General features: G+C 72.2%; 51 protein-coding genes (2 of these 51 running past the window's edge). 40 read left to right on the top strand and 11 right to left on the bottom strand.

All coding sequences use genetic code 11. The features are described 5' to 3' along the window. A protein-coding gene (gene miaB / locus SKED_RS11370) for a tRNA (N6-isopentenyl adenosine(37)-C2)-methylthiotransferase MiaB (RefSeq protein WP_012867301.1) crosses the window boundary here: on the top strand, window positions 1–1,274 show its 3' portion. The gene continues 400 nt to the left of window position 1, outside the view; 1,274 of the gene's 1,674 nt are visible here — the last part of the coding sequence; the start codon falls outside the window, past its left edge; its stop codon occupies window positions 1,272–1,274. Window positions 1,275–1,323: 49 nt separating this feature from the next. Here the strand turns inward: miaB and SKED_RS11365 are convergent, their stop codons facing one another. Together SKED_RS11365 and SKED_RS11360 are read right to left on the bottom strand one after the other, a co-directional pair. After that, complete coding sequence (locus SKED_RS11365) at window positions 1,324–1,908, bottom strand: type III secretion system chaperone family protein (protein WP_012867300.1); 585 nt, start codon at window positions 1,906–1,908, stop codon at window positions 1,324–1,326. Then, entirely contained in the window at window positions 1,905–2,546 is a 642-nt protein-coding gene (locus tag SKED_RS11360) for a type III secretion system chaperone family protein (protein ID WP_012867299.1), read from the bottom strand. Before SKED_RS11360 ends, SKED_RS11365 begins: the two co-directional genes overlap by 4 nt. Before the next feature lie 130 nt (window positions 2,547–2,676). On the opposite strand from SKED_RS11360, the gene SKED_RS11355 reads away from it, so the two are divergent. Next, entirely contained in the window at window positions 2,677–3,252 is a 576-nt protein-coding gene (locus SKED_RS11355; protein ID WP_012867298.1) for a hypothetical protein, read from the top strand. Between the two features lies 1 nt (window position 3,253). Here the strand turns inward: SKED_RS11355 and SKED_RS11350 are convergent, their stop codons facing one another. The 3 genes from SKED_RS11350 to SKED_RS11340 are packed head-to-tail and all read right to left on the bottom strand — an operon-like array spanning window position 3,254 to window position 7,654. Next, on the bottom strand, window positions 3,254–5,248 hold the full coding sequence (locus SKED_RS11350) for a hypothetical protein (protein WP_012867297.1): 1,995 nt from the start codon (window positions 5,246–5,248) through the stop codon (window positions 3,254–3,256). After that, the gene (locus SKED_RS11345; protein ID WP_012867296.1) at window positions 5,248–7,173 is read right to left on the bottom strand and encodes an HSP90 family protein; all 1,926 of its coding nucleotides are present in this window, start codon (window positions 7,171–7,173) and stop codon (window positions 5,248–5,250) included. The genes SKED_RS11350 and SKED_RS11345 overlap by 1 nt, the downstream gene beginning before the upstream one ends. Before the next feature lie 10 nt (window positions 7,174–7,183). Then, complete coding sequence (locus tag SKED_RS11340; RefSeq protein WP_012867295.1) at window positions 7,184–7,654, bottom strand: type III secretion system chaperone family protein; 471 nt, start codon at window positions 7,652–7,654, stop codon at window positions 7,184–7,186. Between the two features lie 234 nt (window positions 7,655–7,888). Between SKED_RS11340 and miaA the strand changes: the two genes are divergently transcribed. After that, entirely contained in the window at window positions 7,889–8,863 is a 975-nt protein-coding gene (gene miaA / locus SKED_RS11335; protein WP_012867294.1) for a tRNA (adenosine(37)-N6)-dimethylallyltransferase MiaA, read from the top strand. Further along, on the top strand, window positions 8,860–9,801 hold the full coding sequence (gene dapF / locus SKED_RS11330) for a diaminopimelate epimerase (protein ID WP_012867293.1): 942 nt from the start codon (window positions 8,860–8,862) through the stop codon (window positions 9,799–9,801). Before miaA ends, dapF begins: the two co-directional genes overlap by 4 nt. A gap of 22 nt (window positions 9,802–9,823) precedes the next feature. On the opposite strand, the gene SKED_RS11325 is transcribed toward dapF, so the two are convergent. Further along, window positions 9,824–10,477: a class I SAM-dependent methyltransferase gene (locus tag SKED_RS11325; RefSeq protein ID WP_012867292.1), complete on the bottom strand. Its 654-nt coding sequence runs from the start codon at window positions 10,475–10,477 to the stop codon at window positions 9,824–9,826. A 167-nt stretch (window positions 10,478–10,644) separates the two neighbouring features. Here SKED_RS11325 and hflX point away from each other — a divergent pair, with 167 nt between their 5' ends. The 3 genes from hflX (at window position 10,645) to SKED_RS11310 (ending at window position 15,391) form a co-directional block, all read left to right on the top strand. Continuing rightward, window positions 10,645–12,192: a GTPase HflX gene (gene hflX / locus SKED_RS11320; protein WP_012867291.1), complete on the top strand. Its 1,548-nt coding sequence runs from the start codon at window positions 10,645–10,647 to the stop codon at window positions 12,190–12,192. A gap of 60 nt (window positions 12,193–12,252) precedes the next feature. Further along, window positions 12,253–14,331, top strand: a complete 2,079-nt coding sequence (locus tag SKED_RS11315; protein WP_012867290.1) for an ATP-dependent DNA helicase — start codon at window positions 12,253–12,255, stop codon at window positions 14,329–14,331. A 64-nt stretch (window positions 14,332–14,395) separates the two neighbouring features. Next, a complete protein-coding gene (locus tag SKED_RS11310) occupies window positions 14,396–15,391 on the top strand; it encodes an L-lactate dehydrogenase (RefSeq protein ID WP_012867289.1) in 996 nt (331 codons plus the stop codon). A gap of 104 nt (window positions 15,392–15,495) precedes the next feature. Here the strand turns inward: SKED_RS11310 and lexA are convergent, their stop codons facing one another. After that, the gene (gene lexA / locus SKED_RS11305; protein ID WP_217168041.1) at window positions 15,496–16,206 is read right to left on the bottom strand and encodes a transcriptional repressor LexA; all 711 of its coding nucleotides are present in this window, start codon (window positions 16,204–16,206) and stop codon (window positions 15,496–15,498) included. A gap of 417 nt (window positions 16,207–16,623) precedes the next feature. On the opposite strand from lexA, the gene SKED_RS19035 reads away from it, so the two are divergent. Together SKED_RS19035 and nrdR are read left to right on the top strand one after the other, a co-directional pair. Further along, a complete protein-coding gene (locus SKED_RS19035; RefSeq protein WP_012867287.1) occupies window positions 16,624–17,067 on the top strand; it encodes a LysM peptidoglycan-binding domain-containing protein in 444 nt (147 codons plus the stop codon). Between the two features lie 523 nt (window positions 17,068–17,590). Continuing rightward, on the top strand, window positions 17,591–18,082 hold the full coding sequence (gene nrdR / locus SKED_RS11295; protein ID WP_012867286.1) for a transcriptional regulator NrdR: 492 nt from the start codon (window positions 17,591–17,593) through the stop codon (window positions 18,080–18,082). Window positions 18,083–18,160: 78 nt separating this feature from the next. On the opposite strand, the gene SKED_RS11290 is transcribed toward nrdR, so the two are convergent. Further along, a complete protein-coding gene (locus tag SKED_RS11290; protein ID WP_012867285.1) occupies window positions 18,161–19,204 on the bottom strand; it encodes an aldo/keto reductase in 1,044 nt (347 codons plus the stop codon). 150 nt (window positions 19,205–19,354) lie between these two features. On the opposite strand from SKED_RS11290, the gene SKED_RS11285 reads away from it, so the two are divergent. Next, a complete protein-coding gene (locus SKED_RS11285) occupies window positions 19,355–19,543 on the top strand; it encodes a DUF5302 domain-containing protein (RefSeq protein ID WP_012867284.1) in 189 nt (62 codons plus the stop codon). A gap of 120 nt (window positions 19,544–19,663) precedes the next feature. On the opposite strand, the gene serA is transcribed toward SKED_RS11285, so the two are convergent. Together serA and SKED_RS11275 are read right to left on the bottom strand one after the other, a co-directional pair. After that, window positions 19,664–20,875 carry a phosphoglycerate dehydrogenase gene (gene serA, locus SKED_RS11280; RefSeq protein WP_012867283.1) on the bottom strand — a complete coding sequence of 404 codons (1,212 nt, stop codon included), beginning with the start codon at window positions 20,873–20,875 and terminating at the stop codon, window positions 19,664–19,666. Window positions 20,876–20,956: 81 nt separating this feature from the next. Further along, window positions 20,957–23,182, bottom strand: a complete 2,226-nt coding sequence (locus SKED_RS11275; protein WP_012867282.1) for a HelD family protein — start codon at window positions 23,180–23,182, stop codon at window positions 20,957–20,959. A gap of 213 nt (window positions 23,183–23,395) precedes the next feature. Here SKED_RS11275 and SKED_RS11270 point away from each other — a divergent pair, with 213 nt between their 5' ends. From SKED_RS11270 to SKED_RS11255, 4 genes are all read left to right on the top strand, one after another. Further along, window positions 23,396–24,667 carry a PP2C family protein-serine/threonine phosphatase gene (locus SKED_RS11270; RefSeq protein WP_012867281.1) on the top strand — a complete coding sequence of 424 codons (1,272 nt, stop codon included), beginning with the start codon at window positions 23,396–23,398 and terminating at the stop codon, window positions 24,665–24,667. Then, entirely contained in the window at window positions 24,667–26,325 is a 1,659-nt protein-coding gene (locus tag SKED_RS11265; RefSeq protein ID WP_012867280.1) for a sensor histidine kinase, read from the top strand. Before SKED_RS11270 ends, SKED_RS11265 begins: the two co-directional genes overlap by 1 nt. After that, window positions 26,322–26,762: a response regulator gene (locus SKED_RS11260; protein ID WP_012867279.1), complete on the top strand. Its 441-nt coding sequence runs from the start codon at window positions 26,322–26,324 to the stop codon at window positions 26,760–26,762. The genes SKED_RS11265 and SKED_RS11260 overlap by 4 nt, the downstream gene beginning before the upstream one ends. Before the next feature lie 105 nt (window positions 26,763–26,867). After that, complete coding sequence (locus SKED_RS11255; RefSeq protein ID WP_012867278.1) at window positions 26,868–27,806, top strand: PAC2 family protein; 939 nt, start codon at window positions 26,868–26,870, stop codon at window positions 27,804–27,806. Here the strand turns inward: SKED_RS11255 and SKED_RS11250 are convergent. After that, window positions 27,803–28,717 carry a spermidine synthase gene (locus SKED_RS11250; RefSeq protein WP_012867277.1) on the bottom strand — a complete coding sequence of 305 codons (915 nt, stop codon included), beginning with the start codon at window positions 28,715–28,717 and terminating at the stop codon, window positions 27,803–27,805. The two genes, SKED_RS11255 and SKED_RS11250, sit on opposite strands and share 4 nt — an antisense overlap. 322 nt (window positions 28,718–29,039) lie before the next feature. On the opposite strand from SKED_RS11250, the gene SKED_RS11245 reads away from it, so the two are divergent. The 26 genes from SKED_RS11245 to SKED_RS11120 all read left to right on the top strand — a co-directional run. Next, entirely contained in the window at window positions 29,040–29,516 is a 477-nt protein-coding gene (locus SKED_RS11245; protein ID WP_245534555.1) for an SAV_6107 family HEPN domain-containing protein, read from the top strand. Then, window positions 29,513–30,784, top strand: a complete 1,272-nt coding sequence (dinB, locus tag SKED_RS11240) for a DNA polymerase IV (protein WP_042437998.1) — start codon at window positions 29,513–29,515, stop codon at window positions 30,782–30,784. The genes SKED_RS11245 and dinB overlap by 4 nt, the downstream gene beginning before the upstream one ends. 40 nt (window positions 30,785–30,824) lie before the next feature. Then, window positions 30,825–31,232, top strand: a complete 408-nt coding sequence (locus tag SKED_RS11235) for a DUF3040 domain-containing protein (RefSeq protein WP_012867274.1) — start codon at window positions 30,825–30,827, stop codon at window positions 31,230–31,232. 557 nt (window positions 31,233–31,789) lie between these two features. Next, window positions 31,790–32,224, top strand: coding sequence for a division/cell wall cluster transcriptional repressor MraZ (mraZ, locus tag SKED_RS11230; protein WP_042439108.1), 435 nt, complete (start codon window positions 31,790–31,792; stop codon window positions 32,222–32,224). A gap of 188 nt (window positions 32,225–32,412) precedes the next feature. Further along, window positions 32,413–33,453 carry a 16S rRNA (cytosine(1402)-N(4))-methyltransferase RsmH gene (gene rsmH, locus SKED_RS11225; RefSeq protein ID WP_012867272.1) on the top strand — a complete coding sequence of 347 codons (1,041 nt, stop codon included), beginning with the start codon at window positions 32,413–32,415 and terminating at the stop codon, window positions 33,451–33,453. 2 nt (window positions 33,454–33,455) lie between these two features. Further along, entirely contained in the window at window positions 33,456–33,869 is a 414-nt protein-coding gene (gene ftsL, locus SKED_RS11220; RefSeq protein ID WP_012867271.1) for a cell division protein FtsL, read from the top strand. A 410-nt stretch (window positions 33,870–34,279) separates the two neighbouring features. Further along, a complete protein-coding gene (locus SKED_RS11215) occupies window positions 34,280–36,130 on the top strand; it encodes a peptidoglycan D,D-transpeptidase FtsI family protein (RefSeq protein ID WP_245534554.1) in 1,851 nt (616 codons plus the stop codon). 63 nt (window positions 36,131–36,193) lie between these two features. Further along, window positions 36,194–37,801, top strand: coding sequence for a UDP-N-acetylmuramoyl-L-alanyl-D-glutamate--2,6-diaminopimelate ligase (locus tag SKED_RS11210; protein ID WP_012867269.1), 1,608 nt, complete (start codon window positions 36,194–36,196; stop codon window positions 37,799–37,801). Beyond that, window positions 37,798–39,192: a UDP-N-acetylmuramoyl-tripeptide--D-alanyl-D-alanine ligase gene (locus tag SKED_RS11205; protein WP_012867268.1), complete on the top strand. Its 1,395-nt coding sequence runs from the start codon at window positions 37,798–37,800 to the stop codon at window positions 39,190–39,192. Before SKED_RS11210 ends, SKED_RS11205 begins: the two co-directional genes overlap by 4 nt. Continuing rightward, window positions 39,189–40,280: a phospho-N-acetylmuramoyl-pentapeptide-transferase gene (mraY, locus tag SKED_RS11200; RefSeq protein WP_042439106.1), complete on the top strand. Its 1,092-nt coding sequence runs from the start codon at window positions 39,189–39,191 to the stop codon at window positions 40,278–40,280. Before SKED_RS11205 ends, mraY begins: the two co-directional genes overlap by 4 nt. Further along, complete coding sequence (gene murD / locus SKED_RS11195; protein ID WP_012867266.1) at window positions 40,268–41,731, top strand: UDP-N-acetylmuramoyl-L-alanine--D-glutamate ligase; 1,464 nt, start codon at window positions 40,268–40,270, stop codon at window positions 41,729–41,731. Before mraY ends, murD begins: the two co-directional genes overlap by 13 nt. Continuing rightward, entirely contained in the window at window positions 41,718–43,022 is a 1,305-nt protein-coding gene (gene ftsW, locus SKED_RS11190) for a putative lipid II flippase FtsW (protein WP_012867265.1), read from the top strand. Before murD ends, ftsW begins: the two co-directional genes overlap by 14 nt. Continuing rightward, a complete protein-coding gene (gene murG / locus SKED_RS11185) occupies window positions 43,015–44,160 on the top strand; it encodes an undecaprenyldiphospho-muramoylpentapeptide beta-N-acetylglucosaminyltransferase (RefSeq protein ID WP_012867264.1) in 1,146 nt (381 codons plus the stop codon). Before ftsW ends, murG begins: the two co-directional genes overlap by 8 nt. Next, the gene (gene murC, locus SKED_RS11180; RefSeq protein WP_012867263.1) at window positions 44,157–45,656 is read left to right on the top strand and encodes a UDP-N-acetylmuramate--L-alanine ligase; all 1,500 of its coding nucleotides are present in this window, start codon (window positions 44,157–44,159) and stop codon (window positions 45,654–45,656) included. The genes murG and murC overlap by 4 nt, the downstream gene beginning before the upstream one ends. Continuing rightward, the gene (locus SKED_RS19760; RefSeq protein WP_012867262.1) at window positions 45,653–46,879 is read left to right on the top strand and encodes a cell division protein FtsQ/DivIB; all 1,227 of its coding nucleotides are present in this window, start codon (window positions 45,653–45,655) and stop codon (window positions 46,877–46,879) included. Before murC ends, SKED_RS19760 begins: the two co-directional genes overlap by 4 nt. Before the next feature lie 189 nt (window positions 46,880–47,068). Then, on the top strand, window positions 47,069–48,394 hold the full coding sequence (gene ftsZ / locus SKED_RS11170) for a cell division protein FtsZ (protein ID WP_042437997.1): 1,326 nt from the start codon (window positions 47,069–47,071) through the stop codon (window positions 48,392–48,394). 13 nt (window positions 48,395–48,407) lie between these two features. Continuing rightward, window positions 48,408–49,175, top strand: a complete 768-nt coding sequence (locus SKED_RS11165) for a purine nucleoside phosphorylase YfiH/LACC1 family protein (protein ID WP_012867260.1) — start codon at window positions 48,408–48,410, stop codon at window positions 49,173–49,175. A gap of 151 nt (window positions 49,176–49,326) precedes the next feature. After that, the gene (locus SKED_RS11160) at window positions 49,327–49,818 is read left to right on the top strand and encodes a cell division protein SepF (RefSeq protein ID WP_042439101.1); all 492 of its coding nucleotides are present in this window, start codon (window positions 49,327–49,329) and stop codon (window positions 49,816–49,818) included. Between the two features lie 3 nt (window positions 49,819–49,821). Then, window positions 49,822–50,109 (top strand): YggT family protein, encoded by a 288-nt coding sequence (locus SKED_RS11155; protein ID WP_012867258.1) that lies wholly within the window; start codon window positions 49,822–49,824, stop codon window positions 50,107–50,109. A gap of 158 nt (window positions 50,110–50,267) precedes the next feature. Continuing rightward, the gene (locus tag SKED_RS11150; RefSeq protein WP_174269744.1) at window positions 50,268–50,927 is read left to right on the top strand and encodes a DivIVA domain-containing protein; all 660 of its coding nucleotides are present in this window, start codon (window positions 50,268–50,270) and stop codon (window positions 50,925–50,927) included. A gap of 143 nt (window positions 50,928–51,070) precedes the next feature. Continuing rightward, window positions 51,071–51,532 (top strand): TraR/DksA family transcriptional regulator, encoded by a 462-nt coding sequence (locus SKED_RS11145; RefSeq protein WP_012867256.1) that lies wholly within the window; start codon window positions 51,071–51,073, stop codon window positions 51,530–51,532. A 46-nt stretch (window positions 51,533–51,578) separates the two neighbouring features. Next, window positions 51,579–52,262, top strand: coding sequence for a signal peptidase II (locus tag SKED_RS11140; RefSeq protein WP_012867255.1), 684 nt, complete (start codon window positions 51,579–51,581; stop codon window positions 52,260–52,262). Next, complete coding sequence (locus SKED_RS11135; protein ID WP_012867254.1) at window positions 52,259–53,194, top strand: RluA family pseudouridine synthase; 936 nt, start codon at window positions 52,259–52,261, stop codon at window positions 53,192–53,194. Before SKED_RS11140 ends, SKED_RS11135 begins: the two co-directional genes overlap by 4 nt. Next, a complete protein-coding gene (locus tag SKED_RS11130) occupies window positions 53,191–53,691 on the top strand; it encodes a GNAT family N-acetyltransferase (RefSeq protein WP_012867253.1) in 501 nt (166 codons plus the stop codon). Before SKED_RS11135 ends, SKED_RS11130 begins: the two co-directional genes overlap by 4 nt. Window positions 53,692–53,762: 71 nt before the next feature. Further along, window positions 53,763–57,308: a DNA polymerase III subunit alpha gene (gene dnaE / locus SKED_RS11125; protein ID WP_012867252.1), complete on the top strand. Its 3,546-nt coding sequence runs from the start codon at window positions 53,763–53,765 to the stop codon at window positions 57,306–57,308. A gap of 107 nt (window positions 57,309–57,415) precedes the next feature. Continuing rightward, on the top strand, window positions 57,416–57,671 hold the 5' portion of the coding sequence (locus tag SKED_RS11120) for a PPOX class F420-dependent oxidoreductase (protein ID WP_012867251.1). The gene runs 152 nt beyond the window's last position; the window shows 256 of its 408 coding nt (coding positions 1–256); it begins with the start codon at window positions 57,416–57,418; its stop codon lies beyond the right edge, outside the window.

Raw genomic sequence — 57,671 nt, 5'->3', positions numbered from 1 at the left:
ACAACCTCGACGCGCTCCCCGTGCTCCTCGAGCGGGCCCGCCACAACGAGGCCGCCCAGGTCGAGATCGCCGAGTCGCTCCAGGTGTTCCCCTCGACCCTGCCCACCCGCCGCGAGTCGATCTACGCCGGCTGGGTTTCGATCTCCGTCGGGTGCAACAACACGTGCACCTTCTGCATCGTGCCGCACCTGCGCGGCAAGGAGCGCGACCGCCGTCCGGGCCAGGTGCTCGCCGAGGTCGAGGCTCTCGTCGCGCAGGGCGCGGTCGAGGTCACGCTCCTCGGGCAGAACGTCAACAGCTACGGCGTGGAGTTCGGGGACCGCGGGGCCTTCGCGCACCTCCTGCGTGCCTGCGGCCGGATCGACGGTCTCGAGCGGGTGCGCTTCACCTCCCCGCACCCGGCGGCCTTCACCGACGACGTCATCGACGCGATGGCCGAGACGCACAACGTCATGCCGCAGCTGCACATGCCGCTGCAGTCCGGCTCGGACCGGGTCCTGCGCGCCATGCGGCGCTCCTACCGCTCGGACCGGTTCCTCGGCATCCTCGACCGGGTCCGTGCGGCGATCCCGGAGGCGGCCATCACCACCGACCTCATCGTCGGGTTCCCCGGCGAGACGGAGGACGACTTCGCGGAGACGCTCCGGGTGGTCGAGGCCAGCCGCTTCGCCTCGGCCTTCACGTTCCAGTACTCACCACGCCCCGGCACTCCCGCGGCGACCCTCGAGGACCAGCTGCCGAAGGAGGTCGTGCAGGAGCGCTACGAGCGACTCATGGCCCTGCAGGACGCCGTGTCGGCGCGAGAGAGCGCCCGGCAGGTCGGGCGGACCGTCGAGGTCCTCGTCACCGAGGGGGCCGGACGCAAGGACGGCGCCACCCACCGTCTCACCGGTCGCGCCGAGGACAACCGGCTGGTGCACCTCGCGGTCCCGGCGCACCTCTCCGAGCACCTCGCGGGCGGGAGCCCTGTCGAGACCGGGGCTCTCGACCCGCGCCTCGCCGAGACGCTCGACCCCGACGTGCCTCGCCCGGGCGACATGGTGACCGTCCAGGTCACGGGCTCGGCGCCGTACCACCTCGTCGCGGACTCGGCCCTCGCGACCTCCGCGAGCACACCGGTCTACGCCGTGCGACGGACCCGGTCCGGCGACGCCTGGGTGCAGCGCGAGCGCGCCCGTGCAGGGCTCGGGGGAGACAGCCACGACCACGGGAGCGCACCGGCGCAGCCCGGAGCACCCGTGGTGCTCGGGATGCCCGCGCTCCGACGCGGCTGACAGGCCCGACGAGCCCGAGAAGGCCGACGAGGCCGGCAGGACCAGCGGGTCAGTCGTCGTCCGGGCCGTCGTTGTCGTCGAGGTCGTCCATGTCCTCTTGGGACTGCGGCCGCAGCGACGCTGCGACGGAGGAGAACAGCTGCAGCGAGGTGCTCAGGCCGCCGGCGAGGGTCTGGTCGACCTGGTCCTGGGTGGCGCCCAGGCCGAAGTCGACCGAGTGCTCCGTGTACAGCGACAGCGCGCCGTTCTCCCGGCGCACGTAGGCCTTCGGCCAGATGCGGTCCCGGTTCCAGTCGTTGACGATCTGCAGCGTCGCGACACGGTGCGACTCGGCGAGCGGTCGGTGCCAGCGCCCGCGGATCTGGATGATGTCCTTCTCTGCCCCGAGCAGCATGAACCAGAAGCGGTTCCCGTCCCAGGTGCCGGTGATGTCGCCGTCCTCGTCGAGCCTGGACGTGTAGCCGCGCGAGCCGAGGTACGAGGCGATGCGGTCACGGGTGACCGGTGTCGGCACGTCGAGCACGGACGGCCGGCGGGGTGCGGGCGCGTCCGACCTGGCGTCGGGGCGTGCGGTGGTCTCGGGGAGCGCCGAGAGCAGGCGGTCGAGCCACTCGCGGCGCGGTCGGGGCGTCACGGGGCCACCGCCGCGGGGTCGGGGTAGAGACCGTCGAGGGTGTCGAACAGCATCGCGGACGTGCTCAGCCCGCAGGCGAGCAGCCGGTCGAGCTGCTCGTCGGTCGCACCGTGCTCGAGGTCGACGGAGACCTCGGCGTACACCTGGATCATGCCGTTGTCACGCACCCTGAAGTAGGCCTTCGGCCAGATCCGGTCGGTGTTCCAGTCGTTGCAGAAGTCGAGGACCTCCTCGATCCGCTCGATCGTGATCTCCCGGTTCCACTGACCGCGCACCTGGAGGATCTCGGTCTGGGCACCGAAGAGGAGGAAGTAGAACAGCCGCGAGTGCCACAGCCCACCGACGTCACCGTCGGAGTCGACGAAGTAGGAGTAGCCGTAGTCGGTGATCCACTCGATCACCCGTGCTCGCGTCACCGGCGTCACACCCGGCTCGGGGGCGCTGTCCACCAGGGCGCCCAGCTCACGGGCCAGCACCTGCTCGACGTCGATCCTCAGCTGCTCGTCGGAGACCTGTCCCGCGCTGCCGTCGGCTGCACGACCCCCTGCGTCGTCACCACCTGCGGTACCACGGCGGGAGGCGCGGACGCCGGAGTGGTCGTCGGTCCTGCGGTGGCGGCGGTCCTTGAAGAGCCCCATCTGGCAAGCCTACAGGCGGTCGGAGCCCGGGCCACCGCGCCGACGGGACGACAGGGCGCACCTGGTGGTGCTCGCTGCGGTCGAGGGGTGCGGGACGGCAGCGGGGGACCGCCGGAGTACCGTGGAGCCCATGCCTGCGACCGTCGTCCGCCACGTCATGGAGCCCGCCCTGCTCCCGGGAGCGACCGGACGGGCGGACCTGCGGTCGGCAGAGCGCGCCGCGCTCGTCGGCTCCCTCTCCGAGGCGCTCGCCCGCAGCGGTGCGACCGGCTCGAGCCCGGAGGACGGCGGCACCGCTGTGCTCCCTGTGCCCTCTGTCCTGGTCGTGGCCCCGGCCCGTCGGTCGCTCCGGACGACGGACGGGAGGGCCGACCTCGGTGCTCTCGGCCTCGACCGAGCAGCGTTGCCGAGCGGCCTCGACGCCCGGGCCCTCGGGACCGGGTCTCCCGAGACACCGTCCCTCGACGTCGTGGCGGGCGTCGCTGTCACGCTGCTCGCGCTCGCCGGGTGGCACGGACCGGTCGAGACGGTCGAGCGTGGCGGACCGGAGGCGGAGACCGTCGTGCTCGACGACGTGCTGGCGGGCAGGCGACTGGTGCTGGTGGCGCTCGCAGCGCACGACGCGGTGCTGCCAGCGGGCGCCCACCCGGGCCTGGCCGCCGGACAGCAGCAGGTGTGGGCACTGGCCGAGCGCTGGCTCGGCTGAGTCAGCCCGCGAGGCGCCGCACGAGCTCCTGAGCCTCGTCGAGGCGGCCGAGCGCGGTGAGCACCTCGACGAGCTCGCCGACGGTCTCGGCACGGGGTGCCTGGGCCCGTGCGATCGCGAAGCCCTCGGTCGCAGACTCGAGCAGCCAGACAGCCTCCTCGAGCTGCCCGTCCGCGCGGCGGAGCCTCCCGGCGAGCCAGAAGGAGTGCGCCGCGTCCTGCACCATGGACAGGCCCGCGAAGGCCTCGGCGGCCTGCGTGGCCTCGGTGACCGCCTCGTCGGACAGGCCGGCGGCGGCGTGAGCGCGTGCGAGGGTGTCGAGCAGCTGGGCGTGCTCCGCCGCCAGGACTTGCGCCCGGTGCTGGCGAGCGGCGAGCTCCTCCGCCATCGCGCCCTCCGCGCCAGGGTCGACGGCCGCGACGGAACCGCGCGCCGCGTCCGTCTCGCGTCGTGCGGCGCGGACGGCGTCACCGAGCCGCGACCACGAGCCCTCGACCTCGCCGGCCTCGGCGCACGCCCGTGCGTAGGCGCGCACCACGGGTCCGGTGTACTCGACGCCGGTCCCGGCCGCCTCGAGCTGGTCGAGGGCGGACCGGAACGTCCGCACCGCGCCCTCGACGTCACCGAGGGCGCTGCTGAGCGCCGCGGCCTCCGCCAGGGCGAAGCCGGCGGCCTCGGCCTCGCCCGAGGCGACGAACAGGTCCGCCGCCTGGGCGTACAGCCGTGCTGACTCGAGCGGCTCGTCCCGTGCGGCTGCCGACTCGGCGGCCGACACCAGGGCGTCCGGGCCGACGCCGGCACCGGAGGCAGGTGTCGCGGTCTCGCCCGTGCCTCCCGGCAGCGACGTGTCTGCCTGGCCGTGGTCGCCCAGAGCAGGCTGGCTGCCCCCGCCGAGGCCGGGGAGCACGCTGAGGTCGACGTCGAGCTCGCTGTGGTCGCCGGACCAGGCGCGCAGGACCCGGTCCACCGACGCCGTGGTCCCGCCCCGGGCGTCGAAGGCGGTGGCGAGAGCCAGCGCCTCGGCGTGCATCCAGTCGTCGAGGTCGGCGACCGTCGTCGCAGGCACCCCCTCGAAGGACACGCTGCGCCCCGGCTCGCGGCGGCGCAGCACGCTCACACCGGTGCCGGCAGCGCAGAGGTACGCGAGGCGGTCTGCGGGGGTCTCGGCCCGGGTCAGCAGCGTGGACGACGCCGAGAGGAACCTGTGCGCGGCCTCCGTGTTGCCGCTGCGCGCGAGCAGCTGCACGTGGCGGCCGTGGGCGCCGGCCATCTCCCCGCTCGAGGCGAGGGTCTGCAGGCCTCTGCGGTGCGCACGGGCCGCTCCGGCCGCGTCGCCGACCTCGAGGTAGGCGAGCTGCAGCTGGGAGAGCCGGTCGGCCGGCTCGGAGCGGCACGAGGCCTTGGCCTCCTCGGCGGACTCGAGCAGCCGGATGCCCTCCTCGTACCGGCCCTCCTCGAAGAGGTACGCCGTGCGGTCGCCGGGCTCGCACGCCGGGCACTGGGAGAAGTCGTCGCGCTCGGTCGTGACCCACCGGTCGTAGGCGGCGGGGAGCTCGGCGTCGCCGAGCATGTGGTGCCACTGGAACGCGAGGTGGTTGACGGCGCTCAGACCGTTCCCGGCCAGCCGGTACCGGCGTCGCATGTCGTCGAGGGTCGAGGTGATCTGGGTGGCGGAGATGGTCGGGAAGCTCATGAGGTTCCCGACCATCCACTTGAACGACCAGAACAAGGAGTGGACGTCGTGCTCGTCGAAGAGCTCGGGGCGGGCGTCCCACAGCCGCACGGACTGCGTGAACGGCAGGTACGCCTTCTCGACCTCGTCGGAGAACGCGTACGACTCGGTGAGCGCGAACAGCGCGAAGGCGTGGGCCTCCTGGGGCCCCTCGGCGGCGACCTCGCGCACCAGCGACGCCGCCACCTCGTTGCGGGCAGAGCCGAACGGCAGGTCGCGGACGCGCATGATCGCGCCGTTGACGTCGTCGATCGAGCGTGGCATCAGGTGGTCTCGCCTTCGCGGTCGTCGGCGGCCCCGCGGGCCGCGGTCGCGCTGCGCAGGAGCGTCGACAGCGCGTCGTTCATGAGGTCGGTCTCGTGGAGGGGGAGCGGACGTCCCGACTGCAGCAGCGCCGTCACGTAGAGCGCACGCGCACCGGCCTCCCGGACCGCACGGTCCGAGACCCCGAGGACGTCCCGGACCGCGGGGTTCGCGTCGTTGAGGATCAGCCGGCGGCGGTGCGACGGCTGGGAGAACTCGCCGAGGACCCCGCCCCACAGGTCGTCGGCCTCGGAGACCGCGGCCGACACCTCCTGCTCGTGGTCCGCGTCGCGGTCGTCGAGCAGCATGGAGGGGATCTGCGACGGCTCGAAGGTCCGCAGGTCGACGTCGCACCCACCGGCGGCGAGCGAGCCGCGGATGCTCACGAGAGCGTCCGTGGTCTCCAGCGCACGCAGCGGCTCGAGCGGGAGCAGGACCTGCGAGACGTCCGAGGCCGAGACCGGCGTCACCGACCACGACGGACGACGCACCCGGACCCGCTCGAGCAGGTCCGCGTCGTAGACGTACCCGGCGTTCACCACCGGCAGGTCCTGGGCGTGCGCGACGGGCGCGATCCGCCGGTAGCCCTCCACCGTCGGGGTGAAGTGGATCTGACCGTGCCGCTCGTGGATCTCGGCGAGGGTCGCCTGCCCGGTGGTGCACTCGAAGGGCAGCACCTCCACGGCCAGGTCGAGCATGTCGTCGTCGACGAGGGCGAGCGCACGCACCGCGAGGTGGTGCACGGCGAGCAGCCGGGCGGAGCCGGCGTCGCGCATCGCGAGGGTGTCGAGCGTCCACCGTCGGATCGTGGAGCCCAGGGCGTCCCGGGTCGCCAGGAGGATGTCGTCCTCGTAGAGGCCCTCGCGCGACGCCGTGGGGCGTACCGCGGTGGTGTTGACCACGCACCGCACGAAGAACGCCCACGGCGGCAGGAGCTCGTCGACCGAGGTGCCCAGCAGCATGCGCTTGAGGTACACCCGGTGGGCGCTGCTCGTGGTGGGGGAGACGGCGCTCGGCAGGACGTACGCGACGCCGCTGAGACCGGCGACGGGCAGGTCGAGGGGGATGCACGCCAGCGGCGCGAACCCGAGGGCCGACTCGCAGTACTCCCGCAGCGCGAGCTCGCGGGCACGGTCCGTCTCGTACCGGCGCTCCCAGGGGAGATCGGTCTCGCTGAGCGACCTGGTCACGACCGACCCGTCGGGCTGCTCGACCTCCAGGCGCAGGTCCACGGGGAGCAGCGACCCGTAGTCGACCGCGAGGGCCTCGACGGTCGCGGGCTCGAGCCAGTGCTCGAGGTCTCGGCGCGGCGCCAGGCGCACCGTGCTGCCCGCCCGGGCCGGAGCGCGCGGGTCGTCGTCGGCCAGCTCGACGAGCGAGTACCGTCCGTCGGCATACCCCGTCCACCGGATCGCGCGGGCGTCCGGGGTGCGCGACGAGCGGGACACCAGCTCGATCTCGTCGGTCACCATGAAGGCCGAGAGCAGCCCGATGCCGAACTGCCCGAGGAACTGCTCACGGCCGGTGCCGAGCTCGAGGTCTCGCTTCGAGCTGCGTCCGATCGTCGCGAGGAGCTCGGTCGCCTCGGCGAGCGTGAGCCCCACGCCGGAGTCCGAGACCTCCAGGGTCCCTCCGGCGCCGCAGCGCAGCGTCACCGACCCTCGAACCACCTCGGTGTCAGCGACACCGGCGCCACCAGCGGCCTCGTCGACCCGGCGGGCCGGGTCCGACGGGCCCTCCGAGGTCGCAGAGGTCTCGTCGAGCGCGGTGATCGCGTCGGTGGCGTTCTGGAGCAGCTCGCGGAGGTAGACGCGCGGGCTGCTGTAGAGGTGACGGGCGAGGAGGTCGACGATCCCGCCGAGGTCGACCTGGAACGTCTCGCTCATGCGCCCTCTCTCACTCCTCGGGGATGCCGAGGCGCTCGGCCAGGCGCTCGAAGGAGCGCAGACCGGTGAACAGGCCGCAGGAGATGAGCTGGCCCAGCTGGGCGTCGCTCACGCCGTGCTCGAGGTCCGTCGAGACCTCCGCGTAGACGCCGATCTCCTCGTCCTCGGCCCGAACGTAGAGCTTGGGCCAGATGAGGTCACGGTTGTACTCGTTGAGCAGCACCGCGAACTCCGCCTCGCGGGACGCGGGGAAGGAGTGCTTCCAGCGCCCGCGGACCTGCAGGACCTCGTGGGACTCGCCCATGAGGAAGAAGTAGAAGACGTTGTCGTCCCACTGGCCGCCGACGTCGCCGTCAGGGTCGACCCCGTAGTTCCAGCCCTGGTCGGCGAGGAAGGACTCGATGCGCGCGCGGGTGAGCGGTGCGGTGTCGCCCGAGCCGGTGAGAGCCGGAGCGGTCTCCGGCTTGTTGAAGAAACCCATCGTGTCGTGCTCCTGCCAGTGGTGTCGGTCTGTCGTCCTCGCCGCGTCCGTCCGGCAGCAGCGCGCCGGACGGGACCTCGGCGGTCGTGGTCGTAGGCGGCTGCGCGCGCAGACGGGCAACGGCCCCGGTGATCCTGGTTCACCCTAGGTCCAAGCAGCGGCAAGCACCAAGGCACGGCAGCGACAGGCGCCGGGGCGTGACCGACGCCGCCGTCGAGCCTGTACCGTCGCGGTGTGCTGATCGTTGCAGTGGTGGGCCCCACGGCCACCGGGAAGTCCGACCTCGCGCTCGACCTGGCCGAGGCCCTCGCCGCCTCCGGTGGGGAGGTCTCCCCACCGGAGATCGTCAACGCCGACGCGTACCAGCTCTACCGCGGCATGGACATCGGCACCGCTAAGGTGCCGGTCGCAGACCGTCGCGGTGTGGTGCACCACCAGCTCGACGTCCTCGACGTCCAGGACGACGCCTCGGTCGCCGCCTACCAGGCGCAGGCCCGCGCAGACCTCGCCGCGATCACCGGCCGCGGCGCGCGGCCCCTCGTGGTCGGCGGCTCGGGGCTGTACCTCCGTGCGCTCCTCGACGACATGACGTTCCCCGGGACCGACCCGCAGGTCCGCGCCGCCCTCGAGGCGCGCGCCGAGGCCGAGGGGACCCGACGCCTCTACGAGGAGCTCGCCGCCCGGGACCCGGCTGCCGCCGCGGCCGTCGAGCCGCGGAACACCCGACGCATCGTCCGGGCGCTCGAGGTCATCGAGCTGACCGGTGCGCCCTTCTCGGCGAACCTGCCACGCCAGGAGTACGTGCGACCGGCCGTCCAGATCGGCCTCGACGTCGACCGGGCCCTGCTCGACGAGCGCGCGCAGGCCCGCGTCGACGCCATGTGGGAGCGAGGGCTCGTCGACGAGGTCGTCGCGCTCGCGGAGCGCGGCCTGGGGACGACCGCGTCCCGCGCCGTCGGGTACGCCGAGGTCCTCCGGCACCTCGCGGGCGAGACCACGCTCGAGCAGGCACGCACCGACATCGTCGCGAACACCCGGCGCCTCGCGCGCAAGCAGATGGGATGGTTCGGGCGCGACCCCCGGGTGCACTGGCTGCGGACCGAGTCGCCCACCCTCCTCGCCGACGCCCTGGCGATCGTCGAGGCGGCCGACCGCGGTACGCCACCGCCGTCTGCCGACGGACCCGTGAGCCGTAGTCTGGGGTCATGACCTCAGGAACCGTCCCCACGACACCGCTGCCCTTCGCCAAGGGGCACGGCACCGAGAACGACTTCGTGCTCCTCGACGACCGTGAGGCACGGCTCGACCTCACCCCCGAGCTCGTCCGGGCGCTCGCGGACCGTCGCGCCGGCGTCGGCGGCGACGGCGTGATCCGCGTGGTCCCGTCGTCCGCCCTCGCCGAGGGGCGCGCCGTGCTCGCGCACGAGCCCGCGGCGCACTGGTTCATGGACTACCGCAACGCCGACGGCTCCGTCGCCCAGATGTGCGGCAACGGTGTCCGCGTCTTCGCCGCCTACCTCGAAGAGCTCGGGCTCGCGACCTTCGCCGACGGCCGCGAGCTCGTGCTAGGCACCCGCGCCGGAGCGCGGCGCGTCCGCAAGGAGGACAGCGGCTGGTACGCGGTCGACATGGGGGTCTGGTCCTTCCCCGGAGGTGACGCGGCTGTCCGCGACGGCTTCGACGCCGAGGTGACCGTGAGCGGGCTCGAGCCGGCCGGCACGCAGGTCCCACGCCCCGCGCTCAGCGTCGACCTCGGCAACCCGCACACCGTCGTGGCCCTCGCGAGCCTCGACGACCTCGACCGCGCCGACCTCCACACCGCTCCCGACGTGCTCCCGCTGCCCGCCGAGGGCACCAACGTCGAGCTCGTGGTGCCGCTCGGCGAGGAGACCAGCGTCGACGGCACGGTCGTGGGTCGTGTCCGCATGCGCGTCCACGAGCGGGGGGTGGGGGAGACCCGCTCCTGCGGCACCGGCGCGTGCGCGGCAGCGCTCGCGGTCCGTGCCTGGGCCGGGGCCGGCGCACCGGACGTGTGGCTCGTCGACGTGCCCGGCGGCACCGTCCGGGTCACGCTGCTCGAGGACGGCCACGTCGAGCTCGCCGGTCCCGCCGTCCTCGTCGCGGACGGAGCCGTCCGCCGGGACTGAGCGGCCGACCAGGAGCGACGGGTCAGCCGGCGACGACCTCGAGCACGCGGAAGCCCTTGGCCGACGCCATCTTGGTCGTGACGGCCTCGAAGGGCGTGCCCTCGGGGGTCCGGACCTCGGCCGTCGTGCCGTCGTAGCGGTCGTTCATCCAACCCGTGAGGGAGTCCGCGCCGAGGTTGCGCTGCACCACGAGGTACGCGCTCGCGCCCGGCTCCAGGCGCGGCAGCCACCGGTCGAGCATCGAGTGCAGCACGTCCTTGCCGACGCGGATGGGCGGGTTCGACCACAGCTGGGCGAACCGCACGTCGGCGGGGACGTCGTCCGGGGTGCACGCGGTGACGTTCTCGAGCCCGAGACGAGCGGCGTTGCGCCGGACGAGGTCGAGGGCACGCTCGTTGACGTCCACGGCCCACACCCGCGCCTGCGGGTTCTGCATCGCCATCGTCAGGGATACGGGACCCCACCCCGCGCCGAGGTCCAGCACGTCGCCGCTCGGCGGGTCCTGCACGGTGCGCAGCAGCACCTGGGTCCCGAGGTCGACCCGTCCGGGGGAGAAGATGCCGCCTGCGGTCTCGACCTCGACCTCGCGGCCGTCGAGCACGACGGTGAGCGGGCGCCGCTCGGCGGACGAGGCGGGCTCGGCGGTGAAGTAGTGGTCTGGGGTCTCGTCGCTCACAACGCGCCATCGTAGGCCAGTGCCGGCTGGCGCGTGAGCCGGTCGGCCGTGCGCGACGTCGCCCCGTCTTCGGCTGTGCGCAAAAAACCTTCGGCGCGGCGGTCCCCCGTGGGAAACTAGGGGGAGCTGGTCACCACCAGCGACACCACCATCCCTGAAGGACGTGCATGACGAACAGCCACGAACCGCGACCCGAACCTGCACAGGGCCCGTCGCCGACGACGGTCCAGCGAGCGAGTGACGCGGCACCGTCGGCACGAGACATCGCAGGCGACGTCGTCGCCCGCGTCCTCGCCCGCGCCGGGACGGCACGTGCGGAGGGCAGCACCCAGCACTCCAGCCACGACGGCGACCAGCTCGACCTCGCGGAGCGCTCGGCGCTGCGCCGCGTCGCGAACCTCTCGACCGAGCTCGAGGACGTCACCGAGGTCGAGTACCGCCAGCTGCGCCTCGAGAGGGTCGTGCTCGTCGGCCTCTGGGCCCGCGACGCGACCGACGCGGAGGTCTCGCTCCGCGAGCTGGCCGCGCTCGCCGAGACCGCCGGGTCGCAGGTCCTCGACGGCCTGCTCCAGCGCCGCCAGACCCCCGACCCCGGTACCTACCTCGGGTCGGGCAAGGCCGCCGAGCTCGCCGCGGTCGTCGCCTCGACCGGGGCCGACACGGTCATCGTCGACGGCGACCTCGCGCCGTCCCAGCGCCGTGCGCTCGAGGACATCATCAAGGTGAAGGTCGTCGACCGCACCGCGCTGATCCTCGACATCTTCGCCCAGCACGCCAAGTCCCGTGAGGGCAAGGCGCAGGTCGAGCTCGCCCAGCTCGAGTACCTGCTCCCGCGCCTGCGAGGCTGGGGCGAGTCGATGTCCCGCCAGGCCGGTGGTCAGGTCGGTGGCGCCGGCGCGGGCATGGGGTCGCGCGGACCCGGTGAGACCAAGATCGAGCTCGACCGTCGACGCATCCGCAACCGGATGGCCAAGCTCCGCCGGGAGATCGCGGCCATGGCCCCGTCTCGTGAGACCAAGCGGTCCTCCCGCAAGCGCAACGCGATCCCGTCGGTCGCGATCGCCGGGTACACCAACGCCGGCAAGTCGAGCCTGCTCAACGCGCTCACCGGCGCGGGCGTGCTGGTCGAGAACGCGCTCTTCGCGACCCTCGACCCGACGGTCCGCCGGACCAAGACCCCGGACGGACGTGTCTACACGCTCGCCGACACCGTCGGGTTCGTCCGGTCGCTGCCGCACCAGCTGGTCGAGGCCTTCCGGTCGACCCTCGAGGAGGTCGCCGACTCCGACCTCCTGCTGCACGTCGTCGACGCGTCGCACCCCGACCCCGAGGGGCAGATCGCAGCGGTGCGCCACGTCCTCGAGGGCATCCCCGGGGCGCTCGACGTCCCCGAGGTGATCGTGCTCAACAAGGCCGACCTGGCCGACCCGGACACGATCGCGCGGCTGCGCAGCCGTGAGCGCACGACCCTCGTGGTCTCCGCGCACACCGGCGAGGGGATCACCGAGCTGCTCGACCTCATCTCGGGCGCGCTCCCGCACCCGGGCGTCACGGTCGACCTCATCGTCCCGTACAGCAGGGGAGACCTCGTCAACCGGGTGCACCTCGAGGGTGAGATCGACCACCTCGAGCACGTGGGCGAGGGCACCCTGCTCCGCGGTCGCGTGGACGACGAGCTCGCTGCCGAGCTCGCGGCCGTCGCCGTCCGCGGCTGACGCACCCGACGGTCCGGCACCGGTCTCTCCGAGGCCGGTGCCGGACCGTAGACTCCTCGGGTGAAGGACACCTCGAGCGCCGTGACCGCAGGATCCGTCGACGAGGTGCACACGCTGCTGGACCTCGCGGTCGGTGCGCTCGGCGGAGGACGCCGAGACGGGCAGCACGACATGGCCGAGGCCGTGTCGACCGCCATGACCTCCGGGGAGCACCTCCTCGTGCAGGCCGGGACGGGCACGGGGAAGTCCCTCGGCTACCTCGTGCCGGCCGTCCACCACGCCGTCAACGCGGGGGAGCGCGTGATCGTCTCGACCGCGACCCTCGCCCTGCAGCGTCAGATCATGTCGCGTGACCTACCGCTGGTCGCCGCGGCGCTCGCGGACCGCCTGCCGCGCCGGCCGACGCTCGCGCTCCTCAAGGGCTGGCACAACTACGCCTGCCTGCACAAGATCGACGGGGGCTACCCGGCCGACGACGCCGGGACGCTCTTCGACATGCCCCGCTCCGAGGGGCCGACCGAGCCGCTGACCGGCGGTGACGACGTCCCGGCAGCCGAGGCGGCGAGCCTCGGGCAGCAGGTCGTGCGGCTGCGCGAGTGGGCCAGGGCGACCGACACGGGCGACCGTGACGACCTCGTCCCCGGTGTCCCGGACCGCGCCTGGCGGCAGGTCTCGGTGACGTCCCTCGAGTGCCTCGGCCAGCGCTGCCCCCTCATCGAGGAGTGCTTCCCCGAGCGTGCGCGCGCCCTCGCGCGGGAGGCCGACGTCGTGGTGACCAACCACGCGATGCTGGGCATCGCGGCGACGGGGTCCCCCAACGTGCTCCCCGAGCACTCCGTCGTGGTCGCCGACGAGGCCCACGAGCTGGCCGACCGCGTCACGGCAGCGGCGACGGTCGAGCTCTCGGTCGCGTCGATCGAGCACGCGGCGCGCCAGGCCCGACGCCACGGTGGCGTGCTGACCACCGACCTCGACGCCGCGACCGCCGACTTCGGCTCCCTGGTCGCCGGTCTGCCCGCGGAGCGCTTCCCCGAGGGGCTGCCGGAGGGCGCCCGCCTCGCGGTCGCGGGGGTCCGTGACGCGGCCCGCGGCGTCCTCAGCGAGCTCAAGCCCGAGCCGAAGGCCGGCGGGGGCGAGGGAGGCGCGGACTCCGGCCTGAAGATGGCGCAGTCGAGCATGCTGCAGATCTTCGAGATCGCCGAGCGCATGACGGGCGAGGCGACAGGGTTCGACGTCCTCTGGTGCTCGCGAGGCGCGGAAGGAGGGTTCGGCGCCGGCATGTCCAAGCTCCACGCCGCGCCCCTCGGCGTCTCCGGTCTGCTGCGGACCAACCTGTGGAGCGAGAAGGTCGGCGTCCTCACCTCCGCGACGCTCGCGCTCGGGGACTCCTTCGACCCGGTCGCGCGCTCCGTGGGGCTCGAGCGGGCGGCGACGGAGGCCGACGGCACCGAGGCGGCAGGACCGGCGCCGCGGTGGCGCGGGCTCGACGTCGGCAGCCCCTTCGACTACCCGCGCCAGGGCATCCTCTACGTGGCCAAGAACCTCCCGACACCGGGGCAGCAGTCCACGACCGACGACCAGGTCGACGAGATGGCGGCGCTCATCACGGCGGCGGGCGGGCGCACGCTCGGGCTCTTCTCGTCCCGCCGCGCGGCCGAGCGCGCCGCAGAGCTGCTGCGCGAGCGGCTCGACGTGCCGATCCTGTGCCAGGGGGACGACCAGCTGCCGACGCTCGTCAAGCAGTTCGCCGCCGACGAGGCCACCTGCCTGTTCGGGACGCTCTCCCTCTGGCAGGGCGTGGACGTCCCCGGGCCGGCGTGCCGCCTGGTGATGATCGACCGGATCCCCTTCCCCCGACCCGACGACCCGGTCAAGGCGGCGCGTGCCCGCTACGTGGAGAGCCACGGCGGGAACGGCTTCATGCAGGTCGCCGCGACGCACGCGGCCCTCCTGCTCGCGCAGGGGGCTGGCCGCCTGGTCCGCACCGTCGAGGACAAGGGCGTCGTCGCGATCCTCGACCCGCGTCTGGTCACCGCCCGGTACGGGTCGTTCCTGGTCAGGTCGCTGCCGGACTTCTGGCGCACCACAGACCGCCAGGTCGCCACTTCTGCGCTAGAGCGCCTCTCGGCCCTAGGCTGAGGCCAGCGCAGCACCGGAACCAGCGCGCACGACCGAGACCAGCGCCCGACTCCATGGAGGACCGATGAGCCAGCCCGAGACCACGCGAGCACCCGACGAGACGCCACGGGCCCGCAAGACCACGAAGGTCGCCGTCGTCGGTGCCGGGGCGGTCGGCTCGACCATGGCCTACGCCGCGCTGATGCGCGGCTCGGCGCGTCACGTCGCGCTCTACGACATCAACCGGGCGAAGGTCGAGGCCGAGGCGCTCGACCTCTCGCACGGGATCCAGTTCATGCCGATGGCCGAGGTCGTCGGGTCGGACGACGTGGCGGTCTGCGCCGACGCCGACATCATCATGGTCACCGCCGGTGCCAAGCAGAAGCCTGGGCAGACCCGCCTGGACCTCGCCGAGGCGACCATCAGCCTCGTCTCGAAGATCCTCCCGGAGCTCCTCGCGGTCGCACCCGACGCGACCTACGTCATGGTGACCAACCCCGTCGACATCGTCACCTACGCGGCGCTGAAGATCTCCGGCCTCCCGCCCACGCAGCTGTTCGGCTCGGGGACGGTCCTCGACTCCTCCCGCCTGCGGTTCCTCATCGCCCAGCACTGCGGCGTCGCCGTCCAGAACGTGCACGCCTACATGGCGGGCGAGCACGGCGACAGCGAGATCCCGCTCTGGAGCTCGGCGACGATCGGTGGCGTCCCGCTCCTCGAGTGGGACGCGATCGAGGGCCGCGCCCCGCTGACCGCCGAGGTCCGTGACCAGATCGCCCACGAGGTCATCAACTCGGCCTACCGCATCATCGAGGGCAAGGGCGCGACCAACTACGCGGTCGCTCTCGCAGGATCGCGGATCATCGAGGCGGTCCTCAACGACGAGCACCGCGTCCTGCCCGTCTCGACCCTCCTCGACGACTACTACGGCATCAGCGACATCTGCCTCTCCGTCCCGTCGATCGTCGGTCGTCACGGCGTCACCGACCGGCTGCAGGTCCCGCTCTCCCCGGTCGAGATCCGCGGCCTGCAGCACTCGGCGGCGTCCCTCAAGGAGGTCGCACGACGCTTCGGCGTGTGACGACGCAGCAGTCCCAGGACGAGCAGAGAGCGCCGCACCCCTCGTGGGGTGCGGCGCTCTTCCTGTGCCGGGCTGCGTCGCCGGGCTGCGTGCGAGGACCGGGGTCAGAGGCTGCGGAGCACAGTGACGATCCGGCCGAGGATGGTCGCCTCGTCACCGAGGATGGGCGAGAACGCGTCGTTGTGGGGCATGAGCCAGACGTGCCCGTCGACGCGCTTGAAGGTCTTCACGGTCGCCTCGCCGTCGATCATCGCTGCGACGATCTCACCGTTCTCGGCCACGGGCTGACGGCGCACGACCACCCAGTCGCCGTCGCAGATCGCCGCGTCGACCATCGACTCACCGGTCACCCGGAGGAGGAACAGCTCGCCGTCGCCGACGAGCTGGCGGGGCAGCGGGAACACGTCCTCGACGACCTGCTCCGCGAGGATCGGTCCACCGGCGGCGATGCGGCCCACGACGGGGACGAACGACGGGGTCGGGTGGCTGTCCAGGTCGACGTCCGCCGTCTGCTGGGTGGAGACCGAGCGCAGGGCGCGGCCGGCGGGACGTGACGTCAGCTCGCCGGTCGGCGCTCCCTGCGCCGGGCCCGGCACGACGAGCTCCATGGCTCGCGGTCGGTTGGGGTCGCGGCGGAGGTAGCCCTTGCGCTCGAGGGTCGTCAGCTGGTGCTTGACGCTCGACGGGCTCGTGAGGCCGACAGCCTCGCCGATCTCCCGCATGCTCGGCGCGTAGCCGCGGGTGTCGACGGACTCCCGGATGGTCTCCAGCACCCCGCGCTGACGCGGGGTCAGGCCGTCGGCCGCGCCGATCACGGTGACGGCCTCGGCCGCGGGCGCGCCCCCGGCAGCTCCTGACGGTGTGCTGTCCTGCGTCTTCACGGCTGGCCTCCGGTGCGTGGTCGTGCGGCGTCGTACGTGGTCCGGCGCGTGCACCCGAGCTGCTGACGAGTCGTCCCGGTGCTGACCGGCAGCCGGTCGGCAGCTGTCGGGCGGCTGCCGGTGCTTTCCGGTGCTTGTCGGTGCGTGTCGGTGGCTCGTGGTCGGGTGTCCTTGCTGGTGCTCCCACAGTAGGGGGCCCGGCGTGCGACTTCAAACACCTGTTCGAGCGTGTTGCGCAGATCTCTTGTCATCCGCAGCCGATGTTCGTACAGTTGTACGACGTACACATGTTCGAACGACCGACACGACCGGCGGCTCCTGGCCCGGTCGGCGGTCAGGAGAGGGGTAGACATGGCTGATTCCGCACTGGTGCTGACACCCGGGCGCGAGCTCCGCCTCGTCCGCGACGGAGAGGTCCCTGCGTCCGGGCGCGCCTCGTCCGTGAGTGCCTCGGCGGCGGCCGGTCTGCCGCGCGGCGCCTCGGCTCCTGCCGGCGGCTCCCTGCGCGACCTGCGTCTGACGCGCCGCGGCTGGTGGGTGCTCTCCCTCGTCGCGGTCCTGCTGGTGGTGGCGGGCATGGTCGTCGGTGACCGTGCGTTCGCCAGCGCTCCGGCGGAGGCGGTCAGCGTGACCGAGCACTACGTGGCGCAGGGCGAGACGCTCTGGAAGATCGCCCGCACCGTCGCGCTCCCTGGCGAGGACACCCGGGACGTGGTGGAGATGCTGGTCGAGCTCAACGGCCGGTCGAGCGCCTCGCTGCAGGTCGGCGAGCAGCTGTTGCTCCCGGTGCGATGAGTGCAGGCGCCTCGGCGCGCTGACGCCACGACGGGCAGGTGGCATCGAGTGCCGAGCGGGGCAAGGACGCCCTGCGTCTCACGATCTGGGATTCTCGCCGCACACGGTTGCCGTGACGATTAGGTGTACCTAAGTTAGGACTACCTCATCAACCGGCTGGGGGCCGGGTTGAGAGGCGGAGTCATCGGGTGGTCATCGCCCGGTCCTCCGACAGCACGTCTGCGACGAGGTGAGGCGAGTCATCTCGGCGTTGTGGGGACGGGGGCGTCCCGGACGGAGGCGGTCGACAACGACCGCCTCCGTCTCTGTCTGCCTGAAGCGTCTGTCAGCCCAGAGCGTCTGCCTGCCCAGAGTCTCGAGGGGCGAGCCGGTCCCGGCTGCGGGTCGGCCGCCTGGCGCACGTCACCGTGCGCGGAGACCTCTCCTCGGAGAGCGTGCCGCGCGTGTGCGCAGGTCATGACGAGCCGCGTACCCTTGCGGGAGCTGCGAGAGCAGACTAGACCACGTCTTGATGGAGGCACCTGTGCACTGCCCGTTCTGCCGCCACGCCGACTCGCGCGTGGTCGACTCGCGCACCTCGGACGACGGCGCGTCGATCCGACGGCGTCGGCAGTGCCCCGCCTGCACCCGTCGGTTCACCACCCTCGAGACCGCGAGCCTCTCGGTCGTCAAGCGCTCGGGCGTCACCGAGCCCTTCAGCCGCGAGAAGGTCGTCAACGGGGTGCGCAAGGCCTGCCAGGGTCGACCCGTCACCGAGGACGACCTCGCCCTCCTGGCCCAGCGCGTCGAGGAGAGCGTGCGGGCGACCGGCATCGCCGAGCTCGACGCCTACGAGATCGGCCTGACGATCCTCGGCCCGCTCCGCGAGCTCGACGAGGTCGCGTACCTGCGGTTCGCCTCGGTCTACCAGGCCTTCGACTCTCTCGAGGACTTCGAGGCAGCCATCAACCTGCTGCGCGCCGAGCACGAGCAGGCAGCCGCCGACGAGAGCTCAGTCGACCGGTCGACCGACTGATCCGCCCTCCGGGTCGACGGCGACCGGACGACGACCGTTCGCAGGCCCGTGCGCCGTGTCCTCGCCCGAGCCGCAGGGTCAGAGCGCGCTCGACCGTGATGCCCAGAGGTTGAGGTCGCCGTCGACCGCAGCCTCGTCGATCGAGGCGAGCTCGTCGGCGGTGAAGCCGGGGGCGTCCAGTGCCGCGAGGTTCTCGTCGAGCTGCTGTGTCGTCCGTGCCCCGACGAGGACTGCGCTGACGCGGTCGTCGCGCAGGCACCAGGCGAGAGCCATCTGGGCGAGCGTCTGTCCCCGCTGCTGCGCCACCGTCCGGAGGCGGTCGACCGAAGCGAGGTTCGCCTCCGACAGGTACTCCCGCTGGAAGGACGTCCCACGGGCTGCGCGGGAGCTCTCCGGCACCCCGTCGCGGTACCGGTCGGTGAGCAGGCCCTGCGCGAGCGGCGAGAAGGTCACGAGCCCGGTGCCGGACTCGCCGGCGACGTCCAGCAACGAGCGCCCCGAGGCGTCGGGCTCCTCGATCCACCGGTTGAGGAGGGAGTACGACGGCTGGTGGACCGTGAGGGGCAGGCCCATCGACGCCGCGACCGTCAGCGCCTCCTGCGTCCGGGTCGCGGAGTACGAGGAGATCCCGGCGTAGAGCGCCCGCCCCGAGGACACCGCGGTGGCGAGCGCTCCGATCGTCTCCTCGAGCGGGGTCGTCGGGTCGAAGCGGTGGCTGTAGAAGATGTCGACCTCGTCGACGCCGAGCCGACGCAACGACTGGTCGAGCGACGCCAGGAGGTAGCCGCGCGACCCGCCCTCACCGCGCGGTCCGGGCCACTGCCGGTACCCCGCCTTCGTCGAGATGCTCAGCTCGTGGCGGTGCCGGGCGAGGTCGGTCCGGAGGATCCGGCCGAAGCCCGTCTCAGCGGACCCGGGCGGAGGCCCGTAGTTGTTCGCGAGGTCGAAGTGCACCACCCCGGCGTCCAGGGCGTGCAGCACCAGACCCCGCTGGTCTGCGGCAGGGGTGCCGTCCCCGAAGTTCTGCCACAGGCCGAGGCTGAGGGCGGAGACGCTCAGACCAGAGCGTCCGACGCGTCGGCAGGGGAGAGGAGCGTGACGGTCGTCGGCGGGGGAGCGCATGCCCCCACGGTACCGCTGCGATACTGGGTCCTCCCCCCTGGTCCACCGGGCGCCCGTGAGGGCACGGTGGGAAATAGCCTGGCCTCCTGCGCCGGGCTGCGGGAGGGTAGGTCTGCACCGGCAGACATCGAGACGAGGAGGTCGGAGCACATGACCCAGGACCGAGAAGTGCCTGAGACCGCGGTGAGCGCGGACACCAAGGCCAAGTTCAAGGAAGCGCTCGACCGGAAGAACGCCGCACGGCACCTGACCGCCGAGGGCGACACCAACACCGGGAGCGTCCACGGCTCTGAGCCGATCGGCAAGACGCAGCGGACCTTCCGCCGCAAGTCCGGCTAGGTCGCACCGACCGGCGCGTGTCCACGCCCCGGACGACGTACGACGAGAGGGGCGGTACGCAGGTCGCGTACCGCCCCTCTCGTCGTGCCAGGTGCCGGGCCGGCGTGGCCGGCCCTGCGGTCAGGACCTCGTGTCGGTGAGCACGCGGAGCTTGATGGTCTGGCCCATGGCCTGCAGGGCCTCGACGACGGCCGCCTCGACGGTCGAGCCGGCGTCGGTGACCACGTAGCCGACCTCGCCGCGGGTGGCGAGGAGCTGGCCCTCGATGTTGGTGCCGTGCTCCGCGAGCGTCCGGTTGACCTCGGCGAGGACGCCGGGGGTGTTGCGGTGCAGGTGAGCGACGCGCGCGACGCCCGTCGAGCTCTCGAGGGCGAGGTTCGGCAGGTTCACGCTCAGCGTCGTCGACCCCGAGCGCACGTAGTCGCGGATCTTGTTCGCGACGAACACGCCGATGGCCTCCTGGGCCTCGAGGGTCGAGCCGCCGATGTGCGGGGTGAGGATGACGTTGGGCAGGCCGCGGAGCTCCGACTCGAAGGCGTCCCCGCGCTTCTTGGGCTCCTCGGGGAACACGTCGATCGCCGCACCGGCGAGGTGGTGCGACAGGATGGAGTCGCGGAGCGCGCCGGTGTCGACGACGAAGCCGCGCGAGAGGTTGAGGAAGATCGCCCCCGGCTTCATCTGCGAGAGCTGCTTCGCGCCGAACAGGCCGGCGTTGCCGCTGCGGCCGTCCACGTGGAGCGTGACGATGTCCGCGACCGCGAGCAGCTCGTCGAGCGAGCCGAGCCGCCGCGCGTTGCCCAGCGCCAGCTTCTCGGCGGTGTCGTAGAACACGACCGACATGCCGAGGTTCTCCGCGAGGACCGAGAGCTGGGTGCCGATGTTGCCGTAGCCGACGATGCCCAGGGTGCGGCCGCGGACCTCGTGCGACCCCTCGGCGGACTTGTCCCACACGCCGGCGTGGAGCGCCTTGTCGCGCTCGGTCAGGCGGCGCGTCAGCGAGATGATCTCGGCGAGCGCGATCTCGACCACCGAGCGGGTGTTCGAGAACGGCGCGTTGAACACGGCCACGCCGTGGTTCGCCGCCGACCTGAGGTCGACCTGGTTGGTGCCGATGCAGAAGGCACCGATGGTGAGGAGCTCGGGGCTCGCGGCGATCACCGCGTCGGTCACCTGGGTCTTGGACCGGATCCCGAGGATGTGGACGCCGTCGAGGGCGTCGATGAGCTCGCTCTCGTCCAGCGCGCCGGACCGGGTCTCGACCTCGACGCCGTGGGCGGCGAGGATCTCGACGGTGAGCGGGTGGACGTTTTCGAGGAGGAGGGCCTTCAGCACGGAGCCATCGTCCTCCCACGGGCCCGTGCGACCAAAACGGTCTTGGCACGTGGACGGTGCCGTGCCGACGGCCAGACCGTCTCAGCGGGCGTCGCGGTCGCCGTCCAGCACGCCTGCGGGCAGGTCTCGGGAGTGCGTCACGTGGAGGTAGCGCGTCGGGCGCGTCATCGCGACGTACAGGTCGGAGGCGCCACCGGGCCCCTCGAGGACGGCAGCCGGCTCCTCGAGCACCACGGCGTCGAACTCGAGGCCCTTGACCTGGGAGGGCGAGGCCACGAGCACGGCGTCGGGGGAGTCCGTCGCGCCACGTTCGGCCTGCACGCGCGCGGCGACGTCGGCGACGTCCTCGGCGCGCACCACCACGGCGACCTGGCCGGCCCCGTCGGACCGGACCTCGCGCAGCAGCTCGAGCGCGAGCCCCACCGTGCGGTCGCGGAGGTCTTCGGGGCTCACGGCGTGGACCGTCAGGGCCGCAGGGACCTCGCGTGCGGACGTGAGGGTCGAGACCGGCAGGCCCGCCGCGACCGCCATGCGCTGGGCGGCCGACGCGATCGCCTCGGGGGTCCGGTAGTTGACCGTGAGCTCGGAGAGCCGCCAGGAGTCGCGCAGCAGCGGGGTGAGCATCGCCCCCCAGGACCGTGCACCGGCCGCGGAGGAGGTCTGCGCCACGTCGCCGACGATGGTCATGGAGCGGGTCGGGCAGCGTCGCACCAGCATCCGCCACGCCATCGCCGAGAGCTCCTGCGCCTCGTCGACCACGAGGTGCGCGAAAGTCCAGCTGCGGTCCTTCTCGGCGCGCTCGGCCGTCGTGAGATAGGGGCCGGAGGTCGCGAAGCGGTCTGCGAGGGCCTCGGCGCTCACCATCCCGCCACCGGCTCCCTCGAGGACCTGGCGCGCGTACTCGAGCCGCTCCTCCCGCTGCTCGGCGTCCTGTCGTGCCTGGGCGCGGGCGACCTGGTCGTCCTCTCCCAGGAGCTCGGCGGCCTCGTCGAGCAGCGGGACGTCGGCCTCGGTCCACGGGGCGCCAGGCGCCCGGAGGAGCGCGGCACGCTCCGCCTCGGAGAGCTCCGGGGCGGCCTCGGCGAGCCGGTGCGGCTTGGCCAGCAGGTCCTCGACGAGCTTCTGGGGCGAGAGCGGCATCCAGGCGAGGTTGAGCGCGATGCGGATCTCGCGGGTGCTGCGCAGCTCCTCGAGGATCTCGGCGCGGTCCTCGGACTCGACCGAGTAGCTCAGGTGCTCCACGTACTGCGCCGCGAGCCGGTTGAGCATCTCGCGGACGAAGGTCACCCGAGCGAGGTTGTGGGGCTTGTGCCCGCGGCGAGCCTTGGCGATCGCGTCACGGACGTCGCGCCGTCGCACCACCAGGTCGTTGCCGTCCACGCGCACCCGGACGTCCTGCGCGGGGACCCGCTGCCGCGCGGAGACCGCTCGTCGGACGATCGCGCCGAACACCGAGCGTCCCTTGATCTCCGCCACACGCGGCGACTCGGTCCCGCGGGCCTCGATCCCCGGCAGGATGTCCGCGATCGTCGTGCTGACGACCCCGGTCTCCCCGAGCGAGGGCAGCACCTGGTCGATGTACCGCAGGAACGACTGGCTCGGCCCGACGAGCAGCACGCCGGAGCGCTCGAGGAGCCGGCGGTGGGCGTAGAGGAGGTAGGCGGCACGGTGCAGTGCGACCGCCGTCTTGCCCGTGCCCGGCCCGCCCTGGACCACGAGGGCGCCCTGGAGCTCGGAGCGGATGATCGTGTCCTGCTCGGCCTGGATCGTGGCGACGATGTCCCCCATGCGACCGGTACGGCCGGCGGACAGGGCCGCGAGGAGCGCGCCCTCGCCGGAGAGCGCCAGGCCGGACGTGTTCTCGCCCGACAGGTCGAGGATCTCGTCCTCCATGCCCGTCACCCTGCGGCCGGTCGTCACGAGGTGGCGTCGGCGCAGGACACCGTCCCGCTGCGCGGCGGTCGCCCGGTAGAAGGCCTGCGCCGCAGGCGCACGCCAGTCGGTGAGGATCGAGGAGTGCTGCTCGTCGGTGAGGCCGATGCGACCGATGTAGCGGGTCGTCTCGTCGTCGAAGTCGAGGCGACCGAAGCACAGACGGTCCTCGACGGCGTCCAGCAGCGCGGCACGGTCCTCGTACAGGGTCGCGAACGCGTCGCGCTCGCTCCGGTTCTGCGGCGATCCGGAGGGCCCCGAGCGGCGGACCTCTGCGAGACGGGCGCGCGTGACGCGGCGCAGCTCGTCGAGCCGCGCGTAGAGGACGTCGAGGGTGTCCTGCTCGACCCTGGTCTCTGTGGGCTGCTCGGTCACGCGGGTCCTTCCCGTCGGGTGGTGCTGGGTGCGGCAGGTCGAGTCGTGCGCGTGCGCGCTCGCGGTGAGCAGGGCGACCGACGCGACCGTCCATTATGGCTGATGGAACGGCGGCCCCGCGCCTAGGCGCACCGCCACGCCGCACCACCGGCGGCTCGGCCCCGACCGCGGCCTGCGACTACCATCGGGTGAGATGTCAGGGGGAGGAGAGCCGTGAGCGCGAACGACGAGACGACCGGAGAGGTGCGCCCCGTCCGGGTCCTCATCGTCGACGACGACGACGGCGACGCCCTCCTCGTCGAGGAGCTGTTCGCCGACAGCGCGCTCGACGTCACCCTCGACCGTGCCCGCTCGATCGACGAGGCGCTCGGCAGGCTCGACGTCGACTGCATCCTCCTCGACCTGGGGCTCCCGGACTCCTCCGGCCTCGCCGGCGTCGAGCGCATCCACGCCACCGGGACCGGCGCAGCACTGGTGGTGCTCACCGGGATGACGAGCACCGACCTCGGTGTGGAGGCTGTCGCGGCCGGGGCTCAGGACTACCTCGTCAAGCACGAGGTCGACGCCGACCTGCTCGCCCGCTCGGTGCGCTACGCCGTCCAGCGCCGGCTCTCCGACGAGCAGGCGCGCACCATCTACAAGAGCTCGGTCCGCGCGCAGGAGACCGCACGGCTCGAGCGCGCCCTCCTGCCCACGCCGTCGATCGTCGACCAGCGGCTCTCCGTCCTCGTGGGGTACCTCCCCGGAGGCGACGGCCTCCTCGGTGGGGACTTCTACGACGTCGTCGAGCGCGAGGACGGGTCGCTCGCCTGCGTCATCGGCGACGTCGCGGGGCACGGGCCGGACGAGGCGGCCCTCGGGGCGACGCTCCGCACCGCCTGGCGGACCCTCGTGCTCGCCGACGTCGAGCCCGAGCGCATCCTGCCCCTCCTCGAGAAGGTCATGCTCAACGAGCGCTCCCGCCCGGAGACCTTCACCACGCTCTGCCAGCTGGTCATCTCGGCGGACCGCACCTCGGCCGACCTCTTCCTCGCCGGGCACCACGCGCCGATCCTGGTCTCCGACCAGTCTCGCGCGATCGACCCGACCCACCGTGGCCGGGCGCTCGGCATCCCCGTCGACAGCCCCTGGTCGGCGCAGCGCCTCGAGCTCGACGGCAGCTGGTGGCTCATGCTCTACACCGACGGTCTCCTCGAGGCCACGGTCCGGGAGCCCGTCGAGGACAGCCCGCGGGTCGAGGACGACCCGCGGCGCGACCGTGGCGGGCGCTCGCGGATCGGCATCGACGGACTGCTCGCCGCGGTGAGCGCGGAGTTCCGCGACGGCACCGACGAGCTCGTCGAGCGGATCCTGCGGACGGTGCACGCCGTGCACGGCGGGCGTCTCGTCGACGACGCCGCGGTGCTGATCCTCGGCTGGCCCGGGTGCGACGCCGGCGTGGGGCAGCGGTCTGCGACGCTCGCGGACTCGGAGGACTGGGGCTGATGGCGCGAGGCACCTCTCCCGCAGGGGCGACCCTGCGGCGCCAGCTCGGGCTCACCGTCGTGGGAGCCGGGACCGTGCTGCTGCTCATCGTGGTGTACGCGGTGTACGCACTGCTCCAGGTGGTGCACTACCAGAATCGCGTGACCGACATCTACGTCACCGCCGTCTCGTACTCGGACGGCCTGTCCACGCGGATCGTGGACATCGGCTCGGCGGTGGACGCGTACCTCGACTCGGGTGTCGAGTCCGCGCTCGGGTCGTACCGCGACCCGGACACCACGGCCGCGCGGCAGATCCGTTCTGAGTTCCTCGAGGACTACGGCCCGGGCTCCGAGGTCGTCGCCGCCCTCGACCGGACCCTCGGCCTCGTCTCGACCTGGCGGACGCAGTTCGCGACCCCGGCGGTCGCGCAGGTGTCCGTGGAGGGCCCCGGCACGGTGAGCGAGGCGACGGTGGAGCGCGGCGAGGCCATGCTCCTCGACGCCCGCGACGCGGCGCTCGAGCTCGGCACGGTCATCGAGACCGGCCGCGAGGACGCGTCCGACCGGCTCGCCTCGTGGACACGCAACCTGTTCCTCGCCGTCGTCGTGCTCACCGTCGCAGCCGTCGTGGTCGGGTTCGGCACCTGGCGCACCCTGCGCCGCAGCGTGCTCGAGCCGCTCGCCGACCTCGCGGCCAAGGCGGAGTCGGTGAGCGCGGGCGAGCTCGACCTGCCCGTGCGCACCGACGGCCCGGGGGAGATCGCCTCGCTCGCGCACGCGGTCGACGCGATGCGTGTCGAGCTCGTGGCCCGCATGGCCTCGGAGACACGCTCGCGCGCGGAGATCGCGGAGGCGCACGAGCAGGTCGTCGAGCAGGCCGAAGAGCTGCGCCGGTCCAACCGCGACCTCGAGCAGTTCGCCTACGTCGCCTCGCACGACCTGCAGGAGCCGCTGCGCAAGGTCGCGAGCTTCACGCAGCTCCTGCAGAAGCGCTACGGCGGCGAGCTCGACGAGCGTGCCGACCAGTACATCGAGTTCGCCGTCGACGGCGCCAAGCGGATGCAGCGTCTCATCCAGGACCTGCTGGGCTTCTCGCGGGTCGGCCGGTCGACCGGCGACGACGTCGAGGTCGACCTCGCGGAGGCGTGCGCGACGGCTGTCGCGACCCTCGACGCGGCGGTCGAGGAGTCGGGTGCGACCGTCGAGGTCGGCGAGCTCCCGGTGGTCCTGGGACAGCAGACGCTCCTGGTCCAGCTGTTCCAGAACCTCGTGGGCAACGCGGTCAAGTTCCGGCACCCCGACAGGGCGCCGCACGTGTCCGTCGGCGCCGTTCGCCGCGACCAGGGCTGGGAGCTGTGGTGCTCGGACAACGGGATCGGGATCGACCAGCAGTACGCCGACCGGGTCTTCGTCATCTTCCAGCGCCTGCACGCCAAGGACGCCTACGAGGGCACGGGCATCGGCCTGGCGCTGTGCAAGAAGATCGTCGAGTTCCACGGCGGCGAGATCTGGCTCGACACCGAGGTCGCCGAGGGCACGACGGTCCGCTGGACCCTGCCGGACCCCCGCGAGGTAGGCTCTGCGGGGCCCGAGGCTGACGCCGAGGGAGAGCACGAGGACGCGGGGGCGGTCAGGACCGCGCCCGCCCCACGACAGCACGACGAGGAGAACGCATGACCGTGGCACCCGGTGTGATCGAGGTCCTGCTGGTGGAGGACGACCCGGGCGACGTGCTCATGACGCGCGAGGCCTTCGAGCACAACAAGGTCGCGAACCGCCTGTCGGTCGTCAACGACGGCGTGACGGCGATGGACTTCCTGCGCAAGCGGGGCGAGTACGCGGACGCCGTGACCCCCGACCTCATCCTGCTCGACCTCAACCTCCCGCGGATGGACGGGCGCGAGGTGCTCGCCGAGCTCAAGGAGGACCCGGAGCTCCGGCGCATCCCCGTCGTGGTGCTCACCACCTCCGAGGCGGAGGAGGACGTCGCCCGCAGCTACTCCCTCTACGCCAACGCCTTCGTGACCAAGCCGGTGGACTTCGAGCGGTTCATCGAGGTCGTGCGCCAGATCGACGACTTCTTCGTCACGGTCGTCCGGCTGCCCTCGCGCTGACGGGAAGAAACTCCCGGCCGCGGGTGTTCTGGTCCTCAGACGACGTTCACGACGTCATCGGCGGGGACCCTCCCGCCGGTGCGTCGAGGTGACAGGAGGCCTTCCATGCTCGATCCCCAGGAGCTCTACACGATCGACGACGCCGTCGAGTCCGCCCTCCGGCTCTCGCCGGACGAGGCGGGGACCGGACCGGTCCTGGTCAACGCCCTGCGCGGGTTCGTCGACGCGGGCCACGTCGGGCAGGTCGCCCTCGAGCACATCCTCGACCTCGGCGAGACCACCCGCCTGGTGACCTTCGACGCCGACCAGCTGGTCGACTACCGATCGAAGCGGCCGACGATCGTCTTCGACACCCAGCGCTGGACGGAGTACTCCGGGCCGAGCATCGCGATCGACGTGGCACGAGACCGCGAGGGCACCACCTTCCTCGTGCTCCACGGCAACGAGCCGGACGTCCAGTGGGAGCGGTTCGTCGAGGCGGTCCTCTCCCTCGTCGACAGGTTCCGCGTCTCGCTGACGGTGGGCACCTACGGCATCCCGATGGGCATCCCGCACACCCGGCTGCTCTCGGCCACCCCGCACGCGTCGCGCGACGAGCTGATCCCCGACGCCAGCCCCTGGTTCGGCCGCGTCACGGTCCCGGCGACCGCGGCGAACCTGCTCGAGCTCCGCCTCTCGGAGCGCGGGCACGACACCGTGGGCTACGCCGTGCACGTCCCGCACTACCTCGCGCAGTCCACGTACCCGCCCGCCGCCCTCGTGGCGCTCGACAAGCTCGAGTCCGCGACCGGGCTCGACCTCGACCTCGAAGGACTCGAGGAGTCGGCGACCGAGGCCCGCGCTGAGGTGGTCCGTCAGGTCGCAGAGTCGCCCGAGATCGCCGAGGTGGTCCGTGGGCTCGAGGAGCAGTACGACGCCTTCACGCTCTCGGCCGAGCGCCAGAGCCTGCTCGCCGACACCGCGGAGATCCCCACGGCAGACGAGATCGGCGAGGAGCTCGAGCGCTTCCTGGCGCAGCAGGGCCCGGACGGCCAGTCCTCCTAGGGCTGGGCCGACGCCGGGTCGTGCAGGGGCGCAGCAGTCCCCACGAAGCCGGCGACCTCGGTCGGTCCCGTGATGATGTGCGACGGCACGGCGAGGCTGCGCAGCGCGCGGGCGAGGCTCGCGGTGCCCAGCCCGTCCTGGTCCGGCGGGCCGCCCGGGGCTGATGCCACGAGCACCACGTTGCCGTAGCGGCGAGCCTTGAGCACCGCCGGCTCGGTGACCACCGCGAGGTCGTCGTCGCCGCGCGCGGCCTCGGCGCTCGCCACCAGGTCCAGGGCGGCGCGGATCGTCGCGACCTCCGAGCGCGCGGTCGCCAGCGGCGGACGGTCGGCGCAGTTGACCAGGTAGAGGCCTCCCGGCCGCAGGACGCGCAGCACCTCGAGGACGAACTCCACGGTCAGCAGGTGCCCCGGTGTGGTGTCCCTGGCGAACACGTCCCGGATCACCACGTCGGTGCTCGCGGGCGCCAGGGTCGCCAGCTGCTCGCGGGCGTCCCCGGCGCGCAGCCGCAGGCGTGGTGACCGGGGGAGGTCGAACCACGTGCGGGCCAGCTCGAGGAGACGTGCGTCGATGTCGACGCCGATCTGCCGGGAGCCTGGACGGCGCGCGTCGATGGACCGCGCCATCGCGCACCCGGCGGCGCCGAGGTGGACCACGTCGAGCGGTCCGTCGGCGCGCTCGTCCAGCACAGCGGACATGATCTCCATGTACTCGAAGCCGACGTTGGTCGGGTCGTCGAGGTCGACGAAGGAGCTCGGGACCCCGTTGAGCATCACGGTGATCGACCGGTGGTCGTCACGGTCGAGGACGAGCTCGACGGTCCCCGACGTCGTCTCGACCGGGCCGTCCGGGAGCGCGGGCTGTGTCGGTGGTCCGGAGGAGGATGAGCGACGTGAGGTTCGACGAGCCATCCCACCAGCCTAGGCGAGCGACGGTCTCGTGCCCGTCCTCCGGACAGGCGGGCCAGGCACGTCGCGCACGGCAGGCAGACAGCAGCTCTTGACATCGCTCGAACAGGTGTTCGACACTTGTGCGAGGAGGTTCGACATGGTCAGCACGGCAGCGAGGTCAGCAGCGACAGCTGGGGCGGCTCCTGCGGCGTCGCGCGCGGCGTCGGCCGGGGCGGCGAGCGCACGCACGGCTGGTGCGTCCCGTCTCGTGGGTGCGGCAGGTCGTCGACCGGCGCGGCACGCGCACCCTCAGCCGCTCGCGCCCGCCGCTGGTGCCTCCGTCGTGGCCGCTCGTACCCCCGGGCCTCGTCCGGCCACCGACCACGACGCGTCTGCGGTCCTGCGCGCGCAGGCCGCGGCGGAGCTGCTCGGGCGTGCCGACGCGGAGCTCCTCGCCGCGCAGCTCGCGAGCGACCCGGCCGAGCGCTTCGGGCACGCGCACATGGCGGCGCTCCGGGTCGCCGGAGCGGTGCTCGCCGTGCTCGGTTCCCGTCCTCCGCGCGGTCGGACCCGCAGCGCCTGGGAGCGCCTCGCCGCCGACGCCGAGGGCTTCGCGCCGTGGGCGTCCTTCTTCGCCTCCGGCGCTCGCCTGCGATCGGCCGTCGACGCAGGCCGTTTCGACGCCGTCGACGAGCCGGGTGCGGCGCGGTGGGTGGCGGCTGCTGAGGACTTCCGTGACGAGGTCGGCCTCTGGGTCGAGGACGACACCGCCCCGCTCGGTCGCAGCGTCGCGCTCGCCGCGCGACCGGTGAGCGCGTGAGCAGGGCGCCGAGGTCCCAGAGCGTGCCCCGTGACCTCGGCGACAAGGACTCGGACTGCTCGATCCTGCACGTCGACATGGACGCGTTCTTCGCCTCGGTCGAGGTCGCGCGGCGCCCCGAGCTCCGTGGTCGTCCGGTGATCGTGGCGGGCTCGGACCGGTCCGTCGTCCTCGCGGCCACCTACGAGGCCCGTGCCTTCGGTGTCCACTCGGCGATGCCGGCCTCGACCGCCCGCAGGCTCTGCCCTCAGGCGGTCTACATCCGCCCGGACGGCGCGGCCTACCGGGCCGCGTCGGCTGCCGTGATGGAGATCTTGGGGGAGGTCACCACGCTCGTGGAGCCGGTGAGCGTCGACGAGGCGTTCCTCGACGTCGAGGGTGCGCGCCGGCGGCTGGGGTCCTCGACGGAGATCGCGCGGAAGATCCGTGCCCGCGTGCACCGCGAGCTGGGCCTGACCTGCTCGGTCGGCGTCGCGTCGACCAAGTTCGTCGCCAAGCTGGCCTCGACCCATGCCAAGCCCGACGGCATGATGCTCGTGCCACGCGAGTCGACGGTCCGCTTCCTCCACTCGCTCCCGGTCGGTGCGCTGTGGGGGGTGGGGGAGAAGACCGAGAAGAACCTCGCCTCCTGGGGCATCACGACGGTCGAGCAGCTGTCCCGGACCGACCCGCTGGTGCTGCGCCAGGCTGTCGGCGTCGCGGCGGCGGCCCACCTGTTCGACCTGTCGTGGGGACGTGACCCACGCCCGGTCGAGCCGACCCGCCGCGAGCGGAGCATCGGTGCCGAGACGACCTTCGCCCACGACGTGGTCGACCTCAGCGTCGTCGAGGCGCGGCTGCTCGAGCTGTCCGACAGGTGCGCGGACCGCCTCCGCAGCCAGGGGTTCCTGGCGCGCACGGTGAGCGTCAAGGTGCGCTCGAGCGACTTCCGGACCCTCACCCGGTCGCGCTCGCTCGTCTCCCCGACAGACAGTGTGCGCGAGATCTACGCCGTCGCCCGCGAGCTGGTCTCCTCGGTCGACCTCAAGGGGCTGCCGGTCCGTCTCGTCGGGGTCCGCGGCGAAGGGCTCGAGGCTCGTGAGAGCGCTGCCCTCCAGCTCACCCTCGAGGACGCCGTCGCCGGGTCGACCGACCAGCAGCGCCTCGCCGACACGGCGATCGACCAGGTCCGGCTCCGGTTCGGTCGTGCCGCGATCAAGCAGGCGAGCGCCACCACGACTTCCTCACAGCGCTCGACTACCGCTGTGCCGAATGTCGAACTATCCTGATCACTGACAAGGTCCGATCGATCACAGTGCGGGGGTTGCGATGCCTCTGTCCGAATACGAGCAGCGTGTTCTGGAGCAGATGGAGCGAGAGCTCACGTCTGATGATCCACGCCTTGCGACAAGTATGAAGACGACGTCCCAGCGGTCTTCTGTCCGGTACGTCATCGCGGGAGTCGGCCTGGTCGTCGGTCTCCTCGGTCTCGTGATCGGCGCCGCCCAGTCTCTCCCCGTCGTGGGGGTCATCGGCTTCGTCGTGATGTTCTCCGCGGTGGCCTACGCCTTCGCCCAGCCCTCGAAGCAGAGCGGCCCCGTGGGCGTCGTGTCGGCCGACGGTTCGGTCACGCCAGCGGCCAAGGGGCAGAAGCCCAGGCGCACCGGGAAGTCCGGCAAGGCTCCCTTCATGCAGCGCATGGAAGACCGGTGGGACAAGCGCCGAGACGAGCAGTGACGCGACCGGGCGGGCATCTGGCCTCCCACCTCCGCCAGCCACCGGCGGCACCCTGACGCACGACTCCAGCACGGGCTGGGCGCACACAGCGCCCAGCCCGTGCTTCGTCGTGCCGGCGCGAGGCTGAGCTACTGGGGTGCTCCACCCTGCTCCGCGCGATCTTCCACCCCGCTCCCCGAGGGCACTCCACCCCGCTCCACGTGCCCCTCCACCTCGCTCCACCGAGCCCCTCCACCTCGCTCCACAGCGACCCTCCACCTCTCTCCACCCTGCGCCGGACGGCCTTCCTCGACGCCCGGGGGAGGTGATCCGCGGCTTTTGACGTCGTTCTCGAGGGTCACGAGCCAGGTGGTCCGCCGCCGTGCCCCCTCGGCAGGCCGAGCGACACTCCACCCACTCCACTCTCCTCCACCGCTCTGACCTGTGGCGATGTCCCGTCAAGGGTGAAGTTTTTGTGTTCGCGCTCTCGTGGTGGAGGGAAGTGGAGTACGGTGGAGCCACTTGGAGCAGCAGGGGGAGGTGCCGCAGTGTCAGAGCTGTTCGGTGCATCCCCCAGCCTGCTTCTCGGGACGTACACCCCTCGTCTGGACGACAAGGGACGGTTGCTCCTCCCCGCGAAGTTCCGCGGCCAGCTCGCCCCCGGGCTGGTCATGACTCGTGGTCAGGAACGCTGCCTGTTCCTCTTGCCGATGGACGAGTTCCGCCGCATGTACGAGCAGATCCGACAGGCACCGGTGACCAGCAAGCAGGCGCGTGACTACCTGCGTGTGTTCCTCTCCGGCGCCAGCGACGAGATGCCGGACAAGCAGGGGAGGATCTCGATCCCGTCGACGCTGCGTGAGTACGCAGGGCTCGACCGGGAGGTTGCGGTGATCGGCGCGGGTACCCGTGTCGAGATCTGGGACGCAGCCGCGTGGGAGACGTACCTGGCAGAGCAGGTCGCCGGGTACTCCGACACGGCAGAGGAGATCATCCCCGGTCTGAGGTTCTAGACGCACGACCGCTGGATGAGGTCTCCTCCCGCCCGGTCTGACGCACTTCCCCGGCGTCAGACGGTCGCGGAGGGAGACCTGATCCAGCCGGCCTGCACCAGCGCCACGAGGCCCGCGCACGACCGGCACCCGCTGCCGGGCACCACCACACGAGCACCACGACGGGCAGAGGACGAGGAGGGCACCGCGTGAGCGACCACGACACCGACGGCCCCGCCGTCCACGAGGAGCCCGCAGACGGACCCCGCGAGACCTCCGACCGGCACCTCCCCGTGCTGCTCGACCGCTGCGTCGAGCTGCTCGCGCCGGCCCTGTCGGTGCCCGGCGCCGTCTACGTCGACTGCACCCTCGGGATGGGTGGCCACACCGAGGCGATCCTCGAGCGGCTGCCCGAGGTGCGTGTCATCGGCATCGACCGCGACCCGCAGGCCCTCGAGCTCGCCGGCGCGAGGCTCGAGCGCTTCGGCTCGCGCTTCACCGGCGTGCACGCCGTCTACGACGAGATCGGCGACGTCGTCGCCGAGCAGGGCCTGACCGGCGTGCAGGGGATCCTCATGGACCTCGGCGTCTCGTCGCTCCAGATCGACGAGCGCGAGCGCGGCTTCTCCTACGCCCAGGACGCCCCGCTCGACATGCGCATGGACTCCACGGCCTCGCTCACGGCCGCAGACGTCCTCAACACCTACAGCGAGCGGGACCTCGCCCGCATCCTGCGGGAGTACGGCGAGGAGCGGTTCGCCTCGAAGATCGCACGCTCGATCGTCGCCAAGAGGGAAGCCCGTCCCTGGGAGCGCTCCGCGGACCTGGTCGACCTGGTCCGCGCCTGCATCCCGGCCGCGACCCGCAAGGGCACCGGCAACCCCGCCAAGCGCACCTTCCAGGCGCTCCGCATCGAGGTCAACGGTGAGCTCGAGGTGCTCGAGCGCGCGCTCCCCGCAGCCGTGGAGGCGCTGGCTGTCGGCGGACGCATCGTCGTCGAGTCGTACCACTCCCTCGAGGACAGGCTCACCAAGCGCGAGCTCGGGCGCGGTGCCGTCTCGAGCGCGCCCCACGACCTGCCCGTCGAGCCCGAGACCCACAAGCCCTACCTGTCGCTGCTCACCCGCGGTGCCGAGGAGGCCGACGAGGCCGAGCTCGAGCGCAACCCGCGGTCCGCCTCTGTCCGCCTGCGCGCCGCAGAACGGCTCCGGCCCACACCCACCCACATGCTGACCCGGACGGAGCGCTGACCATGAGCACTGCACAGTCGAGCGCCGCGCGCGCACTCCCGACCCACGAGGCGTTCGTCCCGTCCGCGCCCAGGCCGGCCGAGCGCCTGCGCCTGGTCCAGGCACCGGTCCAGCCCCGCAGCCGCGCGCCCTTCGTGCTGCTCTGCATCGGCCTGCTCGCCGCGGCCCTCCTCGGCACGCTCGTGATGAACACGGTGATGAACAACGAGGCCTACGCCGCCCGCGAGGTGCAGCTGCAGATCGCCAAGGAGGCGGAGCTCGCCGACGTGCTCGGCGAGCAGATCGACGCGCTGTCCTCGCCGCAGGCCCTCGCCGCACGAGCGACCGAGCTCGGCATGGTGCAGAGCCCCGACCCGGGTGTCCTGCGCCTCTCTGACCTCATGATCTTCGGTGGTGCGAGCGGAGCAGCGCAGTGACCCGGCCGACCGGGCCGAGCCGGCCTGCAGGTGACGACGGTCGCGAGGACCGGCCGAGGCCCCGCACAGGAGGCGGCCAGCGCTCCGGTGCGACGCCGCGCCGTGCACCTCGTGCCGAGGACGGACGCCGGCCGAGTGCCGCAGACCGCCCGGAGGCGGCAGGACGGCGCCCGGCGCGAGGCACGGAGCACGGCTCGACCGGTGCACGGTCGTCGGCCTCTCCGCGGACCGGGCGTGCAGCACGCAGCAGCTCGTCGACCAGCGCGCCGCGGACCCCGCGGTCGTCCTCGGGCGCCACGGACCGTCCGTCGAGCGCTCCGCGCGGGCAGGACCAGGAGCCGCGGACCGCTCGCCCCGGCCGCGCCCGTGCTGCGGCCCCGGCCACGCCGCGCACCGGTCGGCCCGCACGCGTGACCGCCGCAGCCGAGCCTCGGAGGTCGTCGGTCGCGCGCCAGCGTGCCGCCCGCCCCCGCGTCGGCGGCACCGTCGACGCGCGGACGCACCGGCGTCTGCGCGCGGCACGTGTCGGCAACCCCCTGACCCGGGTCCGGGTGCTGTCGATCGCCGTCATCGCGACGCTCGCGCTGTTCTCCGGCCGGCTCGTCTACGTCCAGGCGTACCAGGGCGAGACCCTCGCCGCCGAGGCGCTCCAGGGCCGGATGAACACCCAGACCATCCCCGCCGTGCGCGGGGAGATCACCGACGCGGACGGCAACGTGCTCGCGACCTCGGTGACCCGCTACAACGTCTTCGCCGACCAGGTCCTCATCGAGGACTGGGCGCACACGGTCGACGGCGAGCGCGTCGGCGGCGCCGCCGAGGCCGCGCGCCTGCTCGCCCCCATCCTCGAGGAGCCCGAGGCCGAGCTCGCCGCGAAGCTCTCGGGCAGCAGCCAGTACAAGATGCTCAAGCGTGACACCGCCCCCGAGACCTGGGACGCGATCAAGGAGCTCGGGATCTCCGGGCTCTTCGCAGAGCAGGACTCGCGGCGCTCGTACCCGGCCGGGACCACGGGCGGCAACCTGCTCGGCTTCGTCGGCGCCGAGGGGCACGGCATGGCCGGCCTCGAGCACGCCCTCGACGAGCAGCTCGCCGGCGTCGCCGGAAGCCGGACCTTCGAGCGCGGGCTCGGTGGGCACGTGATCCCGACCGGCATCCAGTCGACCACCCCTGCGGTCCCCGGCACGGACGTCCGGACCACGCTGCTCATGGACCTGCAGTGGAAGGCCCAGGCCGCGATCGAGGCCCAGGTCGAGGCCATGAACGCGAGCGGTGGCTTCATCGTCGTCTCCGACGTGAAGACCGGGGAGATCTACGCCCTCGCCGACGCCGGCTCGATGGACCCCAACTCGCCGACGGGCTTCGGCGGTAGCCAGGCGATCTCCACGATCTTCGACCCGGGCTCGACCGCCAAGATCGTCACCATGGCAGCAGCCATCGAGACCGGCGTCGCCACCCCGACCAGCCAGTACCAGGTGCCCTACGAGTACCCCACCTCCAACGGGCAGGTGTTCAAGGACGCCCACGAGCACGGGCTCGAGAACTGGACCCTCACCGGCATCCTCGCGCAGTCCTCGAACACCGGGACCGTGATGGTGGGTGAGCAAATCCCCAAGCAGGTCCGGCACGACTACCTCACCAAGTTCGGCTTCGGGGAGCGCACGGGCATCGAGCTGGCCGGCGAGGAGCGCGGCCTGCTCGCCGACGCCGACGACTGGGACGGCCGCACGCAGTACACGGTGCTGTTCGGTCAGGGCATGGCGGCGACCGCTCTCCAGTCGACCAACGTCTTCGCGACCATGGCCAACGGGGGAGTGCGCACCACCCCGCACCTCGTGGCGGGCACGACCGACGAGGCCGGCACCTTCACGCCGAGCGTCCAGCCCGACCCGGTCCAGGTCGTCTCGCCCGAGACCGCCCACACGGTGCTGACGATGATGGAGTCAGCCGTGGAGGAGGGCACCGGCGGTGCGGCGATGATCGACGGCTACCGGGTCGCGGGCAAGACGGGCACCGCCCAGATCCCCGGCCCCAGCGGGAAGCTCGACGCCTACATGGCCTCTTTCATCGGCGTCGCCCCGGTCGACGACCCGCGCCTCGCGATCGGCGTGTTCCTCGAGAACCCGACGGCGACCGAGTACGCGAAGTTCGGCAGCGTCTCCGCCGCGCCGGTGTTCTCCGACGTCATGTCCTTCGCGCTCCAGCAGCTCGGCGTCGTGCCCTCCGGCACGAGCCCGGAGCTGTACCCCTCCACCTGGTGACCGGGCGGGCACCGAGGTGGATCCTCGCGGTGCCCGGCCCCGTCCCGCGATAGATTGGCCACCATGACGTCACCCCACGGGTCGCTGCGCCCTGCCTCCGTGCAGCCGAGGTCGCTCGGCGACCTCGCCGACACCGTCGCGGTGACCGTCGACCCGGCGGCTCGGGGCGTCCTCGTCTCCGGCGTTGTCCTCGGCAGCGCTGACGTGCAGCCCGGCGACCTCTTCGTGGCGGTCCCCGGAGCACGCTCGCACGGCGCACGCTTCACCGCCGCGGCGGTCGCCGCCGGTGCGGTCGCGGTGCTCACGGACACCGAGGGTCTCGCCCTGCTCGAGTCGACCGACGAGGGTCTGGCTCTCGTCCACGGCACACCCGTCGTGCTGCTGCCCCAGGGCAGCGACCCGCAGCGCGCCGCAGGCTCCGCAGCATCGTGGTTCTACGACCACCCGTCGGCTGCGCTGACCAGCTTCGGCGTCACGGGGACCAACGGGAAGACCACCACCACCTACCTGCTCGACCACCTGCTCACCGCCCTCGGCCGGACCGTCGGGCTGGTCGGTACCGTCGAGACCCGGTCGGGTGCACGCGTGCTCCCCAGCCGCCTGACGACCCCCGACGCCGCGACCCTGCAGGGCGTGCTCGCGACCATGCGCGAGGACGGCGTCGACGTCCTCGCGATGGAGGTCTCCTCGCACTCGATCAGCCAGCGGCGCATCGACGGCCTGCACTTCGACGTCGCCGGCTTCACCAACCTCAGCCAGGACCACCTGGACTTCCACGGCGACCTCGACCGCTACTTCGCGGCCAAGGCCGAGCTGTTCACCGCAGAGCGCGCCCGGCGCGGCGTGGTGGTCGTCGACGACGAGTGGGGCCGTCGCCTCGCTGCCACCGCTGACATCCCCACGGTCACGCTGAGCGTCGAGCACAGCGGTGGCCCGCAGAGCGACTGGACGGTGCGGGACGTGCACGCCGGGGCCTCGGGCTCCACGTTCTCCGTCGTGCACCGGGACGGGCGCAGCGTCCGGGCGCGGACGGCCCTCCCGGGCTCCTTCAACGTCGCCAACGCCGCCCTCGCGATCGTCATGGTCGTCGAGTCGGGCATCGAGGTGGGGACCGTCACAGCCGCTCTGGAGGCTGCCGGCGGTCTCTCTCCCGCGGTTCCTGGCAGGATGGAGCAGGTCTCCGACAGCCCCCGGGTGGTCGTCGACTTCGCGCACAACCCCGACGCCCTCGCCCTCGCTCTCGCGGCCCTCCGGCCGACGACCGCGGGACGGCTGGTCGTCGTGTTCGGGGCCACGGGCGAGCGCGACACCACCAAGCGTCCGGTCATGGGCAGGATCGCGGTCGAGGGGGCCGACGTGGTCGTCGTGACCGACGACGACCCGCACGGCGAGGCTGCCGACGGCATCCGTGCCGAGGTGCTCGCAGGAGCACGGGAGGCCGCCGCACAGCCAGGCTGCGACGTCGACGTGCTCGAGGCCGCGCCGCGGGCGCTCGCGATCCGGGCGGCGGTCCTCGCCGCGGACGACGAGGACACGGTCCTGGTCGCCGGGCGTGGGCACGAGGTCTGGCAGGAGATCGACGGGGTGGACCACCCGCTCGACGACAGGGTGGAAGCACGCGCAGCGGTCGCCGACCGCGCGCAGCGAACGACGAAGGAGCACAGCGAGTGATCGATCTGACTGCCGCCGAGGTCGCGGACCTCACGGGAGGCACGCTCGCCGCCCCACACACGACGCGGGTCCACGGCCCGACCGTGGTCGACTCCCGCAAGGTCTCGGCCGGGGCGCTCTTCGTGGCGCTCGTCGGCGAGTCCTCCGACGGCCACGACCACGCTGCGGGTGCGGTCGCCGACGGCGCGGCGCTCGTGCTCGCGAGCCGCGAGCTCGACGGGCTGCCGTGCGTCGTGGTCGACGACGTCACCCGGGCGCTCGGGCTGGTCGCCGCCGAGCACCTCCGTCGTCTCCGGGCCTCCGGCCCGCTCCAGGTCGCCGCGGTGACCGGCTCGGTCGGCAAGACGACCACCAAGGACCTCCTCGGGCACGTGCTCTCCGAGAGCGGACCCACGGTCATGCCTCGCGCCTCCTTCAACAACGAGATCGGCCTGCCGCTCACCGTCCTCGAGGCAGGCCCCGAGACCCGCTACCTCGTCCTCGAGATGGGTGCCTCGGCACCCGGCGACCTCACCTACCTCACCGGTATCGCCCCACCCGACGTCTCGATCGTCCTGGCCGTCGGTGCGGCTCACCTCGGCGGCTTCGGCGGGCTCGACGGCGTCGCCCGGGCCAAGTCCGAGATCGTCACCGGTCTGCGCCCCGAGGGCGTCGCCGTGCTCAACGCGGACGACCACCGGGTCGTCGCCATGCGCGACCTCGCACCCTCGCGCGTCGTCACCTTCGGGACCGTGCGCGACGCCGGCGTGCGGGCGCACCGCGTCTCGGTCGACCGTCTCGGTCGTGTCTCCTGCCAGGTGGTCGTGGGGGAGCGCACCGCAGACCTCTCGCTCCGCCTCGTGGGCGAGCACCACCTCACCAACGCGCTCGCCGCGCTCACCGCGGCGGTCGAGCTGGGCGTCGACCTCGACACCGCCGCCGCGCTCGTCAGCTCCGTGGACGCCGCCAGCCCGCACCGGATGGCCGTCACCGAGCGGCCTGACGGCGTGACCGTCATCGACGACTCCTACAACGCGAACCCCGACTCGATGCGCGCGGCCCTCAAGGCCCTCGCCGTCGTCGCGGGCCGGGACCGCCGCTCGGTCGCCGTCCTCGGCGAGATGCTCGAGCTCGGGCCCGACTCGCGCGACCAGCACGACGAGATCGGACGCCTCGTGGTCCGCCTCAACATCAAGCTCCTCGTGGTGGTCGGCGCCGGGGCCTCCGGCCTCGCCGACGGCGCCACCCAGGAGGGCTCCTGGGGTGAGGAGGTCGTCGAGGTCGAGGACGTCCCCGCCGCCGAGCGCTTCCTCGCCGAGGAGCTCCGCTCCGGCGACGTGGTCCTCGTGAAGTCCTCCAACGGCTCTGGCCTGTGGCGGCTGGGCGACGCGCTCACGGCGGTGACCTCGTGATCGCGGTCCTCGCGTCGGTCTCGGTCTCGCTGCTCGTCGCGCTCTTCGGCACGCCGCTCTTCATCAAGCTGCTCGTCAAGCGCAACTACGGGCAGTTCATCCGCCAGGACGGTCCGACGGCGCACTTCACCAAGCGCGGGACGCCGACCATGGGCGGGGTCGTCATCATCGGCGCCACGCTCGCCGGCTGGGCCGCGGCGTCGATCGTCAGCGGTCGCCTGCCGTCGGCCTCGTCGCTGCTCGTCATCTTCCTCATGACCGGCCTCGGGCTCGTGGGCTTCCTCGACGACTACATCAAGATCTCGAGGCAGCGCAGCCTGGGGCTCTCCGCACGCTGGAAGATCGTCGGCCAGGGCATCGTCGGGGTCACCTTCGCGGTGCTCGCGCTGCAGTTCCCCAACGCGAACTTCCGCACGCCCGCCTCGACGAGCGTGTCGTTCATCCGGGACACCAACATCGACCTCGCCTTCGCGGGCGTGACGGTCGGCCTCATCCTCTTCGTCCTCTGGGCGAACCTCATCATCACGGCGTGGTCCAACGCGGTGAACCTCACCGACGGGCTGGACGGTCTCGCCACCGGGGTCTCGCTCATCGTCTTCGGCGGGTACGTCATCGTCTCGATCTGGCAGCTCAACCAGAACTGCCAGCTGGCCAGCGCCGTCGGTCCTCGCTGCTACGAGGTCCGCGACCCGCTCGACCTCGCGATCGTGGCTGCGGCCATCATGGGCGCCTGCTTCGGGTTCCTCTGGTGGAATGCGTCGCCCGCCAAGATCTTCATGGGCGACACCGGCTCGCTCGCGCTGGGTGGCGCCCTGGCCGGCCTGTCGATCCTGTCGCGCACCGAGCTGCTCGCCATCATCATGGGTGGCCTGTTCGTCATCATCGTCCTCTCGGACGTCATCCAGATCGGCTTCTTCAAGATGACCGGCCGGCGGGTGTTCAAGATGGCACCGCTGCACCACCACTTCGAGCTCTCGGGGTGGGGCGAGGTCACGATCGTCATCAGGTTCTGGATCATCGCCGGGCTGTTCACCGCCCTCGGCCTCGGCATCTTCTACGCAGAGTGGGTCGTCGGTTGGGTCCGCTGACCGCGCTCTCGGTGCTCGTCGCCGGTCACGGCGTGACCGGCCGAGCCGTGGCCCGGGTCCTGTCGACCCGTGCCGCCCGGGTCGTCACGCTCGACGCCGGCGAACCCGAGGCCGACCTCGCGACCGTCACCGCCGAGGACGTCGCGGGCTTCGACGTCGTCGTCGCCTCGCCCGGGTGGCCGCCCACGTCGCAGGTGTTCCTCGACGCGGCAGCGGCCGGCGTCCCCGTGTGGAGCGAGGTCGAGCTCGCCTGGCGGCTGCGCGTGCCCACCGCGAGCACGGGACAGCCCGCTCCGTGGCTGGCGCTCACCGGGACCAACGGCAAGACCACCACGGTGGAGATGCTCCTGTCGGTCCTCGAGGCCGACGGTCGCCGCGCGGCCGCTGTCGGCAACGTCGGCCGCCCGCTCGTCGAGGCCGTCGTCGACCCGGAGATCGAGGTGCTCGCCATCGAGCTCTCGAGCTTCCAGCTGCACTTCACCAGCTCGATGTCCCCGCTCGTCGGGGCGGTGCTCAACGTCGCGGCGGACCACCTCGACTGGCACGGCACCTTCGAGGAGTACGCGGCCGCCAAGGGGAAGGTCTTCCACCAGGCTCAGGTCGCGTGCGTCTACAACGTCGCGGACCCGGTCACCGAGCGGCTCGTCCAGGACGCCGACGTCGTCGACGGAGCGCGCGCCGTCGGCGTGACGGTCGGCGCGCCCGGACGGTCCGAGCTCGGGCTGGTCGAGGGTGTCCTGTGCGACCGGGCCTTCCACCTCCCGGCCGACGACCCGCGACGGCACCAGAGCGCGGCGGAGCTCGGCACCCTCGACGACCTCGGCCACCTCGCCGGGCCCGACGGCTCCGTGCCCTCCCACGTGGTGTTCGACGCCCTCGCGGCGGCGGCGATGGCCCGCGCCTTCGGCGTCGAGGCCCGCGCGGTCCGCGAAGGGCTCCGCGCGTTCCGCCCCGGTGCGCACCGGATCGTCACCGTCGCGCAGGTCCCGGCCGTCGAGGGCGAGGGGACCGTGGCCTTCGTCGACGACTCCAAGGCGACCAACGCGCACGCCGCCGCGGCCTCGCTCGGCGGCTTCGCCCCCGGGACGGTGGTCTGGGTCGCCGGCGGCCTGGCCAAGGGCGCGACCTTCGACGACCTCGTCCGGGACCGCGCCGACAGGCTGCGGGCCGTCGTGCTCATCGGCACGGACCACCGCGGGCTGGCCGACGCGCTCGCTCGACACGCGGGCGAGGTCCCCGTGGTCGAGGTCGATCCTGGTGACACTGGGACGGTGATGCAGCGCGCGGTCCAGACCGCTCACCAGATGGCCCGGCCGGGCGACACGGTGCTGCTCGCCCCCGCCTGCGCCTCGATGGACCAGTTCGCGTCCTACGCCGCCCGCGGCGACGCGTTCGCGGAGCAGTCCCGGCGTCTGCCGGGGCACCGCGGAGGCCCTGATGGCCAGCCCTAGCATCGAGCGCCCCGGGCGTGGTGCGACCGCACGCCCCCCGCGCGGGAGCTCTCGGCAGACGCTCCGCGCCTCCTGGGCCAGCCACTGGGACAGCCCCGTCACCAGCTACTACCTCCTCGTCGGTGCCGCGTCGCTGCTCCTCGTGCTCGGCCTCGTGATGGTGCTGTCGAGCTCCTCGGTCGACTCGCTGGCCGCCGGGGACTCGCCGTACAAGGTCTTCCTCAACCAGGCGCAGTTCGCGCTCATGGGCCTGCCGCTGATGATCCTCGCCACGCGGATCCGCCCCGCGGGATACCGCAGGATCGCCTGGCCCGCGCTGGCCGCAGCGGTGTTCCTGCAGCTGCTCATCTTCACGCCGCTCGCGGTCGGCACCAAGGGCAACGTCAACTGGATCAGCCTCGGCCCCGGCCTGACGATCCAGCCGTCGGAGTTCTCCAAGATCGCCCTGGCGGTCTGGCTCGGCGTCGTCCTGGCACGCAAGCAGGACCTCCTGCACGACTGGAAGCACGTGGCGATCCCCGCGGGCCCCGCGGTCGCCCTGGTCGTCGGCCTCGTCATGGTGGGCAAGGACCTCGGGACCGCCCTGATCTTCATCCTCCTCGTGGCAGGCGCGCTCTTCGTGGCGGGTGTCCCGCTGCGGATCTACTCCGCGATCGGCGCGGGGACCCTGGTCCTCGTCGCGATCGCCGCGAGCACCGGCAACCGGTCGAACCGCATCTCCGCGCTCCTGGGCGGTGAGGTCGCCGACCCCGCGGGCGTCGGGTACCAGGCCAAGCGCGGGCTCGAGGCGCTCGGCTCCGGCGGCTTCGCCGGGGTGGGGCTCGGTGCGAGCCGCGAGAAGTGGTCCTACCTCCCCGAGGCGCACAACGACTTCATCTTCGCGGTGATCGGCGAGGAGCTCGGTCTGCTCGGGACCCTCCTCGTGCTGCTGCTCTTCGCGATCCTCGGCATCGGCATGGTGCGGGTCATCCGCCGCCACCCCGCCCCGATGGTCAAGATCACCACTGCCGCGATCGGCTGCTGGATCATCGGTCAGGGTCTCATCAACATCGGTGTGGTCATCGGCCTGCTGCCGGTGATCGGCGTCCCGCTGCCCCTGGTCTCGGCGGGCGGCTCTGCCCTGATCGCGACGATGCTGGCGCTCGGCATCGTCATCTCCTTCGCGCGCGACGAGCCCGGTGCCCGCGAGGCGCTCGCCGCGCGCCCGAGCGTGGTGCGCCGCTCGATTGCGGTCGTCAGCGGTGCCACGTGGCGCCGGGGCGGCCGTCCACAGAACTCCGACGATGGGTGACACGCACGTGCTGAAGTCTGCTCTCCTGGCGGGTGGTGGGACCGCCGGTCACGTCAACCCGCTCCTCGCCGTGGCCGACGAGCTCGTCCGGACCCACCCCGGGCTCGCCGTGACCGTGCTGGGCACCCGTGAGGGCCTCGAGTCCGACCTCGTCCCGGCCCGCGGGTACCCGCTGAGCGTGGTGCCCAAGGTCCCCCTGCCGCGCCGTCCGAGCGTCGCCTGGTTCCGGCTCCCCGGACGTCTGCGCGCCGCGGTGCGCGCCGCGGGCGAGGCGATCGACACGAGCGGTGCCCAGGTGGTCGTCGGCTTCGGCGGGTACGTCTCGACCCCCGCCTACCTCGCGGCCCGTCGCCGGGGCGTCCCTGTCGTGATCCACGAGCAGAACGCCCGCCCGGGCCTGGCGAACCGTCTCGGCGCGCGGTGGGCGCGGTCCGTCGCGGTCACCTTCCCCTCGACCGCGCTCCCCGGTGCCGTGGTCACCGGGCTGCCGCTGCGCCGCGAGGTCGCGGCCCTGGTCGACGAGCGCGCCTCGGACGCCGCCGGCTCGCGCGCGGCCGCCGCGGCACGGCTGGGCCTCGACCCGGCTCTCCCCGTGCTCGTGGTGACGGGTGGGTCCCTCGGCGCGCAGCGGCTCAACGAGACGGTCTCGGCCCTCGCCGAGCTGCTCACCTCCTCGGGTGCCCAGGTGCTCCACCTCACCGGTCGCGGCAAGTCGGCGCCCGTGGCGGCGGCCGTCTCCGCGCTGCCCGGAGGGCTGTCGGAGCGCTACCAGGTCCGCGAGTACCTCGACGAGATGCACCTCGCCTACGCCGTGGCCGATCTCGTGGTGTGCCGCTCCGGCGCCGGGACCGTCTGCGAGCTCACCGCGCTCGGCCTGCCGGCCGTCTACGTGCCCCTGCCCGTCGGGAACGGCGAGCAGCGGCTCAACGCCGCCGCGGTGGTCGAGGCCGGCGGTGGCCTGCTGGTCGCCGACGCGGACCTCACCCCTGCCTGGGTCACCGCGCACGTGGTCCCGCTCCTCACGGACCCCGCCGCGCTGTCGACCATGTCGAGCGCCGCTGCCGGTGTCGGCGTGCCCGACGCGGCCGGTGCCGTCGCGGCCCTCGTCGAGCGCGCAGCCTCGGAGGTCTCACGATGAGCGCGCACCTCACGTCCGACCTCGGTGTCGCCGACCTCGGGACGGTCCACCTCGTCGGGATCGGCGGCGCCGGGATGTCCGTGGTCGCCCAGCTCCTCGCCGCCCGCGGTGCGAGGGTCCAGGGCACCGACGCCCGGCGCAGCGCCGTCACCGACGCGCTCGTCGCCTCGGGCATCGACGTCCAGGTCGGCCACCGCGCCGAGCACGTGGCCGGCGCGCAGACGCTCGTCGTCTCGAGCGCCGTCCGAGAGGACAACCCCGAGCTGGTGGCGGCGCGGTCGGCAGGCCTGCGCGTGCTCCACCGGTCGCAGGCCCTCGCCATCCTCATGTCGGGGTCACGGGCCGTCGCGGTCGCGGGGGCGCACGGCAAGACGACCACCTCGGCGATGACGGCGGTCGTGCTCCGGGAGGTCGGCCTCGACCCGTCGTTCGCGATCGGTGGCTCCGTGATCACCGAGACCGGTGCGGTCCCGGGCGGGCACTCCGGCACCGGCGACGTCCTCGTCGCCGAGGCCGACGAGTCGGACGGCTCGTTCCTCGCCTACCGCCCGACCGTCGCGGTCGTGACGAACGTGGAGCCCGACCACCTGGACCACTACGGGACCCGGGCCGCCTTCGAGGAGGCCTTCGTCGAGTTCGCGGGCAACATCGTCCCGGGCGGGACCCTGGTCGCCTGTGCGGACGACGCCGGTGCCGCCGAGCTCGCACGCCGTCACGCGGCCGCCGGCGGAGAGGTCGTCACCTACGGGACGGCCCCCGGGGCGACCGCGCTGCTCAGCGGGTACCGGGTGGAGACCGACGGGACGAGCGCCTTCGAGCTCACCCTGCCGGGTGCCGACGCCGCGTCCGCCGACGGGCTCACGGTGCGCCTGCGCGCCCCGGGGCTCCACAACGCCCTCAACGCGTCGGCCGCGCTGCTGGCGGCCGTGCGTCTCGGGGTCGACCCGGCCGCTGCGGTGGCGGCGGTCTGGGCCTTCCGCGGGACCGGTCGCCGGTACGAGAGCCGGGGGACGGTCGGCGGCGTCGAGGTCGTCGACGACTACGCCCACCACCCGACCGAGGTCGCGGCGCTGCTCCGGGCGGCGCGCGCCCTGGTCGGCACCGGGAGCCTGCGCGTCCTCTTCCAGCCGCACCTGTTCTCGCGGACCCGGATCTTCGCCCAGGAGTTCGCCGAGGCCCTCGACCTCGCCGACGACGTCGTCGTGTGCGACGTCTACGCCGCGCGCGAGGACCCTGACCCGGAGGTCGGACCGCACCTGCTCGTCGACCGCATGACCGGTCGGGGACGGGTCGTGGCGGACCGTGTCGAGGCTGCCACGAGCCTCGCCGGCTCGGCCGAGCCCGGAGACCTCGTCCTGACCGTCGGTGCCGGCGACGTCACCGAGATGGGTGCCGTGGTCCTCGACGCCCTGCGTCGGAGGGTCGCCGACGGCGACCTGCCCGACGAGGGAGCTGCGCCTGACGAGACGACCGCGCCGACCGAGGGTGCGGTGTGAAGCCACCGGCAGCCCCCCGCCCGCGGCGCGACGGCGACGGCGAGCCCGCCCGTCGCGGGACCCAGGGCGCGCCGCGCGAGCAGCGACCGGCGCAGACCGGCGCGTCGCGGACCGCGTCCTCGCGGGCTGTCCGCCCGGCGAAGGGCGCCACCGCGCAGAAGCCTGCGGCGAAGGACGCGCAGAAGCCCGCGGCGAAGGCCTCGCGCGACGGGCGCCCGCAGGGCTCGCGGCCACCGGCGCAGCCGCGCCCGGTCCCGCCGCCGCCCGCCGCGCCGAGGGGCGCGACCTCGAAGAAGGACCCGACCCCGAAGAGCGGGAGGCCCCCGGCACAGCGGTCGACCTCAGGTGCGCCGAGCACCGGCCGTGTCCTCGTGCCGACGGGGCGACGTGCCGGGTCGGGAGCGACGCGTCCGTCGACCGGTGCGCAGGTCCAGGTCCAGCCTGTCCGACCCGCCCCGACCGTGTCGACGGGGAAGGTCGCCGTGCTCTCGACGGGCATGGCGGAGCGTCTCGCCGAGCAGAAGGCGATGCGTCGGCACCGTCTCGTGCGGCGCGTCGCGGCGTGGACCGGTGCGCTGGCGGTCCTCCTCGGGGCGTCGTGGGTGCTGTTCGCCTCGAGCCTCTTCGCCTTCGACCCCGACCACCTGGTGGTCGAGGGGAGCGGGACCACCGTCGACATGGCAGCGGTTGTCGCCGTGGTCGCGGAGCACGAGGGGACGTCCCTGGCGCTGCTGAGCACCTCGACGATCCACGACGAGGTCATGGAGGTGCAGAACATCCGTGACGTGTCCGTCGTCCGCCAGTGGCCCACCGGCCTCGCGGTCGAGGTCGTGGCGCGCGAGCCTGTGGCGTCCGTCCCGGTCGAGGGCGGGTTCGCGCTCCTGGACCGCGACGCGGTCACCGTCTCGACGGTGGGGGAGGCCCCGCCGGAGCTGCCGGTCATCGCCATCCCGCTCACCGGCGAGGACGACCGGACGCTCGACGCCGCGCTCGAGGTGCTCGGCTCGCTGCCGCCCGAGCTCACCGCGGAGGTCGCGTCGATCTCGGCGGCGACGCAGGACGCGGTGACCCTGACGCTCCGCGACGGGGTGGTGGTCGAGTGGGGGGCGTCGTCGGACTCGGCCCTCAAGGTGCAGGTGCTCGCGACGCTGCGCTCGAACGAGGTGAGCGCGGCCTCGCAGGTGTTCGACGTGTCCGCGCCGACCTTCCCGATCACGCGGTGACGGGGGTCGGTAGGGGCTCATGAACGTCCCCGCGCGGCCGAAGGGGAAAAGTATCTGCCCGACACGCGGGGTGGGTCGTTGATTCATGGCGTGGGGCGCGCATAGCGTCACGCCTAGCACAACCTGACATAACTATAACCCTCTACTTGAGGGTGAAGGTTTTAGGTTTCCAGATCGAGAGGCACGGACGTGACAACTCCGCAAAACTACCTAGCAGTGATCAAGGTGGTCGGCATCGGCGGCGGCGGGGTGAACGCCGTGAACCGGATGATCGAGGTCGGGCTCAAGGGCGTCGAGTTCATCGCGATCAACACCGACGCGCAGGCGCTGCTGATGTCCGACGCGGACGTCAAGCTCGACGTCGGCCGCGAGCTGACCCGTGGTCTCGGCGCCGGCGCCGACCCCGAGGTCGGCAAGAAGGCTGCCGAGGACCACGAGGAGGAGATCGAGGACGTGCTCCGCGGAGCGGACATGGTCTTCGTGACCGCTGGCGAGGGTGGTGGCACCGGGACCGGTGGCGCACCCGTCGTCGCCCGCATCGCCCGCTCGCTCGGCGCGCTCACCGTCGGTGTCGTGACGCGACCCTTCACCTTCGAGGGACGCCGCCGCGCGACGCAGGCCGAGTCCGGCATCGACGCGCTGCGCAACGAGGTCGACACGCTCATCGTCATCCCGAACGACCGCCTGCTGTCCATGTCGGACCGCAACGTCTCGGCCCTCGACGCCTTCCACTCGGCCGACCAGGTGCTGCTCTCGGGTGTCCAGGGCATCACCGACCTCATCACCACCCCGGGCCTGATCAACCTCGACTTCGCCGACGTCAAGTCGGTCATGCAGGGCGCGGGCAGCGCACTCATGGGTATCGGCTCCGCACGGGGCGACGACCGCGCCGTGCAGGCCGCCGAGCTCGCGATCTCCTCGCCGCTCCTCGAGGCCAGCATCGACGGCGCGCACGGCGTGCTGCTGAGCATCCAGGGTGGGTCCGACCTCGGGCTCTTCGAGATCAACGAGGCCGCCCGGCTCGTGCACGAGGCCGCGCACCCCGAGGCGAACATCATCTTCGGTACGGTCATCGACGACGCGCTCGGCGACGAGGTCCGCGTCACCGTGATCGCCGCCGGCTTCGACGGCGGCTCGCCGCACGCCCGCAAGGACGTGCGTCAGCAGCAGCAGGCCCAGCCTGTCCAGCAGCAGCACGCGGCCCCCGCGGCTGCCGAGCCGGTGCCCACGACCACCGGGGTGCACGCCCTCGCGCGCCCGGTCGTGCCGCTCGACTCCGGCTTCGACTCCTCGGACGCCGCACCGGTCGACCCGTCGCAGCAGCAGGCCCGTCCCGCTGCTGCCGCGCCGGCCTGGCAGCCCGAGCCCGGAGCCACCGGTCCGGTCCCGGCCTACATGTCGACCGAGCCGGACGCCGTGCAGCGCACGGGGCAGCTCGAGGTCCCGAGGATCTTCGACGAGGAGCCGCCGCGTCGCCGCGTCGACGACCTCGACGTCCCGGACTTCCTCAAGTAGCACCGTCACCACCATGCACGCACCACGGATCCCGGTGCTCGAGGTCGACCTCGGGCCCGGGATCCGTGCGTTCTTCACCACCCGCGACGGAGGTGTCTCGACCGGACCCTGGGCGGGGCTCAACGTGGGGACCGCCGTCGGTGACGCGCCGGGGTCCGTCGAGGAGAACCGCAGGCTCGTCGAGGACGCGGCAGGCGGCCCCGTGACCTTCGTCTCCCAGGTCCACGGCCGGGAGGTGCACCTGGTCGCCGAGGGTGCCGCACCCACCACCTCGACCGCACCCGTCGAGGCCGACGCGCTCGTGGCCCCCGCCGGCGGCATGGCGGTCGGCGTGTACGTCGCCGACTGCGTGCCCGTGCTGCTGGCCGACCCGGGCAGTGGCGTCGTCGCCGCCGTCCATGCCGGCCGGCCCGGTGTCGAGGCCGGCGTCGTCACCGCAGCGGTCCAGGCGATGGTCGCGGCCGGTGCCGACCCCGCGCAGGTCCGCGCTGCGGTCGGCCCTGCCGTGTGCGGGCGGTGCTACGAGGTCCCCGAGGACCTGCAGGCCCGCGTCGGCGGGACGGTCCCCGACGCGCTGTCCACCACGGCCTGGGGGACCCCCGCGCTCGACCTGCCGCGCGCCGTGGCCGGTCAGCTCCGTGCCGCGGGGGTGCGGGCCGTCGATCGTCTCGACGTCTGCACGCGGACCGACGAGCGGTTCTACTCGCACCGCCGGGCGAGCGCCGAGGGGCTCGTGACCGGCCGCTTCGCCGGGGTCGTCCGACCGCCGTCCGCCTCGTGAGGTCCGCGAGACGCGGGGTCGAAAGTCGTCCGCGCCTCTGGCGTGTCGCGCCGAGCGGCCCGGGGCGCCGGGATAGCGTAGTTCTACCGTCAGCGTCCGGGAGCCTTCCGGATCACGGCTGACCGGACTGACGCGGAACGGAGAGATGGCGATGGCTGGAGCGCTGCGCAAGACGATGCTGTACCTAGGCCTCGCAGACGATCGAGGCGAGGTCGAGCAGGAGCACTACGACGAGTACGACGACTACGACGAGGTAGGTGCGGACGTGGCTGAGGAGTACGAGGCCCAGGTGACCCCGATCAACCGCTCCGTCGCACGACGGGAGAGCCACGTGCAGGCTGTCGCCTCGTCCGAGCTCCGACGCATCACGACGGTGCACCCGCGCTCCTACAACGACGCCCGGGTCATCGGCGAGGCCTTCCGCTCCGGCACCCCGGTGATCATCAACCTCTCCGACATGGACGACGCCGACGCCAAGCGTCTCGTCGACTTCTCGGCGGGCCTGATCTTCGGCCTGCGCGGTGCGATCGAGCGGGTGACCAGCAAGGTCTTCCTGCTCTCGCCCGAGCACGTCGAGGTGTCCGCCGGCCAGGAGCAGGCGCAGGAGAAGACCTCCGGCCCGGCCTTCTACAACCAGAGCTAGCACGTGATCTTCTCCCTCCTGGCGATCGTGTGCTTCCTGTACCTGCTGACCCTCTTCGGACGGGTCATCTTCTCGTGGGTCCAGGTGTTCTCCCGCGACTGGCGGCCCCGTGGCGTAGCCCTGGTGGTCGCCGAGGTCGTGTTCAGCCTGACCGACCCGCCTCTGCGCTTCCTGCGGAGGTTCATCCCGCCGCTGACCATCGGTCAGATCCGGCTCGACCTCGGGATGCTCATCCTGTTCTTCGGGGTGTCCTTCCTGCTCCAGGTGTGCCTGGTCCTGGCGGGCACATGACCGGAGCCAGACCGGAGGATCCGACGACCTGACGAAGCAGAACCCCGCCGACTCCCGGGCACAGGGCGCGCGCACGAGCGATCGTCCGCTAGCGTGACCTGTGGCGGTCGGTGGATTGACCGAAGAGACCAGCGCAAGTACTAGAGGTGATGACGATGGTGGCACTGCTCACTGCAGATGACGTCCTGACGAAGAAGTTCCCGGCGACCAAGTTCCGAGAGGGGTACGACGTCGTCGAGGTCGACGACTTCCTCGACGAGGTCCTGACCACGCTCCGCGAGCTGTACGCCGAGAACGACGACCTCAAGGCGAAGCTCGAGGCGTCCGAGCGCCGTGTCGCGGAGCTCAGCCGCGCGAACGCGCAGCAGCAGTCCGAGCCGCGCCCCGTGTCGGTCGAGAAGGCCGTCGAGGAGCCCAAGCCTGTCGTGGCACCCGTGGCCGAGCCTGCGCCCGTCGCGGCCCCGGCGCTCACGCCCCGCGAGCCCGAGATGGCGACCGGCATCATCCAGATGGCGCAGAAGCTGCACGACGACCACGTGCGCGCCGGCCAGGAAGAGGGCGACCGACTCATCGCCGAGGCCAAGAGCGAGGGCAACCGCATCGTCCGCGAGGCCGAGGAGACCTCCTCGCGCACGCTGTCCCAGCTCGAGCAGGAGCGGTCGCTCCTCGAGCGCAAGATCGACGAGCTCCGGATCTTCGAGCGCGACTACCGCACCCGCCTCAAGAGCTACCTGCAGAACCTGCTCGGCGACCTCGACAACCGCGGCAGCGCGCTGCCGAGCGGCGGCTCGTCCGGTCAGGACAAGCAGGGCATCTGACGCCCCGGCGTCGTCGCCCTCACGCATCGCACGCACCTCTCAGCCGGTGCACGCAGTTCACCTCTCCGCGCAATGCGGCGTGGTGGATTGCGTGCACCGGCTGTGCCGATTAACCTCGGCTCACTTCTACGAAAGAGGCCGTGATGTCGATCCGTGACGCAATCAGCAACGCCCCCGCCAAGGACCAGTTCCCGACCCTCTCCGAGGACGTCAAGTCCTTCCCCGTCCGCGACGGGGAGGAGCCGTGGACCGGCGCCGAGGTCGAAGAGCTCGCCGACGAGCTGATCACCGAGAACGTCCGCCTCCAGACCGAGCTGGTCGCCGCCGACCAGGAGCTCTCCGAGCTGCTGCGCAACTCGGGCGACGGAGCCGGCGACGACCAGGCGGACTCCGGCTCGTCCGCCCTCGAGCGCGAGCAGGAGCTCACCCTCGTCAACAACACCCGGGACCTGCTCGCGCAGAACACGCGTGCCCTCGCCCGCATCGGGGCCGGCACCTACGGTGCGTGCGAGTCCTGCGGTCAGGCGATCGGCAAGGCCCGCCTGCAGGCCTTCCCGCGTGCCACCCTCTGCGTCACCTGCAAGCAGCGCGAAGAGCGTCGTTGAGCGTGACGACGCACCGGGGCGCGCTCGGTCGTGGGAGACTTCACGGGTGATCGCCGAGAACGACAGCCCCGGACCGAACGACAGCAGCTCGACCTCCGGGTCGCCCGGCCTGCGCGCCAGCACGGCGCCGGCCGGCCCCCGGACCGGGAGGGTGCTGGCGGGCATCCTCGGCATCGCAGCCGTGGTGCTGCTCGTGGACCAGCTCACCAAGCTCTGGGCCCAGTCGGGGCTCGAGGAGGGAGCGGCCCCGCTGCCGCTCATCGGTGAGCTGATCCAGCTCCGCCTCATCTACAACCCGGGCGCGGCCCTCTCGATCGCCAGCGGCCAGACCTGGATCCTCAGCCTCCTCTCCGTCGGCGTCGTGGTGTTCGTGGTCGTCACGGCCCGCAAGATCCGGTCGACGGCCTGGGCGGTCGCTCTCGGCCTCGTGCTCGGAGGGGCCCTCGGCAACCTCGGCGACCGGCTCTTCCGGGAGCCCGGCTTCCTCGTGGGCCACGTGGTCGACTTCATCGACTACGGCCCGTTCATCGGCAACGTCGCGGACATCGCGATCGTCGTCGCCGCCGTGATGATCGGCATCCTCGCGATCCGCGGGATCGGACCCGACGGTCTGCGCGGAGACGAGCAGGACGAGCCCGCCGAGGTCGACAGCGCGTCGGGCACCGCGGAGGCAGCCAGCACGGACGAGACCGGCGGGACGACCACCGGCACGGGCGAGGAGCAGCGATGACCACCCGCACGCTCCCCGTCCCCGACGGGCTCGCCGGCGAGCGGGTCGACGCGGCCCTGGCCCGCATGCTCGGGCTCTCCCGGACCGTCGCAGCCCAGATCGCGTCCGACGGCGGGGTCCGCCTCGACGGACGTGCCCTGGGCAAGTCCGACCGCCTCGCACCGGACTCGTGGATCGAGGTCGACGTGCCAGACCCGTCCGCACCTCGCGGGCCCGTCGTGGTGGCCGAGCCGGTCCCCGGCATGAAGATCATGTACGACGACGACGACGTGGTGGTCATCGACAAGCCCGTCGGCGTCGCGGCGCACCCCTCCGTGGGGTGGACCGGCCCGACCGTGGTCGGTGCGCTGATCGCCGCGGGGTACACGATCGCGACCTCGGGAGCTGCCGAGCGCCAGGGCATCGTCCACCGTCTCGACGTGGGGACCTCGGGCCTCATGGTCGTGGCCAAGAGCGAGCACGCGTACTCGGTGATGAAGCGCGCCTTCAAGGAGCGCACCGTCGAGAAGGTCTACCACGCGCTCGTCCAGGGACACCCCGAGCCCACCACGGGGACCATCGACGCGCCGATCGGCCGCCACCCGAACCACGACTACAAGTTCGGGGTGGTCGCCGACGGCAAGCCCTCGGTGACGCACTACGAGGTGCTCGAGATGCTCTCCGCCGCCTCCCTCGTCGAGGTGCACCTGGAGACCGGGCGCACCCACCAGATCCGCGTGCACTTCTCGGCGCTGCGCCACCCCTGCGTCGGTGACCTCACCTACGGTGCGGACCCGCGCCTCGCGGAGAAGGTCTCGCTGACGCGCCAGTGGTTGCACGCCAAGCGGCTCGGCTTCGAGCACCCCTCGACAGGCGAGTGGGTCGAGGTGGTCAGCGAGTACCCCGAGGACCTCGCCGCAGCCCTCGAGGTCGTCCGGGGGGAGTACCGATGACCGCCCGGGACCGCAGCGCGCTCCGCGTGCTCACGGTGACCTCAGAGGACCAGCTGCAGGACGCCTTCGCGATCCGCTTCGAGGTGTTCGTGGGGGAGCAGGGCGTCTCGGCCGACGCCGAGCTCGACACGGCCGACCGCGCGCCGACCACCCAGCACGTGCTCGTCGTCGACACGAGCGTCGAGCCGCCCGAGCCCGTCGGCACGGGACGCCTGCTCGCCGACGCCGAGCACCCCGACGCCCTGCACATCGGCCGCCTCGCGGTCCGGGCGCCGTGGCGCTCGTCGGGGGTCGGGGCGGTGCTCATGCGGGCCCTCGAGACCCTCGCAGCCGAGCGGACCCCCAGCGGCTCCCAGGTGCGGGTCGAGCTCAGCGCGCAGGAGCAGGCGATCGGCTTCTACCAGCGGCAGGGGTACGTGGTCGACGACTCGCACAGGTACCTCGACGAGAACATCTGGCACCGCGACGCCGTCAAGACCGTCGACGGCACGGCCTGAGCCGAGCCGTGGGAGAAGTCCCACAGTGGTCCCTCGGTGAGTCGTCCCTCCGGGCGATCTAGACTCGACGCATGTCGTCTGCGCCCCCTCGTTCTGAGGACTTCGTCCACCTGCACGTGCACACCGAGTATTCGATGCTCGACGGGGCGGCCCGCCTCGGGGACCTCTTCGAGGAGACCAAGAGGGTCGGCCAGAGCGCGATCGCGACGACCGACCACGGGTACCTCTTCGGGGCGTATGACTTCTGGAAGCAGGCGACCGACGCGGGCGTGAAGCCCATCATCGGTGTCGAGGCGTACGTCACCCCTGGGACGTCGCGCTTCGACAACACCCGTGTGCGCTGGGGCGACGCGAGCCAGGCGAGCGACGACGTCTCCGCCCGTGGTGCGTACACCCACCTGACGATGTGGGCCCGCAACAACGAGGGGATGCACAACCTCTTCCGGGCGAGCTCCCTCGCCTCCCTCGAGGGGCAGATGGGCAAGTGGCCCCGCATGGACCGGGACCTGCTCGAGCGGTACAGCCCAGGTCTCATCGCGTCGACCGGGTGCCCCTCGGGCGAGGTCCAGACGCGTCTGCGGCTCGGTCACTACGACGAGGCCGTGAAGGCTGCCGGTGAGCTCCAGGACATCTTCGGCAAGGAGTACTTCTACGTCGAGCTCATGGACCACGGGCTCGACATCGAGACGCGCGTCTTCAAGGACCTGCTGCGCCTCGCCAAGGACATCGGCGCCCCGATCGTGGCGACCAACGACCTGCACTACGTGCGCCAGGAGGACAGCGGCTCGCAGGAGGCGCTGCTCGCCATCAACTCGGGCTCGACCCTCACCGACCCGGACCGCTTCAAGTTCGACGGCGACGGCTACTACGTCAAGTCCGCCGCAGAGATGCGCCGCCTCTGGAAGGAGCTCCCGGAGGCCTGCGACAACACGCTCGTCATCGCCGAGCAGTGCGAGGTCTCGTTCAACACGGCTGCCAACTACATGCCGAATTTCCCGGCCCCGGCGGGCGAGGACGAGACGTCCTGGTTCATCAAGGAGGTCGAGACCGGTCTGCAGTACCGGTACCCGGACGGGATCCCGACCGAGGTGCGCGAGCGCGCCGACTTCGAGACCAAGGTCATCACCCAGATGGGCTTCCCGGGGTACTTCCTCGTGGTCGCCGACTTCATCAACTGGTCCAAGGACAACAACATCCGTGTGGGACCCGGCCGCGGTTCGGGTGCCGGGTCGATGGTCGCGTACGCGATGCGCATCACCGACCTCGACCCGCTCGTCCACGGTCTGATCTTCGAGCGCTTCCTCAACCCGGACCGCGTCTCCATGCCCGACTTCGACGTCGACTTCGACGAGCGTCGCCGCGGCGAGGTGATCCGGTACGTCACCGACAAGTACGGCGAGGACCGCGTCGCGCAGATCGTCACCTACGGCACCATCAAGGCCAAGCAGGCGCTCAAGGACTCGAGCCGCCTCCTCGGCCTGCCCTACGCCATGGGCGACAAGCTCACCAAGGCGATGCCGCCGGCGATCATGGGCAAGGACATCAGCCTCACCGGGATCTTCGACCCGGACGACAAGCGCTACTCGGAGGCGGAGGAGTTCCGCCAGGTCCACGCAGCCGACCCCGAGGCGCAGCGCGTCGTGGAGCTCGCCAAGGGCATCGAGGGCCTGAAGCGCCAGTGGGGCGTCCACGCGGCCGGCGTCATCATGTCGAGCGAGCCGCTCATCGACATCATCCCGATCATGCGCCGCCTGCAGGACGGCGCCGTCATCACGCAGTTCGACTACCCCAAGTGCGAAGAGCTCGGGCTCATCAAGATGGACTTCCTGGGGTTGCGCAACCTCACCATCCTCGACGACGCCCTCGAGAACATCGTCATGAACGGCAAGGAGGCGATCGACCTCGAGAGCCTCACCCTCGACGACCCGAACACCTACGCCCTGCTCTCCCGAGGGGACACGCTGGGCGTGTTCCAGCTCGACGGCGGCGGCATGCGCACGCTGCTCAAGCTCATGCGTCCCGACAACTTCGAGGACATCTCGGCCGTCGGTGCGCTCTACCGTCCGGGGCCGATGGGTGCGAACTCGCACACCAACTACGCGCTCCGCAAGAACGGCCTGCAGGAGGTCGTCCCGATCCACCCGGAGCTCGAGGAGCCGCTCGCCGAGGTCCTCGGGACCACGCACGGTCTCATCGTGTACCAGGAGCAGGTCATGTCGATCGCGCAGATCGTCGCCGGGTTCTCGCTCGGCCAGGCAGACATCCTGCGTCGTGCCATGGGCAAGAAGAAGAAGTCCGAGCTGGACAAGCAGTTCGAGGGCTTCTCGGGCGGCATGGTCGAGCGCGGCTACTCCATGGCCGCGGTCAAGGCGCTGTGGGACATCCTGCTGCCGTTCTCCGACTACGCGTTCAACAAGGCCCACTCGGCCGCGTACGGCGTGGTCTCGTACTGGACGGCGTTCCTCAAGGCGAACTACCCGACCGAGTACATGGCGGCGCTGCTCACCAGCGTCCGCGACGACAAGGACAAGTCGGCGCTGTACCTCAACGAGTGCCGGCGCATGGGCATCACGGTGCTGCCGCCGGACGTCAACTCGTCGTCGGCGAACTTCACCGCCGTCGGCAAGGACATCCGCTTCGGGCTGACGGCCGTCCGCAACGTGGGGGCGAACGTCGTCGAGGCGATCGTCACCACGCGGGAGGCGAAGCAGAACTTCACGTCCTTCACGGACTTCCTCGACAAGGTCCCGGCGGTGGTCTGCAACAAGCGGACCATCGAGTCGCTCATCAAGGCCGGGGCCTTCGACTCGCTCGACCACCCCCGCCGCGCGCTCCAGGTGGTCCACGAGCAGGCGGTGGACTCGGTGATCGGCGTCAAGCGCAAGGAGGCCGAGGGGCAGTTCGACCTCTTCGCCGGCTTCGGCGACGAGGCGGACGACGGGATGTCGTTCAGCGTGGACATCCCGGACCTGCCCGACTGGGAGAAGAAGCAGCTGCTCGCCTTCGAGCGGGAGATGCTCGGGCTCTACGTCTCGGACCACCCGCTCTCCGGGCTCGAGCACGTGCTGCAGCAGGCCGCCGAGGTGTCGATCGCCAAGCTGCTCACCGACGAGGACCGCCCGGACGGCTCGACCGTCGTCATCGCCGGTCTCATCACCTCGCTCCAGCGCAAGATGTCCAAGCAGGGCAACCCGTGGGCCGCGGTGACCATCGAGGACCTCGACGGCGGCGTCGAGGTGATGTTCTTCGGCGAGACGTACATGGCCTACTCCACGATCCTCGCCGAGGACCAGGTGGTGGTGCTGCGCGGTCGCGTGCGCCGCCGGGACGACACCATGCAGCTCCAGGCCATGGAGGTGTCGCTGCCCGACATCTCGACGGGGACCGACTCGCCGCTGATCATCACGATCCCGCGGAACCGGTGCCTCGAGCAGATCGTGGTCAGGCTGCGTGACGCGCTCAAGACGCACCCGGGCGACGCCCAGGTACGGATCCACGTCACCGAGCCGGGGAAGACGACCGTGGTCCAGGCGCACGACCAGTTCAGGGTGTCGAAGTCCTCGGCGCTGTCAGGCGAGCTCAAGGCCCTGCTGGGACCCGCCTGCCTCACCGTGTGACGCGTGCGCGCCTGGCGGGGGTGGCCTCGTGCCAGTCAGCTGCCCGGGTGGTGTGACATCGGTCGCCCGCCCGGGCGTGGGGCTCGCGCGGTGCCTAGAATCGCCGGGTGATCCACCTGACTCCTGAGCAGCACGTGTTCGTGACCGAGCGCCACCTCGCGACCCTGACGACCCTGCGGGCCGACGGCTCGCCGCACGTCGTCCCCGTCGGCTTCACGTGGGACCCCGACGCCGGGGTCGTCCGCGTCATCACCAGCGGGACGTCGGTCAAGGCGAAGAACGCCGCCCAGCCGGGGGCGGACGGGCAGCCCTCCCGGGCCGTCGTGTGCCAGGTCGAGGGCGGCCGGTGGATCACCCTCGAGG

It is taken from the genome of Sanguibacter keddieii DSM 10542, assembly GCF_000024925.1.
GTDB classification, from domain to species: domain Bacteria; phylum Actinomycetota; class Actinomycetes; order Actinomycetales; family Cellulomonadaceae; genus Sanguibacter; species Sanguibacter keddieii.
This window is presented reverse-complemented; position numbering and strand designations above follow the sequence as displayed.

What these genes read in the sequence shown, in the direction of transcription:
- SKED_RS11310 (WP_012867289.1), top strand. Translation starts at nt 14,396, where the DNA reads ATGAGCCAGCCCGAGACCACGCGAGCACCCGACGAGACGCCACGGGCC.
- dnaE (WP_012867252.1), top strand. Translation starts at nt 53,763, where the DNA reads ATGTCGTCTGCGCCCCCTCGTTCTGAGGACTTCGTCCACCTGCACGTG.
- murG (WP_012867264.1), top strand. Translation starts at nt 43,015, where the DNA reads ATGGGTGACACGCACGTGCTGAAGTCTGCTCTCCTGGCGGGTGGTGGG.
- SKED_RS11290 (WP_012867285.1), bottom strand. Translation starts at nt 19,204, where the DNA reads ATGCGCTCCCCCGCCGACGACCGTCACGCTCCTCTCCCCTGCCGACGC.
- SKED_RS11355 (WP_012867298.1), top strand. Translation starts at nt 2,677, where the DNA reads ATGCCTGCGACCGTCGTCCGCCACGTCATGGAGCCCGCCCTGCTCCCG.
- SKED_RS11350 (WP_012867297.1), bottom strand. Translation starts at nt 5,248, where the DNA reads ATGCCACGCTCGATCGACGACGTCAACGGCGCGATCATGCGCGTCCGC.
- ftsL (WP_012867271.1), top strand. Translation starts at nt 33,456, where the DNA reads ATGAGCACTGCACAGTCGAGCGCCGCGCGCGCACTCCCGACCCACGAG.
- SKED_RS11260 (WP_012867279.1), top strand. Translation starts at nt 26,322, where the DNA reads ATGACCGTGGCACCCGGTGTGATCGAGGTCCTGCTGGTGGAGGACGAC.
- ftsW (WP_012867265.1), top strand. Translation starts at nt 41,718, where the DNA reads ATGGCCAGCCCTAGCATCGAGCGCCCCGGGCGTGGTGCGACCGCACGC.
- SKED_RS11340 (WP_012867295.1), bottom strand. Translation starts at nt 7,654, where the DNA reads ATGGGTTTCTTCAACAAGCCGGAGACCGCTCCGGCTCTCACCGGCTCG.
- dapF (WP_012867293.1), top strand. Translation starts at nt 8,860, where the DNA reads ATGACCTCAGGAACCGTCCCCACGACACCGCTGCCCTTCGCCAAGGGG.
- SKED_RS11255 (WP_012867278.1), top strand. Translation starts at nt 26,868, where the DNA reads ATGCTCGATCCCCAGGAGCTCTACACGATCGACGACGCCGTCGAGTCC.
- SKED_RS11235 (WP_012867274.1), top strand. Translation starts at nt 30,825, where the DNA reads ATGCCTCTGTCCGAATACGAGCAGCGTGTTCTGGAGCAGATGGAGCGA.
- SKED_RS11135 (WP_012867254.1), top strand. Translation starts at nt 52,259, where the DNA reads ATGACCACCCGCACGCTCCCCGTCCCCGACGGGCTCGCCGGCGAGCGG.
- SKED_RS11165 (WP_012867260.1), top strand. Translation starts at nt 48,408, where the DNA reads ATGCACGCACCACGGATCCCGGTGCTCGAGGTCGACCTCGGGCCCGGG.
- SKED_RS11160 (WP_042439101.1), top strand. Translation starts at nt 49,327, where the DNA reads ATGGCTGGAGCGCTGCGCAAGACGATGCTGTACCTAGGCCTCGCAGAC.
- SKED_RS11360 (WP_012867299.1), bottom strand. Translation starts at nt 2,546, where the DNA reads ATGGGGCTCTTCAAGGACCGCCGCCACCGCAGGACCGACGACCACTCC.
- hflX (WP_012867291.1), top strand. Translation starts at nt 10,645, where the DNA reads ATGACGAACAGCCACGAACCGCGACCCGAACCTGCACAGGGCCCGTCG.
- SKED_RS11345 (WP_012867296.1), bottom strand. Translation starts at nt 7,173, where the DNA reads ATGAGCGAGACGTTCCAGGTCGACCTCGGCGGGATCGTCGACCTCCTC.
- murC (WP_012867263.1), top strand. Translation starts at nt 44,157, where the DNA reads ATGAGCGCGCACCTCACGTCCGACCTCGGTGTCGCCGACCTCGGGACG.
- SKED_RS11210 (WP_012867269.1), top strand. Translation starts at nt 36,194, where the DNA reads ATGACGTCACCCCACGGGTCGCTGCGCCCTGCCTCCGTGCAGCCGAGG.
- SKED_RS19035 (WP_012867287.1), top strand. Translation starts at nt 16,624, where the DNA reads ATGGCTGATTCCGCACTGGTGCTGACACCCGGGCGCGAGCTCCGCCTC.
- SKED_RS11285 (WP_012867284.1), top strand. Translation starts at nt 19,355, where the DNA reads ATGACCCAGGACCGAGAAGTGCCTGAGACCGCGGTGAGCGCGGACACC.
- SKED_RS11250 (WP_012867277.1), bottom strand. Translation starts at nt 28,717, where the DNA reads ATGGCTCGTCGAACCTCACGTCGCTCATCCTCCTCCGGACCACCGACA.
- SKED_RS11265 (WP_012867280.1), top strand. Translation starts at nt 24,667, where the DNA reads ATGGCGCGAGGCACCTCTCCCGCAGGGGCGACCCTGCGGCGCCAGCTC.
- SKED_RS11130 (WP_012867253.1), top strand. Translation starts at nt 53,191, where the DNA reads ATGACCGCCCGGGACCGCAGCGCGCTCCGCGTGCTCACGGTGACCTCA.
- SKED_RS11145 (WP_012867256.1), top strand. Translation starts at nt 51,071, where the DNA reads ATGTCGATCCGTGACGCAATCAGCAACGCCCCCGCCAAGGACCAGTTC.